The organism is Achromobacter sp. K91 (assembly GCF_003576205.1).
Taxonomy (GTDB): Bacteria; Pseudomonadota; Gammaproteobacteria; order Burkholderiales; family Burkholderiaceae_B; genus Achromobacter; species Achromobacter aegrifaciens.
In genome coordinates this window covers 56,784-111,773 of the sequence record NZ_QWFB01000012.1, presented here as the reverse complement: position 1 = coordinate 111,773, position 54,990 = coordinate 56,784, and the positions used below count along the sequence as shown (strand labels likewise).

At 67.7% G+C, this 54,990-nt stretch carries 57 protein-coding genes (1 of these 57 cut by a window edge); 31 read left to right on the top strand and 26 right to left on the bottom strand.

Features of this window, described 5'->3' with window-relative positions; translation table 11 throughout:
• Positions 1-813 carry the 5' portion of a LysR family transcriptional regulator gene (locus DXK93_RS02840; RefSeq protein ID WP_119449301.1) on the bottom strand. Its footprint begins 141 nt before the window's first position, so 813 of the gene's 954 nt are visible here — the first part of the coding sequence; its start codon is at positions 811-813; the stop codon falls past the left edge of the window.
• Between the two features lie 115 nt (positions 814-928).
• Between DXK93_RS02840 and lysA the strand changes: the two genes are divergently transcribed.
• Entirely contained in the window at positions 929-2,164 is a 1,236-nt protein-coding gene (lysA, locus tag DXK93_RS02835) for a diaminopimelate decarboxylase (protein WP_119449300.1), read from the top strand.
• A gap of 6 nt (positions 2,165-2,170) precedes the next feature.
• Here the strand turns inward: lysA and garL are convergent, their stop codons facing one another.
• The 6 genes from garL to DXK93_RS02805 form a co-directional block, all read right to left on the bottom strand.
• Positions 2,171-2,938, bottom strand: coding sequence for a 2-dehydro-3-deoxyglucarate aldolase (garL, locus tag DXK93_RS02830; RefSeq protein ID WP_054452400.1), 768 nt, complete (start codon positions 2,936-2,938; stop codon positions 2,171-2,173).
• A 74-nt stretch (positions 2,939-3,012) separates the two neighbouring features.
• Complete coding sequence (locus DXK93_RS02825) at positions 3,013-4,008, bottom strand: tripartite tricarboxylate transporter substrate binding protein (protein ID WP_175181439.1); 996 nt, start codon at positions 4,006-4,008, stop codon at positions 3,013-3,015.
• A gap of 47 nt (positions 4,009-4,055) precedes the next feature.
• On the bottom strand, positions 4,056-5,801 hold the full coding sequence (gene araD / locus DXK93_RS02820) for an L-arabinonate dehydratase (RefSeq protein WP_054452402.1): 1,746 nt from the start codon (positions 5,799-5,801) through the stop codon (positions 4,056-4,058).
• 47 nt (positions 5,802-5,848) lie between these two features.
• Positions 5,849-6,955 (bottom strand): Ldh family oxidoreductase, encoded by a 1,107-nt coding sequence (locus tag DXK93_RS02815; RefSeq protein WP_054452404.1) that lies wholly within the window; start codon positions 6,953-6,955, stop codon positions 5,849-5,851.
• 49 nt (positions 6,956-7,004) lie between these two features.
• A complete protein-coding gene (locus tag DXK93_RS02810; RefSeq protein WP_119449299.1) occupies positions 7,005-7,778 on the bottom strand; it encodes a FadR/GntR family transcriptional regulator in 774 nt (257 codons plus the stop codon).
• A gap of 80 nt (positions 7,779-7,858) precedes the next feature.
• Positions 7,859-8,788 (bottom strand): dihydrodipicolinate synthase family protein, encoded by a 930-nt coding sequence (locus DXK93_RS02805; protein ID WP_059379899.1) that lies wholly within the window; start codon positions 8,786-8,788, stop codon positions 7,859-7,861.
• Between the two features lie 224 nt (positions 8,789-9,012).
• Here DXK93_RS02805 and DXK93_RS02800 point away from each other — a divergent pair, with 224 nt between their 5' ends.
• From DXK93_RS02800 to DXK93_RS02790, 3 genes are all read left to right on the top strand, one after another.
• On the top strand, positions 9,013-10,026 hold the full coding sequence (locus DXK93_RS02800; RefSeq protein ID WP_054453632.1) for a tripartite tricarboxylate transporter substrate binding protein: 1,014 nt from the start codon (positions 9,013-9,015) through the stop codon (positions 10,024-10,026).
• A gap of 74 nt (positions 10,027-10,100) precedes the next feature.
• Complete coding sequence (locus tag DXK93_RS02795; protein ID WP_054452407.1) at positions 10,101-11,087, top strand: tripartite tricarboxylate transporter substrate binding protein; 987 nt, start codon at positions 10,101-10,103, stop codon at positions 11,085-11,087.
• Positions 11,088-11,190: 103 nt separating this feature from the next.
• Positions 11,191-12,147, top strand: a complete 957-nt coding sequence (locus DXK93_RS02790; RefSeq protein WP_054452409.1) for a 2-hydroxyacid dehydrogenase — start codon at positions 11,191-11,193, stop codon at positions 12,145-12,147.
• Positions 12,148-12,290: 143 nt separating this feature from the next.
• Here DXK93_RS02790 and DXK93_RS02785 read toward each other — a convergent pair whose 3' ends face one another.
• The 3 genes from DXK93_RS02785 to radA form a co-directional block, all read right to left on the bottom strand.
• On the bottom strand, positions 12,291-12,530 hold the full coding sequence (locus tag DXK93_RS02785; RefSeq protein WP_054452411.1) for a hypothetical protein: 240 nt from the start codon (positions 12,528-12,530) through the stop codon (positions 12,291-12,293).
• A 162-nt stretch (positions 12,531-12,692) separates the two neighbouring features.
• On the bottom strand, positions 12,693-13,472 hold the full coding sequence (locus DXK93_RS02780) for a sulfite exporter TauE/SafE family protein (RefSeq protein WP_119449365.1): 780 nt from the start codon (positions 13,470-13,472) through the stop codon (positions 12,693-12,695).
• Between the two features lie 83 nt (positions 13,473-13,555).
• Complete coding sequence (gene radA / locus DXK93_RS02775; protein ID WP_059379903.1) at positions 13,556-14,917, bottom strand: DNA repair protein RadA; 1,362 nt, start codon at positions 14,915-14,917, stop codon at positions 13,556-13,558.
• Positions 14,918-15,330: 413 nt separating this feature from the next.
• On the opposite strand from radA, the gene DXK93_RS02770 reads away from it, so the two are divergent.
• Complete coding sequence (locus DXK93_RS02770) at positions 15,331-15,966, top strand: hypothetical protein (RefSeq protein ID WP_119449298.1); 636 nt, start codon at positions 15,331-15,333, stop codon at positions 15,964-15,966.
• Between the two features lie 98 nt (positions 15,967-16,064).
• On the top strand, positions 16,065-16,529 hold the full coding sequence (gene hpaR, locus DXK93_RS02765) for a homoprotocatechuate degradation operon regulator HpaR (RefSeq protein WP_054452418.1): 465 nt from the start codon (positions 16,065-16,067) through the stop codon (positions 16,527-16,529).
• Here hpaR and hpaD read toward each other — a convergent pair whose 3' ends face one another.
• Complete coding sequence (gene hpaD / locus DXK93_RS02760) at positions 16,530-17,381, bottom strand: 3,4-dihydroxyphenylacetate 2,3-dioxygenase (protein ID WP_054452420.1); 852 nt, start codon at positions 17,379-17,381, stop codon at positions 16,530-16,532.
• Positions 17,382-17,418: 37 nt separating this feature from the next.
• Positions 17,419-18,885, bottom strand: a complete 1,467-nt coding sequence (gene hpaE / locus DXK93_RS02755) for a 5-carboxymethyl-2-hydroxymuconate semialdehyde dehydrogenase (RefSeq protein WP_119449297.1) — start codon at positions 18,883-18,885, stop codon at positions 17,419-17,421.
• Positions 18,886-19,086: 201 nt separating this feature from the next.
• Between hpaE and DXK93_RS02750 the strand changes: the two genes are divergently transcribed.
• From DXK93_RS02750 to hpaI, 4 genes are read left to right on the top strand one after another with little or no spacing between them, the layout of a single operon-like run.
• Positions 19,087-20,127 (top strand): fumarylacetoacetate hydrolase family protein, encoded by a 1,041-nt coding sequence (locus tag DXK93_RS02750; protein WP_119449364.1) that lies wholly within the window; start codon positions 19,087-19,089, stop codon positions 20,125-20,127.
• Positions 20,128-20,142: 15 nt separating this feature from the next.
• A complete protein-coding gene (locus tag DXK93_RS02745) occupies positions 20,143-20,892 on the top strand; it encodes a fumarylacetoacetate hydrolase family protein (RefSeq protein WP_119449296.1) in 750 nt (249 codons plus the stop codon).
• A gap of 33 nt (positions 20,893-20,925) precedes the next feature.
• On the top strand, positions 20,926-21,729 hold the full coding sequence (gene hpaH, locus DXK93_RS02740) for a 2-oxo-hept-4-ene-1,7-dioate hydratase (RefSeq protein WP_119449295.1): 804 nt from the start codon (positions 20,926-20,928) through the stop codon (positions 21,727-21,729).
• 14 nt (positions 21,730-21,743) lie between these two features.
• On the top strand, positions 21,744-22,544 hold the full coding sequence (hpaI, locus tag DXK93_RS02735) for a 4-hydroxy-2-oxoheptanedioate aldolase (RefSeq protein WP_119449294.1): 801 nt from the start codon (positions 21,744-21,746) through the stop codon (positions 22,542-22,544).
• Here the strand turns inward: hpaI and DXK93_RS02730 are convergent.
• The 3 genes from DXK93_RS02730 to DXK93_RS02720 all read right to left on the bottom strand — a co-directional run bounded on the left by DXK93_RS02730 (position 22,538) and on the right by DXK93_RS02720 (position 25,268).
• Positions 22,538-23,314: an alpha/beta fold hydrolase gene (locus DXK93_RS02730; protein ID WP_119449293.1), complete on the bottom strand. Its 777-nt coding sequence runs from the start codon at positions 23,312-23,314 to the stop codon at positions 22,538-22,540. The genes hpaI and DXK93_RS02730 overlap by 7 nt on opposite strands.
• Before the next feature lie 10 nt (positions 23,315-23,324).
• Positions 23,325-24,302 carry a tripartite tricarboxylate transporter substrate binding protein gene (locus tag DXK93_RS02725; protein ID WP_119449292.1) on the bottom strand — a complete coding sequence of 326 codons (978 nt, stop codon included), beginning with the start codon at positions 24,300-24,302 and terminating at the stop codon, positions 23,325-23,327.
• 72 nt (positions 24,303-24,374) lie between these two features.
• Positions 24,375-25,268 (bottom strand): MBL fold metallo-hydrolase, encoded by an 894-nt coding sequence (locus DXK93_RS02720; protein WP_013394808.1) that lies wholly within the window; start codon positions 25,266-25,268, stop codon positions 24,375-24,377.
• 109 nt (positions 25,269-25,377) lie between these two features.
• Here DXK93_RS02720 and DXK93_RS02715 point away from each other — a divergent pair, with 109 nt between their 5' ends.
• Positions 25,378-26,331, top strand: a complete 954-nt coding sequence (locus tag DXK93_RS02715; RefSeq protein ID WP_054452434.1) for a LysR substrate-binding domain-containing protein — start codon at positions 25,378-25,380, stop codon at positions 26,329-26,331.
• A gap of 21 nt (positions 26,332-26,352) precedes the next feature.
• Here the strand turns inward: DXK93_RS02715 and DXK93_RS02710 are convergent, their stop codons facing one another.
• A complete protein-coding gene (locus DXK93_RS02710; RefSeq protein WP_054452436.1) occupies positions 26,353-26,733 on the bottom strand; it encodes a tautomerase family protein in 381 nt (126 codons plus the stop codon).
• An 81-nt stretch (positions 26,734-26,814) separates the two neighbouring features.
• Here DXK93_RS02710 and DXK93_RS02705 point away from each other — a divergent pair, with 81 nt between their 5' ends.
• Positions 26,815-27,672, top strand: coding sequence for a LysR substrate-binding domain-containing protein (locus DXK93_RS02705; RefSeq protein WP_054452438.1), 858 nt, complete (start codon positions 26,815-26,817; stop codon positions 27,670-27,672).
• Between the two features lie 17 nt (positions 27,673-27,689).
• Here the strand turns inward: DXK93_RS02705 and DXK93_RS02700 are convergent, their stop codons facing one another.
• Entirely contained in the window at positions 27,690-28,409 is a 720-nt protein-coding gene (locus DXK93_RS02700; RefSeq protein WP_042794220.1) for an SDR family oxidoreductase, read from the bottom strand.
• 154 nt (positions 28,410-28,563) lie between these two features.
• Positions 28,564-29,691 (bottom strand): alanine racemase, encoded by a 1,128-nt coding sequence (gene alr / locus DXK93_RS02695; protein ID WP_119449291.1) that lies wholly within the window; start codon positions 29,689-29,691, stop codon positions 28,564-28,566.
• Positions 29,692-29,820: 129 nt separating this feature from the next.
• Between alr and hpnC the strand changes: the two genes are divergently transcribed.
• From hpnC to hpnE, 3 genes are read left to right on the top strand one after another with little or no spacing between them, the layout of a single operon-like run.
• A complete protein-coding gene (gene hpnC / locus DXK93_RS02690; RefSeq protein WP_054452442.1) occupies positions 29,821-30,651 on the top strand; it encodes a squalene synthase HpnC in 831 nt (276 codons plus the stop codon).
• Position 30,652: 1 nt separating this feature from the next.
• Entirely contained in the window at positions 30,653-31,516 is an 864-nt protein-coding gene (hpnD, locus tag DXK93_RS02685; protein WP_054452444.1) for a presqualene diphosphate synthase HpnD, read from the top strand.
• Positions 31,513-32,835 (top strand): hydroxysqualene dehydroxylase HpnE, encoded by a 1,323-nt coding sequence (hpnE, locus tag DXK93_RS02680; protein ID WP_119449290.1) that lies wholly within the window; start codon positions 31,513-31,515, stop codon positions 32,833-32,835. The genes hpnD and hpnE overlap by 4 nt, the downstream gene beginning before the upstream one ends.
• A gap of 16 nt (positions 32,836-32,851) precedes the next feature.
• Here the strand turns inward: hpnE and crcB are convergent, their stop codons facing one another.
• Both crcB and DXK93_RS02670 read right to left on the bottom strand, forming a co-directional pair.
• Positions 32,852-33,244, bottom strand: a complete 393-nt coding sequence (crcB, locus tag DXK93_RS02675; protein ID WP_054452448.1) for a fluoride efflux transporter CrcB — start codon at positions 33,242-33,244, stop codon at positions 32,852-32,854.
• A 6-nt stretch (positions 33,245-33,250) separates the two neighbouring features.
• A complete protein-coding gene (locus tag DXK93_RS02670) occupies positions 33,251-33,805 on the bottom strand; it encodes an HdeD family acid-resistance protein (RefSeq protein WP_054452451.1) in 555 nt (184 codons plus the stop codon).
• Between the two features lie 187 nt (positions 33,806-33,992).
• Between DXK93_RS02670 and DXK93_RS02665 the strand changes: the two genes are divergently transcribed.
• Genes DXK93_RS02665 through DXK93_RS02645 form a run of 5 tightly spaced genes read left to right on the top strand, consistent with a single transcriptional unit; the run spans position 33,993 to position 38,399 of the window.
• On the top strand, positions 33,993-34,619 hold the full coding sequence (locus DXK93_RS02665) for a PepSY-associated TM helix domain-containing protein (RefSeq protein WP_054452454.1): 627 nt from the start codon (positions 33,993-33,995) through the stop codon (positions 34,617-34,619).
• 28 nt (positions 34,620-34,647) lie between these two features.
• Positions 34,648-35,163, top strand: a complete 516-nt coding sequence (locus tag DXK93_RS02660; RefSeq protein ID WP_088158886.1) for a DUF2271 domain-containing protein — start codon at positions 34,648-34,650, stop codon at positions 35,161-35,163.
• Positions 35,164-35,183: 20 nt separating this feature from the next.
• On the top strand, positions 35,184-35,984 hold the full coding sequence (locus tag DXK93_RS02655) for a DUF4198 domain-containing protein (RefSeq protein ID WP_054452460.1): 801 nt from the start codon (positions 35,184-35,186) through the stop codon (positions 35,982-35,984).
• Between the two features lie 14 nt (positions 35,985-35,998).
• Positions 35,999-37,024 (top strand): FAD:protein FMN transferase, encoded by a 1,026-nt coding sequence (locus DXK93_RS02650; RefSeq protein WP_119449289.1) that lies wholly within the window; start codon positions 35,999-36,001, stop codon positions 37,022-37,024.
• Between the two features lie 4 nt (positions 37,025-37,028).
• A complete protein-coding gene (locus tag DXK93_RS02645) occupies positions 37,029-38,399 on the top strand; it encodes a sulfite reductase subunit alpha (RefSeq protein WP_119449288.1) in 1,371 nt (456 codons plus the stop codon).
• Positions 38,400-38,406: 7 nt separating this feature from the next.
• Here the strand turns inward: DXK93_RS02645 and DXK93_RS02640 are convergent, their stop codons facing one another.
• Both DXK93_RS02640 and DXK93_RS02635 read right to left on the bottom strand, forming a co-directional pair.
• Positions 38,407-39,366, bottom strand: a complete 960-nt coding sequence (locus DXK93_RS02640) for a tripartite tricarboxylate transporter substrate binding protein BugE (RefSeq protein WP_054452466.1) — start codon at positions 39,364-39,366, stop codon at positions 38,407-38,409.
• Positions 39,367-39,398: 32 nt separating this feature from the next.
• Positions 39,399-40,898 (bottom strand): amidohydrolase family protein, encoded by a 1,500-nt coding sequence (locus DXK93_RS02635; protein ID WP_119449287.1) that lies wholly within the window; start codon positions 40,896-40,898, stop codon positions 39,399-39,401.
• Positions 40,899-41,024: 126 nt separating this feature from the next.
• Here DXK93_RS02635 and DXK93_RS02630 point away from each other — a divergent pair, with 126 nt between their 5' ends.
• Complete coding sequence (locus DXK93_RS02630; protein WP_054452471.1) at positions 41,025-41,990, top strand: LysR family transcriptional regulator; 966 nt, start codon at positions 41,025-41,027, stop codon at positions 41,988-41,990.
• Between the two features lie 18 nt (positions 41,991-42,008).
• Here the strand turns inward: DXK93_RS02630 and DXK93_RS02625 are convergent, their stop codons facing one another.
• From DXK93_RS02625 to DXK93_RS02615, 3 genes are read right to left on the bottom strand one after another with little or no spacing between them, the layout of a single operon-like run.
• Positions 42,009-42,452 carry an SRPBCC family protein gene (locus tag DXK93_RS02625; RefSeq protein ID WP_054452474.1) on the bottom strand — a complete coding sequence of 148 codons (444 nt, stop codon included), beginning with the start codon at positions 42,450-42,452 and terminating at the stop codon, positions 42,009-42,011.
• 56 nt (positions 42,453-42,508) lie between these two features.
• A complete protein-coding gene (locus tag DXK93_RS02620) occupies positions 42,509-43,339 on the bottom strand; it encodes a phosphoenolpyruvate hydrolase family protein (RefSeq protein ID WP_054452477.1) in 831 nt (276 codons plus the stop codon).
• An 11-nt stretch (positions 43,340-43,350) separates the two neighbouring features.
• Positions 43,351-44,562, bottom strand: coding sequence for a Tm-1-like ATP-binding domain-containing protein (locus tag DXK93_RS02615; RefSeq protein ID WP_119449286.1), 1,212 nt, complete (start codon positions 44,560-44,562; stop codon positions 43,351-43,353).
• 147 nt (positions 44,563-44,709) lie between these two features.
• On the opposite strand from DXK93_RS02615, the gene DXK93_RS02610 reads away from it, so the two are divergent.
• Positions 44,710-45,357 carry a TetR/AcrR family transcriptional regulator gene (locus tag DXK93_RS02610; RefSeq protein ID WP_054453648.1) on the top strand — a complete coding sequence of 216 codons (648 nt, stop codon included), beginning with the start codon at positions 44,710-44,712 and terminating at the stop codon, positions 45,355-45,357.
• Between the two features lie 6 nt (positions 45,358-45,363).
• Here the strand turns inward: DXK93_RS02610 and DXK93_RS02605 are convergent, their stop codons facing one another.
• A complete protein-coding gene (locus DXK93_RS02605) occupies positions 45,364-46,182 on the bottom strand; it encodes an IclR family transcriptional regulator C-terminal domain-containing protein (RefSeq protein WP_119449285.1) in 819 nt (272 codons plus the stop codon).
• A gap of 140 nt (positions 46,183-46,322) precedes the next feature.
• On the opposite strand from DXK93_RS02605, the gene DXK93_RS02600 reads away from it, so the two are divergent.
• From DXK93_RS02600 to DXK93_RS02560, 9 genes are all read left to right on the top strand, one after another.
• A complete protein-coding gene (locus DXK93_RS02600) occupies positions 46,323-47,900 on the top strand; it encodes an alkaline phosphatase family protein (RefSeq protein ID WP_054452483.1) in 1,578 nt (525 codons plus the stop codon).
• 51 nt (positions 47,901-47,951) lie between these two features.
• Entirely contained in the window at positions 47,952-48,920 is a 969-nt protein-coding gene (locus DXK93_RS02595) for a tripartite tricarboxylate transporter substrate binding protein (RefSeq protein WP_119449284.1), read from the top strand.
• A gap of 71 nt (positions 48,921-48,991) precedes the next feature.
• Entirely contained in the window at positions 48,992-49,486 is a 495-nt protein-coding gene (locus DXK93_RS02590; protein WP_119449283.1) for a hydroxyquinol 1,2-dioxygenase, read from the top strand.
• 34 nt (positions 49,487-49,520) lie between these two features.
• The gene (locus DXK93_RS02585) at positions 49,521-50,540 is read left to right on the top strand and encodes a hydroxyquinol 1,2-dioxygenase (RefSeq protein ID WP_054452490.1); all 1,020 of its coding nucleotides are present in this window, start codon (positions 49,521-49,523) and stop codon (positions 50,538-50,540) included.
• Between the two features lie 35 nt (positions 50,541-50,575).
• Entirely contained in the window at positions 50,576-52,036 is a 1,461-nt protein-coding gene (locus tag DXK93_RS02580) for an aldehyde dehydrogenase family protein (RefSeq protein WP_119449282.1), read from the top strand.
• 9 nt (positions 52,037-52,045) lie between these two features.
• Positions 52,046-52,918 (top strand): intradiol ring-cleavage dioxygenase, encoded by an 873-nt coding sequence (locus DXK93_RS02575; RefSeq protein WP_119449281.1) that lies wholly within the window; start codon positions 52,046-52,048, stop codon positions 52,916-52,918.
• On the top strand, positions 52,893-53,264 hold the full coding sequence (locus DXK93_RS02570) for a Rieske 2Fe-2S domain-containing protein (protein ID WP_054452499.1): 372 nt from the start codon (positions 52,893-52,895) through the stop codon (positions 53,262-53,264). Before DXK93_RS02575 ends, DXK93_RS02570 begins: the two co-directional genes overlap by 26 nt.
• A gap of 80 nt (positions 53,265-53,344) precedes the next feature.
• Positions 53,345-54,535 carry an FAD/NAD(P)-binding oxidoreductase gene (locus DXK93_RS02565; protein ID WP_119449280.1) on the top strand — a complete coding sequence of 397 codons (1,191 nt, stop codon included), beginning with the start codon at positions 53,345-53,347 and terminating at the stop codon, positions 54,533-54,535.
• On the top strand, positions 54,532-54,960 hold the full coding sequence (locus tag DXK93_RS02560) for a DUF1641 domain-containing protein (protein WP_119449279.1): 429 nt from the start codon (positions 54,532-54,534) through the stop codon (positions 54,958-54,960). Before DXK93_RS02565 ends, DXK93_RS02560 begins: the two co-directional genes overlap by 4 nt.
• Positions 54,961-54,990 lie beyond the last annotated feature (30 nt).

Here is a 54,990-nt window from a genome sequence, read left to right as displayed (position 1 = left end):
AAACACCACGCTGACCCGGAACGGAAACGAGCGCGCCAAGGGGCGGATATGCAGGCCCCGGCCGGCAAAATCCAGCGCAGTCAGCGGGTTCACGATGGCCAGGCCCAGGCCCTGGCGCACGAAAGTACACACAGACACGGCAGTCGTCGTCTCGACGATGGACCGCCGCAGCACGCCGGCTTCGGCAAAGGCTTCGTCGATCTGGATACGATAGGGATCGCTGGAGGACAGGCTGACGAACGCATGGCCTTCGAAATCGGCCAGCTCGATGCGCTGCCTGCCCAGGAGTTCGTGGGCGTCGGGCAGCACGCAGACTTCGTCCACTTCCAGCAGCAGCTCCACGCGCGTGCCGGCCGGCGCCGCGTCGTGCTCGGTCAGGCCCAGGTCGTAACGCTGGGCGCTCAGCCATTCCTCCAGGAAGGGCGATTCCTGGGTTTCCAGCGCCAGGCTCACCCCGGGATGGCGCTCATGGAAACGCCGGAACGCGTCCGGCAGGATCGAATGGGAAAAGACCGGCAGCGCGATCACCGACAGTTGCCCGCCCTTGTAGGCCCGCAGGCGGGCCGCGGCCGAAGCGACCCGTTCCAGGCCGGCGTAGGACTGGCGGACCTCGTCGAACAGCGCCAGGCCCGGCATGGTGGGCCGCAGCCGCCCTGCCACCCGGTCGAACAGCGTGAAGCCTATGCCCTGCTCCATGCGCGCCAGCTCGCGGCTGACGGTCGGCTGGGAAGAGCCCAGCAGCTCGGCCGCCTTGGTCACGCTGCCGGCGATCATGACCGCACGGAAGACTTCGATTTGCCGGTGCGTCAGCATCGCCTACCCATATCAAAAATGAATTGATCAAGGAATTTTAAGCATTTTACTGGATGACCGAAGCCGGGCATCATGCCGCCTTGTTTTCACTTCCACCAACAAGGTTTCGCCCGCCATGGCCTTCGATCCGCGCCAACTCACCCAACTCGCCGCCGAGCACGGCACGCCGCTCTGGGTGTACGACGCCGCCGTCATCCGTGAACGCATTGCGCAACTGCGCCGCTTCGACACCATCCGCTATGCGCAGAAGGCCTGCTCCAACCTGCACATCCTGCGCCTGATGCGCGCCGAAGGCGCCGTGGTGGACGCCGTCTCGCTGGGCGAGATCGAGCGCAGCCTGGCTGCCGGCTTCCAGCCCCAGGGCGAGCCGGAAGGCATCGTCTTCACCGCGGACCTGATCGACCACGCCACGCTGGCCGCGGTGCTCAAGCACGGCATCACCGTCAACGCCGGTTCCCTGGACATGCTGGCCCGCGTGGGCCAGGCCTCGCCCGGCCATCGCGTCTGGCTGCGCATCAACCCGGGTTTCGGCCACGGCCACAGCAACAAGACCAATACCGGCGGCCCGCAGAGCAAGCACGGCATCTGGATCGGCGATGTGGCCGAAGCCATGGCCATCGTGCGCCGCCACGGCCTGAAGCTGGTCGGCATCCACATGCATATCGGCTCGGGCGTGGACTACGCCCACCTGTCCAGCGTGTGCGACGCCATGGTCGACGTGGTCGCCTCGCTGGACCATGACATCGAAGCCATTTCGGCGGGCGGCGGCCTATCCATCCCGTACCGCGAAGGCGATGCCCGTATCGACTGCGACCACTACTTCGAGCAATGGGACGCGGCGCGCCGCCGCATCGCCGAACGCCTGGGCCACGAGATCCGCCTGGAGATCGAGCCGGGCCGCTTCCTGGTCGCCGAGGCCGGCGCGCTGGTGTCGGAAGTGCATTCGATCAACCGCCGCCCGGAGCGCGACTTCGCGCTGGTCGATGCCGGCTTCAACGACCTGATGCGCCCGGCCATGTACGGCAGCTATCACCGCATTTCGGTGCATGCGCCCGATGGCGGCAGGCCGCAGGGCGCGGCGGAGACCCGCATCGCCGTGGCCGGCCCGCTGTGCGAATCGGGCGACGTGTTCACCCAGGACGCCGGCGGCGTCGTGTCGGATCAGTTGCTGCCGCAGCCGCGCATCGGCGACTTCCTGGTGTTCCACGACGCGGGCGCCTATGGCTCGTCCATGTCCTCGAACTACAACAGCCGCCCGCTGGCGCCCGAAGTGCTGCTGGACAACGGCGCGGCGCGGCTGATCCGCCGGCGCCAGACGATAGGCGAACTGCTGGCGCTGGAAGACGCCTGAGCGCCATCAGGTCGGGAACGCCTCGCGCAAGGCGAAGGTTGCCTGCTTGAACACGCCCAGGTCGGTGCCCACCGCCACGAAGTGCATGCCCATGTCCAGGTAGCGCCGCGCATCCGCATGCACCGGCGCAAGAATGCCCACGGCCTTGCCTTGGGCGGACACCCGCTGGTACAGATGGCGGATGGCCTCCTGGACTTCGGGATGGCCGGGATTGCCGATATGTCCCAGCGCCGCGGCCAGGTCGGACGGCCCGATGAACACGCCGTCCACGCCTTCCACCGAAGCGATCTCGTCCACCGCGGCGATGCCCGGGCGGCTTTCTATCTGCAGCAGCACGCAGATGTTGTCGTTGATGGTGTGCAGGTAGTCCGGCACCGTGCCATAGCGGTTGCTGCGCTGGGCGCCCGCCACGCCGCGCATGCCCTGCGGCGGGTAGCGCGTGGCGGCCACGGCCCGGCGCGCGTCCTCTTCGGATTCGATGAACGGAATCAGCAGGTTGTAGAAGCCGATATCCAGCAGCCGCTTGATCTCCACCGGATCGTTCCACGACGGCCGCCCGACAGCGGCGCTGGCGCTGCCCTGCAAGGCCTGCAGCTGCTGCAGGAACATCGGCACCTCGTTGGGCGAGTGCTCGCCGTCCAGCAGCAGCCAGTCGAAATCGGCCAAGCCCACGAGCTCGGCCGTGATGTGGCTGGACATGCACATCCAGAATCCGATGAGCCGTTCGCGCGCCAGGATGCGTTGGCGGAAACGGTTGGGTAGGGGTGAGTTCATTGCACTTTTCACTTCATCAAGAAAAACAGGTCAGGCCGGGCCAGCAAGCCCGGCCGCGCATTCAATCCACGCATTCAATCCATTTTCGCGCCCGAGGCCTTGGCGGCCTTGCCCCATTTCGTGATCTCGTTATCCACGAACGCCGAGAACGATTTCGGGTCGTCGGCCACCACCACGAACCCCACGCTCTCCAGCTTCTGCCGGATCTCGGGCGAGGATAGCGCCTTCACCGTCGCCTGGTTCAGGCGCTGGATCACGGCGGGCGGCGTCTTCGCTGGCGCCGACAAGCCAAACCAGGACTCGGCCGAAAAACCCGGATAGCCTGATTCCGCCACCGTCGGCGTATCGGGATAGGCGGGATTGCGCTTGGCGCTGGCCACGGCCAGTGCGCGCAGCTTGCCCGACGTGACCTGCGGCAGCAAGGCGTCCTGGTTCAGGAACAATACCGAGACACGGCCTCCGATGGTGTCGGTGATGGCGGCGGCGCCGCCCTTGTAAGGCACGTGCACCAGGTCGATCTTGGCGTCCTGTTTCAGCATCTCCATGGCCAGGTGGCCGGAGGAGCCGCTGCCCGAACTCGCATGCGTGTACTTGCCCGGATTCTCCCGCGCCAGCTTGATGAAGTCCGCGAAAGTCTTGCCCGGGAAGTCGTTGTTGGCCACCAGCACATTGGGGCCGGTGGCCAGCAGCGAGATATGCGCGAAGTCGCTGTTGCGGTATGGCATGTTCTGGTAGATCGCGTAGCTGATGGCGTTGGACCCCACGCCGGACAGCAGCAGGGTATAGCCGTCGGGCTCGGCCTTGGCCACCATGTCGGAGCCGATATTGCCATTGGCGCCGCCCTTGTTCTCCACCACCACGGTCTGGCCCAGTTCCTTGGACAGTTCGGCCGCCAGCAGGCGCCCCACCGAATCGGTGCTGCCGCCCGCGGGGAACGGCACCACCAGCTTGAGTTGCTTGGCGGGCCAGGCCGCGCCCTGCGCCATCAGCATGCCGGGCAGCATGGCCAGTGTCCCCGCCGCCGCCAGGATGGCCAGGCGCGCGCGCGCCGCCGGTTTCTTCTGTTGCATGGTTGTCTCCTCTATGGTTTTTTTAGTATGTGCGCCCGGTGTCCGGGTCAGTGGATTTCAGGCTCGCCCGCGGCCGGAGCGCGCGTTTCGGTCTGAAGAAAATCAAAATCGCAGCCCGTGTCGGCCTGGCCGATATGCTTGAGGTACAGCACGCCATAGCCGCGCTCGAAACGCGGCGGCGGCGCCTGCCAGGCGGCGCGGCGCGCGGCAAGCTCCTCGTCGGACACCAGCAGTTCCAGGCGCCGCGCCGGCACGTCCAGCGTGATGCGGTCGCCGTCCTGCACCAGCGCCAACGGGCCGCCCACATAGGCCTCGGGCGCCACGTGCAGCACACAGGCGCCATAGCTGGTGCCGCTCATGCGCGCATCCGAAATGCGCACCATGTCGCGCACGCCCTGCTTCAGGAGCTTTTGCGGAATCGGCAACTGGCCCCATTCGGGCATGCCGGGCGCGCCCTGCGGCCCCGCGTTCTGCAGCACGATGACGCTGTCGGCATCCACGTCCAGGTCGGGGTCGTCGATGCGCGCCGCCATGTCGTTGTAGTCCTTGAAGACCACCGCGCGGCCCGTGTGCACCTGCAGATGCGCCTCCATCGCGGGCGGCTTGATCACCGCGCCGTCGGGCGCCAGGTTGCCGCGCAGCACCGCCAGCCCGTCACGCTCGATCAGCGCCTGCGCGCGCGGCCGGATCACGTCTTCATTGAAGATCCGCGCGCCCGCGATGTTCTCGCCCAGCGTGCGGCCGTCCACGGTGCGCTGCGTCGTGTCCAGCAGGTCGCCCAGCTGCACCAGCATGGCGCGCAGGCCGCCGGCGTAATAGAAGTCTTCCATCAGGTACTTGCCGGCCGGCCGCAGATTGGCCAGCACCGGCGTGGTGCGCGCCAGATGGTCGAAGCGGTCCAGGTCCAGCCCGAAGCCGCTGCGCCGCGCCATGGCGATCAGGTGCACCACGGAATTGGTTGAGCCGGACAGCGCCAGCACCGTGCGCACCGCATTGTCGAACGACGCGGCGGTCAGCAGGTCCGACGGCTTCAGGTCTTCCCACACCATCTCCACGATGCGCTTGCCGGTCAGGCTGGCCATCTGCGCGTGGCGCGAATCCGGCGCGGGGATCGACGAAGCGCCCGACAGGCACAGGCCCAGCGCCTCGACCGCGCCCGTCATGGTGGACGCGGTGCCCATCGTCATGCAGTGGCCGGGCGAACGGGCGATACCGTCCTCCACGCCCTGCCAGTCTTCCTCGGTAATGTTGCCGGCGCGCAGCTCGGCCCAGTATTTCCAGGTGTCCGAGCCCGAGCCCAGCGTGTTGCCGTTCCAGTTGCCGCGCAACATGGGGCCGGCCGGCATGAAGATGGTGGGCAAGTCCATGGACACCGCGCCCATCAGCAGCGCGGGCGTGGTCTTGTCGCAGCCGCCCATCAGCACACAGCCGTCCGCGGGATAGGAGCGCAGAAGCTCTTCGGTCTCCATCGCCAGCAGGTTGCGGTAGAGCATGGTGGTCGGCTTCTGGAAGGGTTCCGACAGGCTCATGGCGGGCATTTCCACCGGGAAGCCGCCCGCCTGCCAGATGCCGCGCTTGACCTCTTCCACGCGCTGCTTGAAGTGGCTGTGGCAGGGGTTGATGTCGCTCCAGGTGTTGATGATGGCGATCACCGGCTTGCCGGCGTAGTCCGAGCGGTGATAGCCCATCTGCGCGGTGCGCGAACGGTGGCCGAACGAGCGCAGGTCGCGCACGCCATACCAGCGGTGGCTGCGCAGTTCTTCGGGTTTCTTGCGCTTGTCTGAATTGCTCATGTCTCTGTTCCTGTGCTCTTGGGCAAGGGTTTATAGGGAAAACGGAATCACGCCGGGTCCAGCAGATAGGGCGTGCCGGCGCGCTCGCATATGGCGCGCAGGCGTTCGGCCAGCGCGGCGGAAATGGGTATGCCTGCGCGCAGCCGGCGCGCGCGCTCGGCGGCTTCGGGCTCGCCAGCCACCAGCACCGGCTCGTCCGGGTTGGCGGGCGGCGTGTCGTGCATGGCGTCGATCATGTCGTCCATGTCGGACTCGAACGAGCCCGCCGCGCGGAAGGCGTCGGGGTTCAAGGCCAGGAAGAAATGGCCCACATCGTCGGGTTCGCCCGGCCGGCGCGTCGGTGCGCGGCGCGCGGCGAAGGCGCTGCCGCTGAGCGTGCCGCCCAGGATCTGCGCCATCATCGCCAGGCCGTAGCCCTTGTGGCTGCTCATGGCGGCAGTGCCGCCCAGCGGGGTCAGGCCGCCCTCGGGATGCGTGAAGATGAATTGCATGGCGGCCGCCGCATCGGTAACCGCGCCGCCCTGCCCGTCCACCGCCCAGCCTGGCGGCAAGGGCTGATCCAGGAAGTCGTAGACCTTGACCTTGTTGGCGGCGACGGTGGTGGTCGCCATGTCCAGCACAAAGGGTTCGTTGTAGGCGGCCGGCGCGCCGAAGGCGATGGGATTGGTGCCCAGCATGGGCATGGCGCCGCGCGTGGGCACCATGATGACGCCGTTGGCGCTGCTGGTCACCAGCCCGACCACGCCGCGCTCGACCGCGATGCGCGCATAGACGCCGGCCGCGCCGAAGTGATGCGAATTACAGACCGACACGGCGCCCACGCCGTGCTCCAAAGCCTTGTCCACCGCCAGGTTCATGGCCTGCGCCGCCACCGGATAGCCCAGGCCGCCCATGCCGTCGATCAGCGCGCTGGCGCCGCCGTCGCGCAGGATCCGCGGCCTGGCGTCCAGCCGCAGGGCGCCGGCGCGCAGCTTGTCCTCGTATGCCGGCAGCATGGAGATGCCGTGCGAGTCGATGCCCAGCAGGTCGGTGCGCGCCATCAGGCCCGCGGTGATGTGCGCCAAGTCCTGCGCCATGCCCCAGGCCATCAGCACCTGCAGGATCTGCTCGCGGACCTGCTCCACCGGCACTTCCGCCGCGATATTCCCTTGCACTCTGGTCTCCTGTAGTTTTGGTTTGATCGCAGCGGGCGGACGGAAGGGATCAATCGCGCTCGCGGTCCACCAGCCGGTGACGGGCCTGGCCCAGATGGAACTGCATGGCCACGCGGGCGCGCTCGCTGTCCTGTTCGCGGATGGCGTCCAGGATCGCGGCATGCTCGTCCACCACGCGCTGCGCACGCTGGCGCGAACCGGTGCGGGTCAGGTTCAAGGTCAGCCGCATGAAGCCGCTGATGGATTCGTGGATGCTTTCCAGCACGCCCAGATAGAAGTCGTTGCCGCTGGCTTCGGCGATGCTGGCATGGAAGGCCAGGTCGGCCTCGGCCGACACCTGGCCGCGCGCCAGGCTGTCGGCGAAGGCCGCATGCGCATCGGCGATCTTCCTGAGCTGCTCGTCGGTGCGCCGCAGCGCCGCCAGGCGCGCGGCGTCGCCCTCCAGCGCCACCCGGACCTCCTGGGCCCGCAGGTAGGCGCTGACGTTCTGCACGTCGTTGAAGGTCTTCAGGCGCGGTGCGGGCGCATGGCTGACAAAGGTGCCCAGCCCCTGGTGCGCGGTGATCAGGCCGTCGGCGCGCAGCCGCAGCAGCGCTTCGCGCACCACCGGACGCGAGACGCCGAAGCGTTCGGATATTTCGTTCTCGGAAGGCAGCTTGTCGCCCACGTTCAACCCGCCAGAGACGATCTGCTCGAAGATCTGGCCGTACAGCTGATCCGCCAGCCGCACCCGGTGCCCGCGTTCGAGCACCAGCGCGCCCGAGGCATCGTGTTCGGCGGGCGCCTGGGGCGCTGGCGCGGGTGTTGCTTTGGGTCGGGCCACGAAACCTCCTCGATGCTATGGCGCTGTCCGCGATGGCGGGACAGCGCTCATCGTACCGTCAATGCGCGGCGCCAGTGCGCTCACGCAGCAGCCGCCTCCCGGTCCCAGGCCGCCAGGGCGCGCGCCACCGGCGCCACCCGCTCGCGCTCGGCGGCGGAGATGCCGGTCAGCAGGGGCAGCATCGGCCCCATGTCCGCCACGCCCGACAGCGTCACGGCATCGTGCAGCACGCGGATGGGACTGATGCTGTCGCGGCAGTCTTCCAGGCCCAGGTACTGCTGGCGTACAGCCTCGGCTTCGTCATAGCGGCCGTCGCGCAACAGATGCAACAGGCGCATCGAACCGCGCGGCGCCACGCAGACCGAGCCGGAGGTGAAGCTCTTCAGGCCGAAATCGCGGTAGTGCACGATGGCCGGACGTTCGCCGATGCCACTGACGATCCAGCGCGCGTCCACCGCCTGCAGCAGCGATGACAGGTAGGCGTCCTGCGACGGATCATCGCGCACGACGGCGTACTTGAAGGCCACGATGCGGCCCTCTTCGATCAGGCGCGCGGCGCTTTCCGGCGCCAGGTAGCCGGACGACTTGATGTAGATCACCGCGGGCTTGCCCAGCGCGTCCGTGAAGCGGCGCACGCCTTCGGCCAGGCCCGCGTCCGTGTAGGGAAAGGACATGGGCAGCAACATGGCCGTGGGAAACGCACGCGTACGCAGGATCGCCGCCTGATCCATCATCTTGCCGTAGTCGGGCCCCACGGAAGGCAGGATCCACGTATCCGCGCCCGCCAGTCCGGCCAGCATGTCGACGATGCGCGCGTACTCGCCCACGCCCACGTTGTAGAAGTTGGCGTTGCCGCCATACATCACGTTGCGCACGCCGCCCGCTTCCAGATGGCCGAGCAAGGCCTTGTTGGCCGCCTCGTTCAGGGAAAGATCGTCGTGGCGCGCCAGCGGCGGCACGGCGATGACCGAACGCTGCAAATCCTGCGCGGTGACCGGGGAGGTTTTCATGGACGGGGCTCCTGGCTGATCCTGCTATCGGGTGTGGGGGTTCGAAAAAGTATACTTGGTTGACAAGCACAAGCTCAATACATATATTTGTTTTACAAGTAGTCCGGCAGCAAAACGCAGGGCGCCGCGGGGCGCCATGCGGCGTCAAAGCCTCGGGCCATGCCAGGGGCGGAATACCCCCAGAAACGATGCGCGGCCACGCGCACACCGAGGAGACGAATTCCATGCATGCAGCCCCCGCGCGAGGCCGGTCCGCCTTGGCCGTTCTTTGCAGCGCCGCCCTGGCGGCGGCCGCCTTCCTGTCGCCGGCCGCGCCGGCGCGGGCAGACTACCCGGAACGGGACGTCAAGATCATCGTGCCCTTCCCGGCCGGCGGCACCACCGACATCGCGGCCCGCATCGTCGCCGCCGAACTCGGCAAGACCTGGAACAAGGCCGTGGTGGTGGACAACAAGGCAGGCGCAGGCGGCAACGTCGGCACGGCCGAAGCCGCCCGGGCCGCGCCGGACGGCTACACGCTGCTGATGGGAACCGTCAGCACCCATGCGATCAACCAGTCGGTCTATGCCAAGCTGCCTTACGACCCGGTCAAGGACTTCGTGCCGGTGACGCTGGTGATCCCCGTGCCCAACATCCTGGAACTCAACCCCGCGTTTGCCGACAAGCACGGCATCCGCACGGTGGCCGACCTGATCAAGTACCTGAAGGCCAATCCGGGCAGCGTCAACATGGCGTCCACCGGCAACGGCACCTCCACGCATCTGTCGGGAGAGCTGTTCCAGAACATGACGGGTACGCGCATGACCCACGTGCCGTACAAGGGCAGCAGCCCCGCGCTGACCGATGTGATGGCCGGTTCCGCCGATCTGATCTTCGACAACCTGCCGTCCTCCATGGGGTTCCTCAAGAGCGGCAAGCTGCGCCCGCTGGCCGTCACCAGCGCCCAGCGTTCACCCGCCTTGCCCGACGTCCCCACCATGGCCGAGGCCGGCGTGCAGGGCTATGACGCGTCCAGCTGGTTCGGCCTGCTGGCGCCCGCCGGCACGCCGCAGGCGGTGGTCGACAAGATCCAGCGCGACGTGGCCGCGGCCCTCAAGCAGGAATCCGTGCGCACGCAGTTGCAGGCGCAAGGCGCCACGCCCTCCGGCAACACGCCGGCCCAGTTCAAACAGTTCATGGCGCAGGAATCCGCCAAATGGGCGGAGGTCGTGAAGAAATCCGGCGCCAAGGTCGACTGACCCCAAGCCGATCCGGGTCCGTCCGCAACGCGTGGGCGGCGGGCTCTTCATCAGCACGCGAACCAGGAGACACCATGAATAAACTGATGAGCGCCGCGGCCGTCGCAGCCGCCGTCGCCGCAGGCGCCGTGCTGCCCGGGATGCCCGCGGCGCAGGCCGCCGGCTATCCCGACAAACCCGTGACGATGATCGTGCCTTTCGTGCCGGGCGGTTCTTCCGACATTACCGCGCGCTCGGTCACGCCGGGGCTGACGAAAATCCTGGGGCAGACCTTCGTGGTCGAAAACAAGCCCGGCGCCAACAGCGCCATCGGCGCGCAGGCGCTGGCCCGCTCCACGCCTGACGGGTACACCATGATGGTCGGCTCCATCGGCACCTTCGCCATCAACGAGGCGCTCTACAAGAACCTGTCGTACAACCCCAGCAAGGACTTCGAATACCTGACGCAGGCGGTGCGCAATCCCAACGTGCTGGTGGCAGCGCCGACGTTTCCGGCCAGCACCGTCGCCGAGCTGGTCGAATACGCGAAGAAGAATCCGGGCAAGGTGTCCTATGCCTCGTCGGGCACGGGTTCGTCGGACCACCTGTCCGCCGTGCTGTTCCGCCAGCGCACCCAGAGCACGGGCGTGGACGTCCCCTACCGCGGCGGCGGCGCGGCCATCGCCGACCTGATCGGCGGGCAGGTCAACGTGTCATTCCAGAACCTGGGCGCGGTCCAGACCCACATCAAGGCCGGCAAGCTCAAGGCGCTGGCCATCACGGGCGACGCCCGCGCCGCCGACCTGCCGGACGTGCCCACGCTGGCCGAGGCCGGCATCAAGGACATGGTGGTGTACTCCTGGCAAGGCTTTGCCGTGCCCAAGGGCACGCCCGCGCCCATCGTCCAGCAACTGTCCAAGGCCTTGCAGACCGCGCTGCGCGATCCCCAGACCGAGAAGACCCTGCAAGGCCTGGGCTTCGAGGTCGTGGCCAACACGCCGCAGCAGTTCACGGCATTCCAGCAGGCCGAGGTCAAGCGCTGGAAGGACGTCATCCAGAAAGCCAACATCCAGCTCGAGTAAGGTCGCGATCGGGACCCGGGATGCCCCTGGCGGGCATCCTGTCAGCCTGCATCAAGGCCGGATCAAGTAGCATCAACATTTTGCCACCCACCTGTACGACAACATGACCACCAAGCATCGCATCATCCAGGTCGGCTCGCTGGCCGGTTCCCCCTACGCCAACAAGACGCTCGCGGACCGCTACGACGTCGTCGAACTATGGAAGTACCCGGACCGCAAGGCGGCGCTGGCCGAGCATGGCAAGGGCGTCACCGCCGTCGTCACGTCCGCCACCTACGGCGCCAACGCCGAACTCATCAACGCCCTGCCCGACCTGAAGGCCATCTGCAGCTGGGGCGTGGGCTACGAGACCATCGACGTCCAGGCCGCCAAGCAGCGCGGCGTGCAGGTCAGCAATACCCCCGACGTGCTGACCGACTGCGTCGCCGATCTGGCCTGGGGCCTCCTGATCGCGGGCGCGCGCCACATGGGCCAGGGCGAACGCTTCGTGCGCGCGGGCCAGTGGGGCCAGGTGCATGGTGGCATCCCGCTGGGCCAGCGCGTCAGCGGCAAGAAGCTGGGCATCGTCGGCCTGGGCCGCATCGGCGAGGCCATCGCCCGCCGCGGCATGGGCTTCGACATGGACGTGCGCTACCACAACCGCCGCAAGCGCGATGACGTGGAATACGGCTACGAAGCCTCGCTCACCGACCTGGCCAAGTGGGCCGACTTCCTCATCGTGGCCACCGTCGGCGGTCCCAGCACGCGCCATCTGGTCAACCGCGAAGTGCTGGAAGCGCTGGGCCCCACGGGCATCATCGTCAACATCGCGCGCGGCCCCGTCATCGACGAGACCGCGCTGGTCGCCGCGCTGGAAGCCGGCAAGCTGGGCTGCGCCGCGCTCGACGTGTTCGAGCACGAGCCCAAGGTGCCCGAAGCGTTGCTCAAGACCGATCGCGCAGTGCTGCTGCCGCACATCGGCAGCGCCACGCTGGAAACCCGCGTGGCCATGGAGAACCTGATGCTGGAAAACCTGCAGGCGTTCTTCGAGACCGGCCGCGTGATCACTCCTGCGGAGTAAGGCCCGCCCTGCGCCGCAGCCGCGGCGCGCCAAATGAAAAAGCCTCTCGGCGCCCATACCGAGAGGCTTTCGACTTTCCGGCCCCCGCGGGAATCGGAAGTCGTTTGCGCAAAGGAACTACCGGGCGCTCAGGCCCTCAGTGCTTACTTCGCTGGAGCCGCTGCGCCGGAATGATCCGTCTTCGCGGCCCCGCCCGATTTGGCCGCCGCCGGTTTGGCGGAGGTCTTGTCGGACTTGTGATGCTTGTGCTGCGCCTGGGTCTTGGTTTCACCCGTCTTGGACGTGGCATCGGCGCCCGCCGCAAACGCCGAAGGCGCGGCAGCCAGACCGAGGCACAAGGCCGAGGTGGATAGGAACGCAGCAATACGGGAGTGAGTCGTCATTTCATGAACTCCTGAATGTAAAAGGACCGAAGTCCTTTTTTCGACACGGGGCGGCAACATCGCCGCTTTACCCGTTCCCGTTTGAACCGGCCCCATCCAGAAGGTTCAGCGCGGAACCAGAAAATTTCGGTCGCTAACGCTTCGAAATATGGCGCGGACGGTTCAGCTCTCGAACGCCAGCAGCGCCACGGTGGCGAACAGCATCAGTGCGAAGCAGGCTCTCAGCTTGCGTTCAGGCAGACGGTACGCAAGCTTCACGCCCACCGGCACGAACAGCAGGCTGCCTATCGCCAGCGGCGCGCCGACCAGCCAATCGGCCTGCCCCGCCCAGGAGTAGGTGATCAACGCGATGAAAGATCCCGGAATCACCATGCTCAGCGCCAGCGCCTGCGCCGTGGTCTGCGGCAACCTGAACACGGACGTGATGATGGGCACGGCCAGCACCGCGCCGCCCACGCCGAAGAAGCCGCCCAGCGTGCCGCACAAAATGCCCAGCACGCTGGCGCGGCGCGGCGTGAAGATCGGGGCATCGCCCTTGGCCGCCGGCTTGCGCGCCGCAACGGGACGCGAGGCGCGCCAGGTCTGCCACACATAGAACAGCGCAATGAAGAACAGGAACACGGCGAAGCTGCGGCGCAGGATGCCGGAATCTATGCCCAGCGCCAGTTGCGCGCCGACCCAGGTGAACACCACGGCCCCGGCCGCTCCCGCCAACGCCACGCGCTTGTCGATGCGGGTCTGCTGGTTGTACTTGCGCACCGCCATCATGATGGTGGGCAGGACCATGATGAGCGCCGTGCCCTGCGCCAACTGCTGCGACATGCCCATCAACAGCACCAGCGCGGGAATCGCGATCAGGCCGCCCCCGATGCCCAGCACGCCGCCCATGAAACCGATCAGGCCGCCCGCAGCCAGGCACGCGGCGATAACTAACAGACTCACTTCTTGCTCCAGCAGGCCCGGCCAGTGCAGGCCGGGCAATCAGAATGTCGATATGAAACCGCCGCAGGCCGCCGCTCTCGGCGTCAGCGCAGCTTGTCCAGCGCGGCGTCCAGCCGGTCCACCGCCCAGATCTCCAGTCCTTCGATGGGCTGGCGCGGCGCGTTGGCCTTGGGGATCAGCGCAATCGAAAAGCCCAGCTTGGCCGCTTCGCGCAAGCGTTCCTGTCCGCGCGGCGCGGGCCGGATCTCGCCCGCCAGGCCGACCTCGCCGAAAGCGATCAGGCCGCGCGGCAGCGGCTTGTCGCGCAGCGAGGACATGATGGCCAGCAGCACCGGCAGGTCGGCCGCGGGTTCCGTGATGCGCACGCCGCCCACCGCGTTGACGAACACGTCCTGGTCAAAGGTGGACACGCCGGCGTGCCGGTGCAGCACCGCCAGCAGCATCGCCAGGCGGTTGCCCTCCAGGCCGACCGTGAGCCGGCGCGGGTTGGGCGCGTGCGAACTATCCACCAGCGCCTGGATCTCCACCAGCAGCGGGCGCGTGCCTTCCTGCGTGGCCATCACGCAGGATCCCGCGACCTGCTGTTCATGCTGCGACAGGAACAGCGCGGAAGGGTTGGCCACGCCGCGCAGCCCGCGGTCCGTCATGGCGAAGACACCCAGTTCATTGACCGCGCCGAAGCGGTTCTTGAAGGCGCGCACCAGGCGGAACGAGGAATGCGTGTCGCCCTCGAAATACAGCACGGTGTCCACGATGTGCTCCAGCACCCGCGGCCCGGCCAGCGCGCCGTCCTTGGTGACGTGGCCGATCATGACGATGGCGATGCCCGTCTGCTTGGCCAGGCGCGTGAGCTGCGCCGCGCATTCGCGCACCTGCGACACCGACCCCGGCGCCGCGGTCAGTTCGCCGCTGTACAGGGTCTGGATCGAGTCGATCACCGCCACAGTGGGCTTCTGCTCCGACACCGCCGCCTGGATCGACTCCAGCCGGATCTCGGCCAGCAGGTTGACGTTGCCCGTCTGCAGGCCCAGGCGGCGCGCACGCAGCGCCACCTGTTCGGCGGATTCCTCGCCCGTCACGTACAGCACGTTGGTGACTTCGGACAGCGAGGCCAGCGCCTGCAGCAGCAAGGTGGACTTGCCTATGCCCGGGTCGCCGCCGATCAGCACCACGGCGCCGGCCACCAGGCCGCCGCCCAGCACACGGTCGAATTCTTCCAGCCCGGTAGGCTGGCGCGGCGTTTCGCGGGCCTCGATTTCAGACAGGCTGCGCACGGGGCTGGCGGCCGCCAGCGGCGCATAACGGTGGGAGGCGGCGGCCGGCGCCGACGATTCCACGGTTTCTTCCAGCGTGTTCCAGGCGTTGCAATGCGGGCATTTGCCCTGCCACTTCGGGGTAGTGCCGCCGCAATCGGAGCACACATATACGGTTCGGGATTTGGCCATGCGCGAAAGTGTACCGGCAAGCCAGGGCGGCATGCGCGCGCACACGCGCGCTTTCGTCCTTGCACGCCCCATGATGGGGCGGTATCTGTCATTCTGCTTTCAAAAACAGGGACGTGCTGAAGTTACATGATGCAAACTCAAGAAATTCTCTGGCGGATTTCTCCAAATCGCGCATAATCATCAGGTGCAGCGCATTGACGAACCGCCCGGCCCAGGGCGGCATACCTGCAGCCAGACGCCCTCGGGGCGCGGCGGCGGGAATCGCGGCGCAATCACCCGCGGCTTTCCAGGAAGCCGCCTAAACCGGAACAGGACCCGAGCTACGACGAGACCGCCGGACCACCGGCGCGGCGTGCGCAGAGGTCAGACGCGGATGCGCCTTGCCACCAGGCGCATGTGCGAGGAGTACGCGCATGAGCATTACCTACCGCCCCCCTTTCGACGAAGACGATGAACGGGATCTGCGCGCCTTGTATCGCAGGCACGGTCCCGGCGCCAATCCCGAATTGGACGCGGCAGTGCGCCGCCGTTGGCATCCCGGCCATAGCTGGCACCCCGCCTGGGGCGCTGCCGCTTGCGCGGCCATGGTCTTCGGCCTGTTCGCCTGGACCGAGATGCGCGAAGCCCAGGACTTTCCCGAGCAGAACACGCCTGTCATCACCCCCCACGAAATAGGGACAAGCTCGGAACGCGCGCCCGCGCTGCTGTCCACGCCTGCGCAAGCGCCCGCCGAACAGTCCGCGCCCGTCACCGAACGCGTGGCCGCGCCGCCGCAAGAAACGGCGCCGCAAGCCGCTCCTGCCCAGGAAGCCGCCCCCGTCGCTCAGGAAACCTCGCCCGCGGAACAACCAGCCGCCGAGCCCGCCACGCCGGAAACGCCCGCCCTCAGCGATCAAGACATCGAAGCCCGCGTGACCCACATCCGGGCGCTGGTGCGCGAGGAACAGCAGGAAGAGGCAGTACAGGCGCTGCGCGAATTGCAGCAGGCCGCCCCCGACCTGACCCTGCCCGACGACCTGCAGGAACTGGCCCAGCAGAACCCCGCCTGATCACCGCCACCCATCGGCGCCGCGCCCGGCGCGGACCGATGGGCGCGCGCGTCCGATTTCGCTGCGGCGCGGCCCGGCTTCTTGCTAACATAGCCGCCATGAGTCCGAGCTTCCACCACCGCAATCTCCCCCATCTGCTGCTCTACGCGCGTGAAACGCTGATGGCGCACTTCCGCCCCATCCTGCACGCCGCGGGCGTCACCGAACAACAATGGCGGGTGCTGCGCACGCTGAGCGAAGTGGGCTCCATGGAACCCAACCAGATCGCCCGCACCTGCCAGATTCTCAGCCCCAGCCTCACGCGCATGCTGGCGGGCATGCAGGAACAGGGCCTGATCAAGCGCACGCGCTCCAGCGCCGATCAGCGGCGCCAGGAAATTTCGCTGACGCCCAAGAGCAACAAGCTGATCGACCGCATGCGTCCGCAAGTGGACGCGAAGTACCAGGAAATCGAGGCCCGGATCGGCAAGGAATTGCTGGACCGCCTGTATCGCGACGTCGACACCATGGTCGAACTGATCAAGCGCGAGCCCGCCGACGCGCGCGCCTCCGAAGAAGAATGATCAGGCCGGCACCGGGAAGATCGCGTTGATCTGCCCCGTGCCGGAACTGGCGAAGTAATCCGTCACGATCTCCACCGGCTGGTCGTAGCCGTCCCAGCCCAACAGGCCCAGCAGCATCGCGGTATCGTGCATGCCGCCCTCGCCCACGCACAGGTCCGCGTATTCGGGCAGCATGGCGCAGAAGGCCTTCCAGTCGCCCTGGCGCCACAACTCCACCACCCGCAAGTCCACCTGCCGGAAGAACTCGCGGCTGATCTGGTGCATGGCGGCCTCGGGGCTGCCGTTGTCGTTGAAGCGATGCGACAGCGAACCGCTGGCCAGCACCGCCACGCGGCTGTCGCTGGCCTCGATGGCCTGGCGCAACGCCGCGCCGAAGCGGCGGCTTTCGTCCAGCGAGTGCCAGGCGCACCAGGCGGCTACCGACACCACGTTGAAGCGCCCGTCGCCATTCATGTAGCGCATCGGCACCAGTGTGCCGTACTCCAGTTCCAGGCTGTCGATTTCATGCGAACGCGTGCCCACGCCCGCGGCGTTGGCGCATTCAGCGATGCGGCGCCCCAGTTGCGGATTGCCGCGGTAGGCGTAATCCATGTCCTTGATGAAATGCGGCAGCTCGTTGCTGGTGTAGCGGCCCTTGAAGCCGCTGTTGCAGTTCACGTGATAGCCGCCGTTGACCAGCCAGTGCACGTCCAGCACCACGATGCTGTCCACGTCCAGGTCGCGGCAACGCTGGCCGATGATGCGATGTCCCTGGATCGCCGCCTCCCTGCAACCCTGGTGCTTGCCAGGCAGTTCCGAAAGATACATGGACGGCACATGCGTTACCTTGGCCGCCAGCGCGAGCTTGCCCATGATGCTAGTCTCCTCGTTCTTGTGGTCGGGGCCGGATTCAGACGCCCCATCTGGGGATGTGGTGGCTGCCCATGGACACGCACACGTTCTTGATCTCGGCAAAGACCTCGTAACTGTATTCGCCGCCTTCGCGTCCCGTGCCCGATTCCTTGGTGCCGCCGAAGGGCTGGCGCAGGTCGCGCACATTCTGGCTGTTGATGAATACCATGCCCGCCTCGATGCCGCGGGCCAGTCGGTGCGCCCGCCCAATGTCGCGGGTCCAGATGTAGGACGCGAGACCGTACTTCACGTCATTGGCCAGCGCCAGGCCCTCGGCCTCGTCCTTGAATGGCAGCAGGCAGGCGACCGGTCCGAAGATCTCTTCCTGCGCGCAACGCATGCGGTTGTCGACATCCGCCAGCACCGTAGGGCTGACGAAGTTGCCACCCGCCAGATGGGCCGGCAAGCCTGCGGGCCGGTCCGCGCCGCCCGCGAGTATGCGCGCGCCTTCCTGCTCGGCCAGGCGGATGTAGCCCGTGACCTTTTCCCAGTGCTGGCGCGTGATCATCGCGCCCACGTGGGTATTGTCATCGGTGGGGTCGCCCACGGCCAGGCGCTGCGCGCGTTCGGCAAACCTGCGCACGAAATCGTCGTAAATGGATTGCTGGATGAAGATGCGCGAACCCGCGGTGCAGCGTTCGCCGTTGAGCGAAAAGATGGTGAAGAGCGCCGCGTCCAGCGCGCGCTCCACGTCCGCGTCGTCGAAGATCAGCACGGGCGACTTGCCGCCCAGTTCCATCGAATACTTCTTGACGCCGCCAGCGCTGGCCAGGATCTTCTTGCCGGTCACGGTGCCGCCGGTGAACGAGATTGCGCGCACGCCGGGATGCCGCACCAGCGCATCGCCAGCGGTGGCGCCGTAGCCCTGCACCACGTTCAGCACGCCGGCCGGAATGCCGGCCTCCAGCGCCAGCATCCCGAGCTGGTCCGCCGTCAGCGGCGAAAGCTCGGACATCTTCAGCACCGCCGTATTGCCCAGCGCCAGGCAAGGCGCCGTCTTCCAGGTGGCGGTCATGAACGGCACGTTCCAGGGCGACACCAGCGCGCACACGCCCACCGGCTGGTACAGCGTGTAGTTCAGCATCTGGTCGTCCACCGGATAGGTGTGGCCGTTCATGCGCGTGCAGACCTCGGCGAAGAAATTGAAATTCTCCGAGGCGCGCGGGATCAGCTGCTTGCGGGTCTGCGAGATCGGCAGCCCGGTGTCGCGGGTTTCCAGTTCGGCCAGCTGCGGCACGTTCTGGTCTATCAGTTCGCCCAGCCTGCGCATCAGGCGGGCACGTTCCTTGGCAGGCGTGTTGGCCCATTTGGGGAAGGCCTCGGCGGCTGCCGCGACGGCCGCGTCGATCTCGGTCTGCCCGCCCGCGGCCACCTCGGCGATGGGTTCGCCCGTGGCCGGGTTGCTGGTGATGAAGCGGTCGCGGCTGTCGACCTGCTTGCCGTTGATCCAGTGCTTGATGCTCACGCGCGGCTCCTCGTCCTGTCCGCGCCGGACCGTCCGGCGCAAATTTAATTAACAAGTTAACGTTATGCTTGCCGGAACGCGCTGTCAACGTCGGGAAACCCCCAGGCGGAACAGGCCCTGGCAACCCTATGGCCGATTGTTGCCATCGCAGTTTTTCATTAAACTAGTTAACATGATAATTACATCATGCGGAGCAAGGCCATGCCCCATATCTGGATCGAATACTCAGGCAATCTGGCCCTGGATACGCAGGCGCTGATGCGGACCGTGCAGGACGCCGCCGTGGGCGACGGCAGCCTGTTCCCGCTGGCCGGCGCGCGCACCCGCGCGCTGCGCGTGGATGATTGCCTGATCGTCGACGGCCATCCCGACAACGCCTTCGTCCACGTGGTGCTGCGCATCGGCCACGGCCGCAATGCAGAACAGAAAGCCGCCCTGGGCGAGCGGGTGTTCCAGGCGCTGACCGCCGCGCTGGCGCCGCAGATGGCGGCGCGCCCGCTCGGCATCTCGATGCAGATCGAGGAAGCCGACCCGGTGCTGAACTACAAGCTCAACAACTACCGCGAACACCTGGCCGCGCGCGCAGCCGCAGCCACGGCGCCGTGGCCGCGGACCGTGGTGGGCGCGGCGCTGAACACGCGCCAGGCGCTGGCCGCGCTGGGCGAGGCTGTGGACGCGCCCCCCTACAAGGCCGCGCCCAAGGCGCCCGTGCTCTACATCAAGCCGGCCAATACCTATGCCCGCAATGGCGACGTGATCGCCCTGCCCGCCGACGTGGACGAGGTCGAAGTGGGCGCCTGCCTGGGCGTGGTGTTCGCCCGCCGTGCGACCCGCGTGAGCGAAGCCGAGGCGCTGGACTATGTGGCGGGGTACCGCGTGGTGGCGGACCTGTCCGTGCCGCACGCCAGCTACTTCCGCCCCGCGCTCAAGCAGAAATGCCGCGACGGCTTCTGCCCCATCGGCCAGGATCTCGCCCCCGTGGCCGCGGTCGGCGACGTGGATGCCCTGGACATCGAAGTGCGCATCGACGGCCAGGTGGCGCAGCGCGCCAGCACCGCCGACCTGATCCGTCCCGTAGCGCGGCTGATCGCCGACGTGACCCAGTTCATGACGCTGGAAGCGGGCGACATCCTGTTGGCCGGCACGCCTCACGGCGCGCCGCGCGCGCGCGCCGGACAGCGCTACGAGATCAGCATTTCCCGGGTTGGCACGCTGGGCAATGCGCTGGCCGCCGCCCGATAAGCCCAGGAGCCCGCCATGAAACATGCCCGTATTTCCCTGGACGGCGTCATCCATGCCGCCACCGAAGCCGGCCCCGGCCAGGTCCGCCTGGCCGACGGACGCGTGTATGCCGAAGACGCGTTGCAATGGCTGCCGCCCTTCGAGCCGCGCACCACCTTCACGCTGGCCATCAACTATGCCGACCACGCCAAGGAACTGGCGTTCAAGGCCCCGGACGAGCCGCTGGGCTTCCTCAAGGCCGCCAACACCTTCGTCGGGCACCGCGCCCAGACCTTGCGCCCCGCCGACGTCGCCTTCATGCACTACGAATGCGAACTGGCGGTGGTGATAGGCAAGACCGCCAGCAAGGTCAGCCGCGCCCAGGCCTATGACTGCGTGGCCGGCTACACCGTGGCCAACGACTATGCGCTGCGCGACTACCTGGAAAACTGGTACCGCCCCAATCTGCGCGTGAAAAGCCGCGACACCTGCACACCGCTAGGCCCCTGGCTGGTGGACCGCGACGACGTGCCCGACCCCATGAACCTCAACCTGCGCACCACCGTCAATGGCGTGGAGACGCAGCGCGGCAATACCCGCGACATGGTGTTCGACGTGCCCGCGCTGATCGAGTACTTCAGCAGCTTCATGACGCTCTCGCCCGGCGACCTGATCCTGACCGGCACGCCCGACGGCATCGTCAACGTGCAGCCCGGCGACGAAGTCGTGACCGAGATCGAAGGCGTGGGACGGCTGGTCAACACGCTCGTCCCCTTCCCCAATTGATTCCACTCCAACTCCATGACACCTGGAACTCCGATGCTAGATAAAGATACCGTGCGCGCCATCGCCGCGCGCCTGCACGAAGCCGAACGCACCCGCCAGCAGATCCGCCAGATTTCGCTCGAGTACCCCGACATCACCATTGCCGACGCCTATGCCATCCAGCGCGCCTGGATGGACATCAAGCTGGCCGAAGGCCGCATCAAGCGCGGCCACAAGATCGGCCTGACCTCGCGCGCCATGCAACAGGCCTCGCAGATCGACGAACCCGACTTCGGCATGCTGCTGGACGACATGTTCTTCAATGACGGCGCGGACATACCCGCGGGCCGCTTCATCCTGCCGCGGCTGGAAGTCGAACTCGCCTTCGTGCTGGGCAAGCGCCTGCAAGGCCCCGACGTCACGCTGTTCCAGGTCTATGACGCGGTCGACTACGTGATCCCGGCGCTGGAAATCATCGACGCGCGCTCGCACAGCATCGACCCCGACAGCAAGCGCCCGCGCAAGGTGTTCGACACCATTGCCGACAATGCCGCCAACGCCGGCGTGGTGATGGGCGGACGGCCGGTGAAGATCGGCGAGCTGGACCTGCGCTGGATCGGCGCCATCCTGTCGCGCAACGCCGTGATCGAGGAAACCGGCGTGGCCGCAGGCGTCTTGAACCATCCCGCCAATGGCGTAGTATGGCTGGCGAACAAGCTGGCCGCCCACGACGTGGCGCTGGAAGCGGGAGAGATCATCCTGTCGGGCTCCTTCACCCGGCCGGTGCTGGCCCGCCCTGGCGATACCTTCAACGTCGATTACGGCGTGCTGGGTTCCGTCAACTGCCATTTCATCTGACCACGCCACCATCCATGGACATACTGACCAACACCTTCAAGCAGGCCCTGCGCAGCGGCAAGCCCCAGATCGGCCTGTGGGCGGGCCTGGCCAGCGCCTACTCCACCGAAATCATCGCTGGCGCGGGCTTCAACTGGCTGCTGATCGACGGCGAGCACGCGCCCAACACCTTGCAGACCACGCTGCAACAGCTGCAATCCATGGCCGCCTATCCGGTCGCTCCGGTGGTGCGGCCGGCCTGGAACGACGCGGTGCAGATCAAGCAGATCCTGGACACCGGCGCGCAGACGCTGCTGGTGCCCATGGTGCAATCCGCGGAAGAAGCCGCGGCCGCCGTGGCCGCGGTGCGCTATCCGCCGCAAGGCGTGCGCGGCGTGGGCAGCGCGCTGGCCCGTTCGTCGCGCTGGAACCGCATCCCCGACTACCTGCGCCGCGCCAATGACGAGATGTGCGTGCTGGTGCAGATCGAAACGCCGCGCGGCGTGGACGCGCTGGAAGAGATCCTCGCGGTGGACGGCGTGGACGGCGCCTTCATCGGCCCGGCCGACCTCTCGGCCAGCATGGGCTACCTGGGCCAGCCGGAGCATCCGGAAGTGGTCAAGGCGATCGACGACGCCATCCTGCGCATCGTGCGCAGCGGCAAGGCCGCCGGCATCCTGCATAGCGGCGTGGACCGCGCCAAGCACTATCTGTCGCTGGGCGCGACCTTCGTCGCCGTGGGCGTGGACGCAACCCTGCTGGCGCGCGCGGCCGAACAGCTGGCGGGCCAATTCAAGAACGCGGCCGCCCCCGTGGCGGCCAAGGGTCCCTACTGACCCGCAGGCCGGGGCGCACCGTCCCGGCCCGCCAGGAACTCGCGCACGGCGGTATTGAACAATAGCGGGCGCTCCAGGTGCGCGGCATGCCCGCAGTCCGGCAGCACGCACAGGCTGCCGTGGGTCAAGGCGGCGCGCAAGGCCAGCGCCGAGGGCAGCGGATGGCTGCGTTCAAGTTCGCCCGATATGACCAGCACCGGCGCGCGCACCGCCGCCAGCGCCTGCGTGTAGTCCACGCCCGCAACTGCCGCGATCATCGAGGCCGCGCCGGCCGCGCTCATGGTCATGCCGTCTTCCAGGCAGCCCGCGTAGGCCGGTGCCTGCTCCCCCTGCCGGAACCAGGCGCCCAGCACGCGCCTGGCGGTGGCCCGCGGGCCGTCCGCGCGCAGGCGCGCCAAGGTCTGGTCCATGGGCTCAAAGCGCGCGGCGCCATCTACCCTCAAGCCCGCGCCGTACAGCACGGCACGGCCGACGCGCCCCGGAACCGCGCACAGCAGCTGCTGCGCAACGAAGCCGCTGAACGAATGCCCCAATACGTCGAAGCTGGCGATGCCCAGTTCATCCGCCAGCGCGACGAGCGCGTCCGCGTAGGCCGGCAAACCCTGCAAGGGAGCCGCTTGCGCGCCGCGTCCGAAGCCCGGCCAATCCACGGCGATCACGTCATGCTCATCGGCCAGCGCGCCCAACAGGCCGCTCCAGATCGCGGACGATGAACAGAAACCATGCAGCAGGAACAGCGGGCGGCCTGAACCGCGGCGCGTGTACTTCATGTCCCGCTCCTCAGTTGTCCAGCACCACGCCGGATTCGCGCACCACCGCCTGCCATTGCGGCGCTTCGCGGCGCCAGGCCGAGGCGAACGACGCGGGCGTGTCCTGTCCCGGTACGAAGCCGCCCGCCAGGAACGCCTGGCGCACCTCCGGCAAGGCCAGCACCTCGTGCAGGACGTCGGCAAAGCGCGCCACGCGCTCGGGCGGCGTGCCCTTGGGCGCGGCAAAGCCCCACCAGTTGCCCTGCACCACGTCCGGCATGCCAGCCTCGGCCGCGGTAGGCACGTCGGGCAGGCCGGCAAAGCGCTCGGGAGCCGCCACCGCCAAGGCCCGCACCTTGCCCTGCGGCATGTAGGCCGCGGCGATGCTGTAGCCGCCGATGTACATCTGGATCTCGTTGGCCAGCAAGGCCTGCACCCCCGGCGAGGAACCGCGGTAGGCGATGTGCGTCATGCCCGCACCCATGGCATGCGACAGGCGGTAGCCGGAAAGATGCGGCGTAGTGCCCATGCCCGGCGATCCGTAGTTCAGCTTGCCGGCCTGCGCGCGCGCATACTGCGCGAACTGCGCGTAGTCCTGCGCCGGCACTTGCGCGCTGACGTAGACGAAGGCCGGCACGTCCGCCAGCTTGCCCACCGGCTCCAGGTCGGCCAGCGGATCGAAGCCCAGCTTGCGGTACAGGAACTGGTTGATGACGAAGTTGTTGGTCGCGCCCAGCACCAGCGTGTAGCCGTCGGGCTTGGCGCGCGCCACCTCCAGCGCGCCGATGTTGCCGCCGGCGCCCGTCTTGTAATCGACGACGAGAGGCTGGCCCAGACGCTTTTCCAGCAGGGGCTGGATCTGGCGCATGGCCACGTCGCCCGCCGCGCCCGGCGCGTACGGCAGGACGACGCGGATGGGATGATCGGGATACTGCGCCCGGGCGGCCAGCGGCGATGCCGCCAGGCCCCAGGCAAGCAAAACGGATACGGCGCAAGTCCGGTACGTCATGGTGTTCTCCCTGGCCGGCGGGCCGTGCCCGCGCGCGCCGGCCCGGCGGCCGGCAGGTTTTCCTCGCGGATGCTACAGGTCGATACGCATCAGATCATGGGCCAGCCGCAGCGGGCCCGAATAGTTCTTGCGGATGTCGGCCACGATCTCGTCCATCAAGTGCGGTCCCATCAGTTCCACCGGCAGATGCTTGGCCGCGGCGCGCTTGATCACCGGACTGGTCGAATCGAAATGGCCGAAGTGCGTCGCCACCAGGCTCTTGACGCCGGCGCGGCTGGCGATGATGCCAAGGTCCGTGGGGCTGGTGTGCGCATAGGTGCCCACGCCGGTCTTGGCGCGGTGCGCGATGAATGATTCTGGAAAGGTGCATTCATGGATCAACAGGTCTGCGTCCTGCGCCAGGCGCACCATGGCTTCACAGGGCGCGGTGTCGCCGCTGAACGCGATGACCTTGCCTTCGGCCTCCACCCGCACGCCGAAGCATTCGCAGACGTCGCGCGGAATGTGCTCCACCCAATCGACCGAAATGCGCACCCTGCCGTCGTCGAACACCGGCCCGGGGCTGACTTCCCGCACCTCGGGCCGCATGGCTTCCAGATTGGCCTGGCGCACCGGATAGGCGCTGCGCGCCTGGTAGTCGGTGTGGTAGGCGCCGTTCTCGAACAGGTGATCGACGAAATGGCGGGTGCCCTTCGGCCCCAGCACCAGCGGCGCGCCGGTCTTGTTCAACATCCAGCTGGAGATGACGAAGTAGGGATAGTCGCAGATGTGGTCGTGGTGCAGGTGCGTCAGGAACACGAAGCCGACCTTGGCCGGATCGACGTTGGCGCGCACCATCTGGCGCGTGGCGCCCTCGCCGCAGTCAAACAGGTAGTGGGTATCGTCATCCAGGGTCAGCAGGATGGCGGACTGGCCCCGGTCGGGATCGGGCAGCGCGGCTCCGGTTCCCAGCATCGTGATCTTCATGTTTTCCCCTTTTGCACAGGTCGGTTGAACTGCGATCCAGTATAGGGATGGGGTGCATACAATCTAATCAATTATTAGAATGCTGTGATAACCAACAGGAATTGCAAAAATGCCTGCCACACCCCGCATTCCCGAACTGCACCACATTGGCGGACGCCTGCGCATGCGCCACCTGGACCTGCTGCGCGCCCTCTATGCCCTGGGCAGCGTGCACAAGGCCGCGGCCGAGCTCGGCATGACGCAGCCCGCGGCCAGCAAGCAGCTGCTGGAACTGGAAGACATGTTCGGCGTGCCGCTGTTCCAGCGCACGCGCCGCGGCATCGTGCCCACGGGCTTCGGCCATGCGCTGGCGCGCAAGGCGGATGTGCTCTGGTCCGACCTGTCCGGCGCGCGCAACGAGATCGCCGCGCTGGCCGCCGGCGCCAGCGGCCGCATCCGCGTCGGCGTGCAGCAGGTGGCCCTGCCCGTGCTGGTGCCGCGCGCCCTGCAGCGCCTGCGCGCCGACCATGCCGGCGTCACCGTCATGCTGCAGGAAGGCGCGCACGACGCGCTGCTGGCCGGCCTGGCGCGCGGCGAACTCGATTGCGTACTGGGCCGCCTGATGCTGGACGCGACACAGCCCGTGTTCCGTACCGAGGTCCTGTACGAAGAGCCCATCTGCGTGGTGGCGCGCGTCGGCCATCCGCTGGCCAAGTCCACCCGTATCACCGCCGCTGCGCTGGCGCGGCAGGACTGGATCCTGCCGCCGCCCCAGGCGCCACTGCGCCAGCGCATCGACTCCTACTTCGCCGAACAGGGACTGACGCTGCGCGCGCCCATGGCCGAATCGGTATCGCTGCTGGCCAACGAGGTGCTGTTGCGCAGCAGCGACCTGCTTTCGGCCATGCCGCGCGCGGTGGCGCAGCACTATGCCGCGCTGGGCGTGCTGGCCATCCTGAGATTCCGCCCCGACTGGAACCTGCCGCCGGTAGGCGTGGTGCAGCGCGCGCAGGTTGAAGCGGCGCCGGCGCTGCAGCGCTTTCTGGACGCGCTGCGGGTGGAAGCTGGCGCGCTGGGCGCGTAGCGCCGCAGCCGCCTCCCGGTCTCAAGCGTATTGCGCGAGACCGTAACCGAAAGACCAGTTCTCTTTCGCCACCTCCACCAGGTTCACGAACACGTCCTCGGGCCGCAGGCCGGGATCTTCGCCCAGGCGCTGCGCGATCCGCTGGAACAGCGCCTTCTTCTGTTCCAGGCTGCGCGTGTTGTTCGCCGTGATCTGGATGTAGACGAGGTCGTCGCTGCGCGCCACGTCCATGTAGGTCGGGCTATAGCGGAAGTTCGACGCCTCATGCTCGGTCATGGTCATGAATTGGTCGTCTTCGGGAACATTGAACGTTTCGCGCATGGCCAGATAGATGTTGTCGAAGATGGCCTGGCGATAGGCTTGCGGCTTGCCAGCGCGCAATGAGACATGGACTAGCGGCATGGTGGTTCTCCGTTGTTGTGCCGTTCCATGTTAGCCATTCTGATAAGCTATGGCTCTATATTTCAATGATAAGCATCTGAAATGACTGAACGCCCACTGGATATCGCCGCGGTCAGGGCCTTTGTCCGCATTGCCGAACTGGGCAGCTTCACGCGCGCCGCCGAAGTCCTGCAGACGACGCAGGCCGCCATCAGCCTGAAACTCAAGCGGCTCGAGGACCGGCTCGGTTTCCGCCTGATCGAACGCACGCCGCGGTATGTGGAGCTTTCGGCCAGGGGCGCCGCCTTTCTTGGACAGGCGCGCGAACTGCTGGCGGCGCATGACCGTGCGCTGTCCGCGGCTGCCGAGGACAGGCAGCGCCTTGCCGTCGGCATCAGCGAACACGTGGCGGGACCGGAACTGCCGGCGCTGATCGCGCGCATGAACGCGGCGGATCCCCAGTTGCTGATCGAAATCCGGATTGCCTCATCCGGCGATTTGCTCCAGAGCTACGACCGGCGCGAACTCGATACGGTGATCGTGCGCCTGCATGCGGGACGCGATGACGGCCAAGTCCTGACCAAGGAAAAATTCGGTTGGTACGCGGCGCCCGACTGGCAGCACCGGGCAGGCGAACCGCTGCCCCTGGCCACCATGGCGCAACCTTGCGGCGTGCGCGCCATCGCCGAACAACTGCTCGACGAATCGGGCATACCGTGGACGGAAGTTTTTGTGGGCGGCGGCGTAATGGCGGTCGCGTCCGCCGTGATGGCGGGACTCGGCGTTGCGGCGCTGTCTCCGCGCATGCTGCCCTTCGGCGCGGTCGACGCGGGCCCGAGGATGGGACTGCCTGCCCTGCCGCAACTGCCGGTCTTACTGCACACCAGGGTCAGGGATGGCCGCGCGCGCGATGCGCTGACGGCCCTGGGCGCGGCGTTCCGCAGCGCAGTGAAAGGCTGAAAACAAGCCTGAAAACGTCAGGAACGGCCGCCCAGGCTGCCGCCGCCATCCACGCCCAGCACCTGGCCGGTGATGAAGCCGGCGTCGTCCGACAGCAGGAATGCAATCGCGGCCGCCACTTCGGCGGGCGTGCCCAAACGCTTCATGGGCACGGAGGCCAGCGCGCGCTTTTCGGCGTCGCTGCCGGCAGGCCGCGTGGCGCGGAACATCTCGGTTTCGATCGGGCCGGGGGCCACCGCGTTGGCGGTGACGCCGTATTCGGCCAGTTCCAGCGCCCAGGTGCGCGTGCAGCCGACCAGCGCGCTCTTGGCGGCCGAATAGGCGGTGCGCTCCAGGCCGCCGTGGATGGCGCGGCTGACCACGTTGACGATGCGCCCAGCGCGGCGCACCTTCATGGATTCGATGAAGGCCTGGGTGACTTGCACCGCCACCCGCACGTTCAGGTCGAGCACGTTGTACAGCGTGGCCAGATCGATCTCGCCCAGCGGCTGGGGCGAGACGATGCCGACGTTGTTGACCACGGCGTCGACCGGGAATTTCTCGCGGATCTCGCGCAGCACCTCTTCGGTGCGGCCGGCGTCCGCCAGGTCACAGGCATAGAGGTAGCCCGGGAAGTCCACGTCGGTGGTGTTGCGCGCGATGCCCACCACATGACAGCCCATGTCGGACAGCCGCTGAGTAAGCGCCCAGCCTATGCCTTTGGTGGCGCCCGTGACGAGCACGCATTTGTCCTTCATGGGTTGAAACCTCGCTTCTGTTTTCTTGGTAAAAAACGGGCGCTTGGGCGCCCGGTCTTCCAAGTAGACACCATCCGGCGCCACCTGTCTTGTAAATTGCGTAGCAATTCTTGCCTGCCGGACAGCCTGCCCGGCCGCAAGGGACCGGCCCTTTTCAGACGTCCCGGGTGACCGGAACGCGCGGCGCCAGGGCGCACAGCAGCTCGTAGCCGATGGTCCCGGCGGCCAGGGCCACCTCGTCCACGGAGGGGCCTTCCTCGCCCCAGAGCGACACGGGGGAGCCGACGCCGGCGGCGGGGACGGGCCCCAGATCGACGATCAGCATGTCCATGGAAACACGGCCCACCAATTGGGTGCGGATGCCGGCCACCACCACCGGCGTGCCGGTGGTGGCGTGACGCGGATAGCCGTCGGCATAGCCGCAGGCCACGATGCCGATGCGCATGGAGCGGTCGGCGCGGAAGATGGCGCCATAGCCCACCGAATCGCCGGCTTTCAAATCCTGCACGGCAATGATTTCCGATCGCAGCGACATGGCCGATTTCAGACCGAAGGAAGATGCTTCGGCGTCCGCGAACGGCGACGCGCCGTACAGGCAGATGCCCGGGCGCACCCAGTGCGCCTGGGTTTCCGAGGCAACCGCGATCTCCGCGAAGCGCAGCGTGGCAGCCGAATTGCAGACGCTGATGGCGCCCGGCATCTTATGCGTCACCGAATTGAATACCGCCAGTTGCTCGTTCACGCCCTGGGGGCCGTCGGCGCAGGCGAAATGGGTCATCTTGCCCACCGAGCCCAGCACGCCCTGCTGTTGCAGCAGCATGGCGCGCTCATGCGCCGCGGCGTAGGCGGCGGGGCTGAAGCCCAGGCGGTTCATGCCGCTGTTCAGTTTGAGCATGATGTCGACGCGGCGCGAGAAGCGCGCGCGGGCCAGCATGTCCAGTTGCTCGCGGTTGTGCACCGTGGTGCTCAGGTGGTAGCGGTCGACGATGTCCAGGTCGGAGGGTTCGAAAAAGCCTTCCAGCAGCAGGATGGGGCCGCCCCAGCCCGCCTCGCGGCAGCGCACCGCTTCGTCCAGGTCCAGCATCGCCAGGCCTTGGGCCTTGGAGAAGCCGGCCACGGCCTGCTCGATGCCGTGTCCATAGGCATTGGCCTTGATCACTGCCCAGATCGAGGGCGGCAGGCCGGAAGCCGCGGCGGCCGTCTGGTCCAGGTGGCGGCGCACGGCCGCAAGATTGTGCGCAAGCGCGGAAACGGAGACGGTGGCGGATATGGGACGCGGCATGGTGTGGGATCCTGTGGCGCTTAAGTCTAACTGATCCGCGTCCCGCACGGCATGGCGCCGTGCCGCCGGAATGCGACTACTCTAAAATGGATCGGTCCAGGCCTCCAGGCCAGATCCGCAATTCCAAATATGCCCATCGATCACTACGAGAACTTTCCCGTCGCCTCGCTGCTGCTGCCGCGCAGGCTGCGCGGCGCCGTGACCGATATCTACCGTTTCGCCCGCGCAGCGGACGATATCGCCGACGAAGGCAGCGCCACCGACGCGGAACGGCTGAGCCAGCTGGCCGCGTTCCGCGCCGAGCTGCACCGCATCGGCGCCGAACCAGGCGCCACGCCCGAACCCGGCTCGCCCGAACTGGCCGGCATCTTCGTGCCGCTCGCGGCCACCATCGCGCGCCACCAGTTGCCCATCACGCCGTTCTACGACCTTTTGTCCGCCTTCGAACAGGACATCAGCGTCAAGCGCTACGAAGACTACGCCACGCTGGCGGACTACTGCACCCGCTCCGCCAACCCTGTGGGCAGGCTGATGCTGCACCTGTTCGAAGCCACCAATCCGCATAACGTGACCGAGGCCGACGCCATCTGCACCGGCCTGCAGCTGGTGAATTTCTGGCAGGATGTACGGGTGGACTGGCACAAGCAGCGCGTCTACCTGCCGCAGGAAGACCTGCGCCGCCACGGCGTGACGGACGAGGACCTGGCCGCCTGCCGGTTGACACCCGCCTGGCGCGACCTGATGGCCTTCGAAGTCGAACGCGCCCGCGCACTGCTACACTTCGGCGCTCCGCTGGCGCGCCGCCTGCCGGGCCGCATGGGCCTGGAGCTGCGTCTGGTGGTGCAAGGCGGGCTGCGCGTGCTGGAGCGTATCGAGGCGGGCGGCTACGATGTATTCATGAATCGCCCCGAATTGGGCGCCAAAGATTGGGCCATCATGTTGTGGCGCGCAATTACCTGATATGACCCCTGACGAATATTGCCAGGAGAAAGCCGCCAAGAGCGGTTCCAGCTTCTACTACTCGTTCCTCTTCCTGCCGCCCGAGCGGCGGCGCGCCATCACGGCGCTGTATGCGTATTGCCGCGAAGTGGATGACGTGGTCGACGAATGCACCGACCCGTCGCTGGCCCGCGTCAAGCTGGCCTGGTGGCGCACGCAGGTCGACCAGATGTACAACGGCAATCCGGACCACCCGGTGACGCGCGCGCTGCAGCCGCACCTGCAAAGCTGTTCGATCACGCGCGAACGCCTGCTGGCCGTCATCGACGGCATGGAAATGGACCTGGACCAGACCCGTTACCTGGACTGGCCGGGCCTGCGCAAATACTGCTGGCACGCCGCCGGCGTGGTGGGCGAACTGTCGGCCGGCGTCTTCGGCTACTCCGACCCCAAGACCCTGGTCTACGCGGAAAAGCTGGGCCTGGCGTTCCAGATGACCAACATCATCCGCGACGTGGGCGACGACGCCCGGCGCGGCCGCATCTACCTGCCGGTCAACGACATGCAGCAATTCGAGGTCAAGGCCTCGGACATCCTGAACGGCGAGTACTCCGACCGCTTCAGCGCGCTGATGAAGTTCCAGGCCGAGCGCGCCCGCGGACTGTACCGCGAGGCCATGAGCAACCTGCCCGAGGCGGACCGCCGCGCGCAGCGCCCGGGCCTGATGATGGCGGCCATCTACCACGCGCTGCTCGACGAGATCGAGCGCGACAACTGGCAGGTGCTGCATCAGCGCATCTCGCTCACCCCTTTGCGCAAGCTGTGGCTCGCCTGGAAGACCTGGGTGGGCGGCGGACGCGGACTGGTCCGCCGGTTGGCGCGGTGAAGGCCGCGGTCATCGGCGCTGGCTGGGCTGGCCTGGCAGCCAGCGTCGCCCTGCGCGAAGCCGGCGCCAAAGTCACCGTCTTCGAAGCCGGCCATACGCCGGGCGGCCGCGCCCGGCGCGTCTTCCACACCGATTTCGACGCGCCGCTGGACAACGGCCAGCACCTGCTGTCGGGCGCCTACAAGCACACGCTGGCGCTGATGCGCCGCGTCGGCCGCAACCCGGACGCCTTGCTGATGCGCCGGCCGCTGCAGCTGGCCAGCCTGGACGGCCGCTTCCGCCTGGCCGCGCCGCGGCTGCCGGCCCCATTGCACATGGCGGCGGCGATCCTGCGCGCGCGCGGCCTGGCCTGGAAGGACCGCCTGGCGACGCTGCGCCTGATGCGCGGCCTGAAGACCATGTCCTGGACGCCGCCGCGCGAATGGACCGTCCTGCACCTGCTGCACTACCACGCGCAATCGGATGCGCTGATCCGCCAGGTCTGGGAACCGCTATGCCTGGCCGCGCTGAACACGCCAACCGCCACGGCCAGCGCCGCGCTGTTCGCGCGCGTGCTGCGCGACAGCCTGACCGGCAGCCGCGAAAACAGCGACATGCTGCTGCCCTGCACCGACCTGTCCGCGCTCTGGCCCGACGCCGCCGCGCGCCAGGTGACCATGCGCTACGGCAGCACCGTGCGCCAGCTCCGCCCGTCCGCTGAAGGCATCGACATCAACCAGGAACGGTTCGACGCGGCCGTGCTGGCGGTGCCGCCCGCCTTTGCCGCACGGCTGCTCGACGCCCCGCTGCGGGAAGCGGGCGCCACCGGGCTGCTGGATGCGCTCAAGGCATTCGATTACATGCCCATCGCCACGCTGAACCTGCGGCTGCAGGATCCCTGGCGCCTGCCCGAACCCATGATGATGCTGCGCGAGGAATCCGCCCGCGACCACTACGGCCAATGGCTGTTCGACCGCGCGCAGCTGGCCGGCGACACCAAGGCCGGCGAACTGGCCGTGGTGACCAGCGCGGCCACCGGCATCGCGGAACGCAACCGCCGGCAGGTCATCGAAGCGCTGATCGACCAGGTGGCCGAACAGGCGGCGCGCCATCCCGCGCGCCTGCCGGCCATGCCGGAAGTGACGGCCGCGGAACTGTTCATCGAGAAACGCGCCACCTTCGCGGCGGTGCCGGGCCTGACCCGGCCATTGAATTCCACGCCCTGGCCCACGCTGGCGCTGGCCGGCGACTGGACCGACACGGGCTACCCTGGCGTGCTCGAAGGCGCGGTGCGCAGCGGCCTGCAGGCCGCCCGCGTGCTGAATCCGGCAGCAGCCTGAACGCCGCCCGCAGGCCTTAGCGCAGCAGGCTGGCAGTGGCCAGCCCGGCCGCCGTCAGCAGCAGCGACCCGATCAGGCTGAACCCGGCATAGCCCAGCGCGCTGGCGTAGGCGCCGCGCTCCAGCATCGCCACCGTCTCGGCCGAAAAGGTCGAGAACGTGGTCAAGCCTCCCATGAAACCCGTGATCGCGCCCAACCGCACCCAGGCCGGCCATTCGGGATGCCCGGCCACCAGCGCCAGGACCAATCCGACCAGGTACCCGCCGGCCAGGTTCACCGCGAAGGTGCCCCAGGGCCAGGACTCCACGTTGAGCCACATGCTGACCAGCCAGCGGGTCCAGGCGCCGAACATGGCGCCCAGGCCCACGGCCAGGAAATTCAGGGGAATCAGGGTTTGGTATGCGGACATCGGATTTCAGGACGCCTTGTGCTGTTTGAGGCGGAAGGAAAAGACCAGCAGCAGTATGCCGAAAAACACGGCGTAGGCGCCGATGACCCAGACCAGCGCCAGCGCGCCCGCCCCCGGCTGCATGATCAGCATGCCGCCGAACAGGATGGACACCAGGCCCGAGAGGCCGAGCAACCACTCGTTGCGGATGTCCTTGCGGAAACGGATGGCGGCGACAACCTGGAATATGCCGGACACCAGCGCCCAGATCGCAATGATGTAGAGCAGGACGAGCGCGGTCAGGCCTGGATAGAGGAAGGTGACGATGCCGGCCGCGATCCCCAGCAGGCCCACGATGATGAGCGCCCACAAAGGTTTGCCGTTGTCGCGGATGCGCACGCCGGCGACCAGGGCCAGCACGCCGTCCACCAGCGCGAAAGCGCCCCACACCAGCACCAGCGCGGACAAGGTGATGGCAGGCATGAGCAAGGCCATGAGCCCGAACAGGATGGCGACGACGCCGCGCAACGCCACCCAACCCCAATGACGACCGATCTGATCCACGACTTGCTGTTCAAGCATGACGACCTCCGGTGTTTGTAACGGGTGGCCTATCTTATCGCCGCTGGCAGGCAGGCGCCACGACGCGCCCTTTTCTGCCGACGCTTGCCCCGAAACCAATTGAAATTTCCTTGGGCGGACCACGGAGGCATTTATAAGAGTCATTCTCATTAAATGTTAGAATCCGCGGGCTTTCACCCTATACCCCATGGACAGTCAACCCACTCCCCGCCGCCGGGCCTATTGGCTCAAGACGCTGCACCAATGGCATTGGATCAGCTCGGCGCTGTGCCTGCTGGGCATGCTGTTGTTCGCGGTGACGGGCCTGACCCTGAACAATGCCTCGCATATCGAGTCCCGGGCGGTCGTGACCAGCCGCGAGGCCCGCATGCCGGACGCCGTGCTGCAACAACTGTCCCCCCCGCCAGCCCAAAAAAAAGCGCCGCTGCCCGCGCCCGTCGCGCAATGGCTGGACCAGACGCTGGATGCCTCCGCCGCCGGCAAACCGGCCGAGTGGTCGGCCGACGAGGTCTACCTGTCGCTGCCGCGCGCCGGCGGCGACGCCTGGCTGTCCATCGACCTGGCCAGCGGCGACGTGGAATACGAACGCACCGACCGCGGCTGGATCTCGTACCTGAACGACCTGCACAAGGGGCGCAACACCGGCCTGGCCTGGAGCTGGTTCCTGGACATCTTCGCCGTCGCCTGTCTGGTCTTTTCGCTGACCGGACTGGTGCTGCTCAAGATGCACGCCGGCAACCGCAGCGCGACCTGGCCCATGGTCGGCCTGGGCGTGGTGATCCCCGTGGTGCTGGCCCTGCTTTTCATACATTGATTCCAACGATCCGCCCCTGGAGATTTCCATGCGCAAGCTGTTGCTGTCGGCCCTGCTGGCCGGCCTGATCGCCCGAACGGCCCAAGCGGCCGACATCGGCCTGTCCATCGAGATCCCGCGCCTGGACGTGGCGGAATACCACCGCCCCTACGTCGCGATCTGGATCGAAAACCCGGATCAGAGCGTCGCGACCGACCTGGCCGTCTGGTACGACGTGGCCAAGAAGAATAACGAAGGCACGGAATGGCTCAAGGACATGCGCCAATGGTGGCGCCGCAGCGGCCGCAACCAGCAGTTCCCGGTGGACGGCGTCAGCGGCGCGACCAAGCCCGTGGGCAAGCATGCGCTGAGCTTTGACGCGGCCAGCAAGCCGCTGTCGGGCCTGAAGCCCGGCCAGTACGCCGTGGTGGTCGAAGCCGCACGCGAAGTCGGCGGCCGCGAGCTGCTGCGCATTCCCTTCCAATGGCCGCCGCAAAAGGCCGAGCAATTGACCGCGCGCGGCGAACACGAACTGGGCGCCATCGCGCTCGACCTGAAACCTTGAGATCCCCTAGGAGCGCAACGATGAAATCCGCCGCCAAACTGGCCGCCGCCCTGGCGCTGTGCCTGCCCTTCGCCTCCCAGGCGCATGACGTCTGGATGGTGCCGTCCTCGACGGTGCTGTCGGGCACCGACAGCTGGGTCACCGTCGACGCCGCCGTCGGCAACGACAAGTTCTATTTCAACCACGCCCCGCTGCGCCTGGACGGCCTGGCCGTGACTGCCCCGGACGGCAGCGCCGCCGAAGCCGAGAACATCAACAAGGGCAAGCTGCGCAGCACCTTCGACCTGCAACTGAAGCAGGCCGGCACCTACCGCGTGGCCGTGGTCAACGACGGCGTGTTCGCGCGCTGGAAGGAAGACGGCAAGAACAAGCGCTACTTCGGCAAGCCCGAAGGCCTGGCGCAGGCCGTTCCGGCCAAGGCCGATGAACTGGAAGTCTCGCAAAGCCTGGGCCGCGTCGAAACCTTCGTGACCGCCGGCAAGCCTTCGGCCGTCAAGCCGGTCGGCCGCGGCCTGGAACTGGCGCCCGTGACCCACCCGAACGACCTGTTCACCGACGAGCCCGCCACCTTCCAGATGCTGCTGGACGGCAAGCCCGCCGCCGAACTGGAAGTCAACGTGGTGCCCGGCGGCAGCCGTTATCGCGACAAGGTCGGCGAAATCCAGCTGAAGACGGACAAGGACGGCAAGTTCTCCGTGAAGTGGCCGCAGCCCGGCCTGTACTGGATCGAGGCCGGCATGGAAGACGCCAAGGTCAGCGTGCCGCAAGCCAAGAAGCGCCGCCTGTCCTACGCGGGCACGGTCGAAGTGCTGCAGCCCTAAGCCGCCGCAGGCGCATGGCCAACTCTCCTTCCTACGCCCAGCGCGGCGCGCCGGCCGCGGCCGTGCGCGTCGCCTATGGCGCCATGCCGGCAATGCCGGCGGCGCCCGCGGCGTTGGCCGGCGCCACCATGGGCACCACCTGGTCGGCGCGCATGGCGCTGCCGGCCGGACGCACGGAAGCCGCGGCGCGCCATGCCATCCAGGCGGCACTGGACGAAGTGGTCGCCCAGATGAGCACCTGGGAAGCGGATTCCGACATCACGCGCTACAACCAGGCCGCGGCCGGCTGGCAGGAATTGCCGGCGGAATTCTTCCATGTGCTGAGCCACGCGCTGGCGCTGGCCGGGGACACTGGCGGCGCGTATGACCCCACGGTAGGACCGCTGGTGAACGCCTGGGGATTCGGACCGCACCAGCGCGCCTTCGAGCCGCCCGCGCCTGCCGCCATCGAGGCGGCGCGCGCGCGCTGCGGCTGGCGCCGCGTGTGGCTCGACACCGACCGCCACGCCGCGCTGCAGCCGGGCGGCGCCTATCTGGATCTTTCCTCCATCGCCAAGGGTTACGGCGTGGACCGCGCCGCGATGGCGCTCGATGCCCTGGGCATCACCCAATACCTGGTCGAAGTGGGCGGCGAATTGCGCGCGCGCGGCAAACGGCCCGACGGCCAGCCCTGGCGCGTCGCGATCGAAGTGCCGGACGCGAGCGACGACCATGCGCTGGCCCTGCCGCTATCCGACCGCAGCATCGCCACCTCGGGCGATTACCGCCGCCACGCGGGCAACGGCGACGAGCGCTACGCCCACACCATCGATCCGCGCACCGGACTGCCGGTGCGCAACAATCTGGCCTCGGTCACCGTGCTGCATTCCGGATGCATGCAGGCCGACGCGCTCGCCACCGCCCTGACCGTGCTGGGCGAAGACGAGGGCCTGGCCTATGCGCGCCGCCACGATCTGGCGGCCTTGTTCATCCTGCGCGAGCGCGACGCCTGGCGCGTCGTCGCCACGCCCGCATTCCAGGCGCTTGCCGCCATAGCCTGACGACATGCCAGCAACCCGGTTGATCGCGGCAGCATGCGTGGTGGGCGCCTGGCTGCTTCTGTGCGTCTGGGCCCGCCGCCGCGCCAAGCGCCATCAGGCGCAGCAGGAGCAGGCCTTGCAAGCCCTGCAGGCGCCCGTCCCTGAAGACACCTTGCTGGTCGCCTATGCCACGCAGACCGGCTATGCCGAATCGCTGGCGGCGCAGACCGCCGAATCCCTGCGCGCGGGCGGCCTCGCCGTGCGCGTGGCCTCGCTGGAACAGCTGGATGCCAAGCGTCTTGCGGCGTATCGCCGCATGCTGTTCGTGGTCAGCACCTATGGCGAAGGCGATCCGCCCGACGCCGCCGCGGCCTTCGCCGAACAGATGCAGCAGACGGTCCCGGCGCTGGCCGGCGCGCATTACGCGGTGCTGGCGCTGGGCGACAGCGAATACGCCCAGTTCTGCGGCTTCGGCCATCGCCTGGACGACTGGCTGCACGCGCAGGGCGCGACGCCGCTGTTCGACCTGGTGGAAGTCGACAACGGCGACCCCGCCGCCCTGCGCCATTGGCAACACCACCTGGGCCTGCTGGCCGGACGCAGCGACCTGCCCGACTGGCAGGCGCCGGTGTACGAATCCTGGCGCCTGGCCGCGCGCGAGCAGCTCAATCCACATAGCCAGGGCGGCCCCTGCTACCTGCTGACGCTGACGCCGCCAGCCGATGGCGTGCGCGGCTGGCAGGCCGGCGACATCGCCGAGATCGGCCCGCGGCGCGAAGCCGGCGGCCCCTTGCTCGCGCACCGCGAATACTCGATCGCATCGCTGCCGGAAGACGGTTCGATCCAGTTGCTGGTGCGCCAGATGCGCGGCGCCGATGGCGCGCTGGGCCTGGGCAGCGGCTGGCTCACCCACATCGCCCAGCCCGGCGACGCGATCGACCTGCGCGTGCGCGTCAACCGCAATTTCCACGCGCCTGCCGACGACCGTCCGCTGCTGCTGGTGGGCAACGGCACCGGCCTGGCCGGCCTGCGCGCGCTGATCAAGGCGCGCCGCGCCGCGGGCCGCCGTCGCAACTGGCTGGTGTTCGGCGAACGCAATGCGGCGCATGACTGGTTCTGCCGGGAAGAGATCGACGCGTGGCGCGCCGACGGCACGCTGGAACGCGTGGACGCGGTGTTCTCGCGCGATCAGGCCGACCGCCGCTACGTGCAGCACCATCTGCGCGATGAGGCCCAGGCCGTGCGCGCCTGGGCCGATGCCGGCGCCGCGATCTACGTCTGCGGCAGCCTGCAAGGCATGGCCGGCGGCGTGGACGCCGCCCTGCAGGACATACTGGGCGCCGCGCGCCTGCAGGCCATGCAGCGCGACGGCCGCTACCGCCGCGACGTGTACTGAGCTGCGTTTACTGCAGCTTGATATCGGCCTTCTCGATCACGGTCTTCCAGCGGTCGCGCTCGGCGCGGATCTGCTGGCCGAACTCGGCCGGAGTATTGCCCAGCGGGAACGCGCCCGTCTCTTCCATCTTGGCCGCGGTCGCCGGATCGCGCACGGCGCGGGCGAAGGCGTCGGCCAGCTTGTCGCGCACGTCGTCAGGCATGCCGGCAGGTCCCACCACGCCGTACCAGGCCGTCACGTCGTAATCCTTGTAACCCTGCTCCGCGAACGTCGGCACGTCCGGCAGACGCGGGTTGCGCTGGGCGCCGGTGATGGCCAGGGCGCGCAGGTGATTGCTCTTCAGATAGGGCAGCGACGACGGGAAATTGTCGAAGATCACCGGCACCACGCCGCCCACCGTATCGGTCAGCGCGGGCGCCGAACCGCGATAGGAAATGCTGTTCATCTTGCCGCCGATGATCTGCAGGAACCAGATCATGCCCAGGTCGTTCACGCCGCCCGCGCCGGCATTGGCATAGCCGTCCTTGTTGGGATTGGCGCGCACGTGCTCGACGAACTCGGCCAGCGTCTTGGCTGGGAACTGCGGATTCACGCTGAGGATGTTGGGGCTGGTGACCAGGTTGCTGACGGGCGTGAAATCCTTCACCGGATCGTAAGCCAGCTTGGGGAACAGGTGCGGCGCGGTGCCGTGCGTGCTGACGGTGGCCAGGCCCACGGTGTAGCCGTCCGGCTTGGCCCGTGCGGTGGCGGTCATGCCTATGGTGCCGGACGCGCCCGTGCGGTTCTCCACGACGATCTGCTGGCCCAGGATCTCGCCCGCCTTGGCGGCCGCAAGCCGGCCCACGATATCGGTCGGGCCGCCCGCCGGGAACGGCACGATCAGCGTGATGGGATGGTCGGGAAAAGCCGCGTGGGCGGCGGGTAGCATGGCGGCCAGCGCCAGGGCTACGCAAGTCTTGCGCATCATGGGTATGTCTCCTGTACGGATGGTTGGAATTCTTATGTGGCCGCGCCGGCGGCGGCTTGCGCCATTGTTTCACGGCGCAGGATCTTGCCGGGGCGGGCCATCCCGGGGCGGGCCATGCCGGGCCGCGCCATGCCGGCTTCGGCCGGGAAGACCTGCTGGCCGTTGACCAGCACGTGCTCCACGCCCGCGGAAGCCAGCGTCGGCGCCTCCCAGGTGGCGCGGTCCTCGACCGTGTCGGCGTCGAACACGACGATGTCGGCCCAGGCGCCCTCGCTCAGCTGGCCACGCCCGGCCAGGCCGAACACGCGGGCCGGCAGGGACGTCATCTTGGCGACCGCGGTCTCCAGCGTCATCAGCTCGGCCTCGCGCACGTAGCGGCCCAGCACGCGCGTAAAGCTGCCCCACAGCCGGGGATGCGGATGCGCGTCGTTGGGCAGGCCGTCCGAGCCCACCATGCAGCATTCGTGCTGGAAGATGCGCTGGACCTCGGCCTCGTCCATGGCGAAGTAGATCGCGCCCGCGGGACACAGCCGCTGCGCCGCGGTGGTCTTGTCGCAGCCCCAGCGCGCCGCAATGTCGCTGAGAAACTGGCCGCCGCATTCGGGATGGGGCGTGGACCAGGTGATGCGTATGTCCTCGATGGTCTCGGCGCGCTCTGGAATCAGGATGGTGGAGCTGCCGGGGTACGGGTAGATGTCCAGCGCCACCTCGACGCCCTCGCCACGCGCGCGGTCGATGTTGGCCAGCGTGGCGCGGCTCTTGCCCCAGTTCTGCGGCATCATGCATTTGTGGTGCGACAGCACGGTGGCGCAACCGGTGTTACGACCAACCGAGAGCACCTCGTCGACGGCCGCCTCGACCTCGTCGCCTTCGTTGCGGATATGGCTGGTATGCATGGCGCCGCGCGCCGCCGCCACCCGCGCAAGCCCCTCCAGTTCAGCGGGATGCGCCGCGCCGCCAGGCTGGTAGGCCAGGCCCGTGCTGAAGCCCACCGCGCCCGCGGCCAGGGCTTCGTCCAGCATGCGCTGCATGCTGTCCTGTTCTTCGGCCGTAGGCTGCGCCGCGGGGTCGCGCATGGCGGCCAGTCGCAGGTTGGCGTGCCCCACCAGGGCCGCCACATTGATCATGGGCTGCTGCGCGCGCAACTCGCCGAAATAGGCCTGCATGTCGGCGAACAGCGGCGTCTCCCCCAGCAGGGCCAGCGCCGCGGCCGTATTGCCCGGCAAGGGCGCCGGGGCGCCGCTCACGCCGCAATTGCCCACCACCACCGAGGTGATGCCCTGGGTGGTCTTCCATTCCAGGCCGGGCCGCTCAACGAACATCAGGTCGTCGTGGCCATGCACATCGATGAAGCCGGGGGCCACGATCTTGCCGCGCGCGTCCACCCGGCGCGTGGCAGTCCTGCCCGACAGGTCGCCGATGGCGGCGATGCGCTCGCCCGCCACGCCCACGTCGGCGCGCCGACGTGGGCCGCCCAGGCCGTCGATGACCCAGCCGCCTTCAATGATCAGATCCAGAGGTTCCTGCCGCATGGTGCTCCCGCCTTGAGGGTGTCGCCGGCGGATACGCCAGGCCAGCGGACGCCGAAAGGGTCTAGTATCGTCGGCCCGATCAATCTGGGAAAATTGTTTTTATTGATCCATCTATCGCTATTTGAAATGAATCGTCTGCCCAAGCACGTCACCCTGAAGCACCTGACCGCCTTCGTCGCGGTGGCCCAGGAATCCAGCTTCACGCACGCGGCCAAGCGCCTCTTCCAGACGCAGTCGTCGGTGACCAGCCTGGTGCGGCAGCTGGAAGACGCGCTCGCCACGCAACTGTTCGCGCGCACCAGCCGGCGCGTGCTGCTGACGGCGGCCGGCGAGGAATTCCTGCCGCGCGTCATGCGGCTGCTGGCGGATTTCGATGGGGTGATAGACGACGTGCAGCGCTATGGCGCGCTGGAGCGCGGTCGGGTCGGGGTGGCGGCAGCGCCGTCTGCCATCACGCAGATCATCGCGCCCGCCGCCGCGGCGTTTTCCGCCCGCTACCCGGCGGTGCGCCTGTATCTCAGCGATGACAACTCCGGCCGCATCCAGCGCAAGGTCGCCGCGCGCGAGGTCGACTTCGGCCTGACCAGCCGCTGGGCCGACGCGCCCGGCCTGCAGTTCGACGCCCTGCTGGAAGATCGTTTCGGCGTGTTGTACCGGGAAGACGACGCCAGCCTGCGCCCCGCGCGCGACGGCACGATGCGCTGGTCGGACCTGGCCGGCCGCAAACTGGTGGGGGTGGTGGACGAGACCGGCATCATGGCGCTCTTGCGCGCCCGCGCCGACCTGCCGATAGAAGCCGGCGCGCCATTCTACGAAGCGTCCAGCACCACCTCGCAGGCGGCGCTGGTCCAGGCCGGCCTGGGCGTGGCGCTACTGCCTGCGCTGGCCGCGCAGCGGGTAATGGAGCCGGGACTGGCCTACGCATTGCTGGCGCGGCCCACGGTCGTGCGCACAGTCTGCATCATCCGGCACAAGGAATACCCCTTGAGCCCCGCCGCGCAGGCGCTGATTCGCGCCATCCACGACTACCTGCGCAGCGCGCCGCTGCCGGCCGGCTGCAAACGCATGCCGGCCAAGGGTTTGAAAGCCTGAAAGACAGGCTCGGCGCGATCAGGCTCCGCGCAGCTTCTCATCCAGCGCCGCCAGCCCCGCCGCGAACACGTTGCGGCCCACGGCGTTGGCCACGTCGCTCAGCTCCGCGCCCTCGACGCGGAAATCCGCCCACCACTCCACCAGCGTGTGGCCGCCCTCGGTGACGGCATGCAGGGACACGCCGGCGATGTAATCGCGCATGGGCAGGTCGGTCTCGATGATGGAATAGCGCAGCGCCGTGCCCGGATCGTCCAGCATCAGCAACTGCTCGCGGACGAAACCGGAAGGCTTGAGCGACAGGTGCCGCACGCTGCCTACGGCGTCATGGCGGCCGCCCTCTTCCAGGCGGCTTTCGGCGATGCCGGGATGCCAGGCGGCCAGGCCGTTGAAGTCGCGGAAACTCGCCCAGACTTTCTGAAGCGGCGCGTGGATGATGGCGCTGACGTGTACGGTATGCGGCATGCGGACTCCTGCGGGCGCGCGGCCCAGGGATGGAGAAAACGTCGGAAGCGACGGAATCAGAACGTCAGGCTCTTGAATTCGCGCGTTGCCGCGGTCAGTGCCTGTTCAGTGGGCAGCCGCTCCATCGAGCTGGCGCCATAGAAGCCATGGCAATGCTTGCACGCGCGCAGCACGTAGGCCGCGTCTTCGGGCGTGGCGATGGGACCGCCGTGGCACAGCACGATGATATCCGGGCGCACCGCCAGCGCGGCAGCGGCGATGCGGTCGATGGCCGCCACGCAACCGTCCAGCGTCTGCGCGGTCTCGGCGCCAATCGAGCCGCCGGTCGTCAGGCCCATATGGGCCACGATGATGTCGGCGCCGGCCTTCGTCATGGCGGCGGCGTCGTCCTCATTGAACACGTAGGGCGTGGTCAGCATGCCCTTCTTGTGGGCCAGTCGGATCATGTCCACTTCCAGCGCGTAGCCCATGCCGGTCTCTTCCAGGTTGGCGCGGAAGGTGCCGTCGATGAGGCCCACGGTGGGAAAGTTCTGCACGCCGGCAAAGCCCTGGCGCTTGAGGTCGTCCAGGAACACGTCGAAATCGCAGAACGGATCGGTGCCATTGACGCCGGCCAGCACCGGCGTCTTCTTCACCACCGGCAGGACTTCGCGCCCCATGTCCACCACGATCTCGTTGGCGTTGCCATAAGCCAGAAGCCCCGCCAGCGACCCGCGCCCCGCCATGCGGTAGCGGCCCGAGTTATAGATCACGATCAGGTCGATGCCGCCCGCTTCCTCGCACTTGGCCGACAAGCCGGTGCCCGCGCCGCCGCCGACGATGGGCGTGCGCGAGCGCACCATGGCGCGATACTTGTCCAGGAGTTCGTTGCGGTCAAAGCGCGGCATGGCGGCGGTCCTCAGTGTGTAGCGATTTCAAGAAATTGGTCGACCGCGGTCTGGGCGAAGAGCGGGTCGTTGATATGGCACGGCACGCGCACCAGACGGCGGTCGGCGGTCTGCACCAGATTCGCCTCCAGCGCCGCGTACAGCGCGGCGTCGGCTTCCGGATCCCAGAACGCCTGTCCCGGCGCGTCCAGCGCAGAGACGCCGCCCTCCGGGATCAGGAAGCGCACCGGGCCCTGGCATTGATTCAGCCTGGCGGCGATCCATTCGCCCTGGCGGGTGTTTTCTTCCACGGTGGTGCGCATCAGCGTCACCTGCGGATTGTGCGGATAGAACTTGCGGCCGCGGTAGCGTTCCGGAACGGTGTCCATGGCGCCGAAATTCACCATGTCCAGCGCGCCGCAGGAGCCCACGTAAGGCAGCCCGGTGCGGGCCACTGCGCCGAAGCGGTCCTCGGTGCAGGCCAGCACGCCGCCAAACAGGAAGTCGCAGACTTCGGTGGTGGTCAGGTCCAGCACGCCGCCCAGCAGATGGCTGTCCAGCAGCTTTTCCATCGACTGCCCGCCCGTGCCGGTGGCATGGAACACCAGGCAGTCGTAGCGGGACTCCAGCAGCGGCGTCACCTGCTGCACGCAGGCGGTGGTGACGCCGAACATGGTGATGCCCACGGCGGGCCGGCCGTCATCGGCCGTGGCGCTCGCCGCCTGTTTGAAGGCGCCGCCGATCGCGCCGGCGGCATTGGCCAGCACCCGGCGGGAAATGCGGTTCAGGCCCGCGACGTCGGTCACGGAATACATCATGGCGATGTCCGAGGGCCCGACATAGGGCGCGACATTGCCCGAGGCCATCGTCGACACCATCAGCTTGGGCGTGCCGATCGGCAGCGCGCGCATGGCGGGCGTGATCAGCGCGGTGCCGCCCGAGCCGCCCAGGCCCAGCAGCGCGCCTATCCCGGCGTTGCCGGCCGCGTAGCGTTCGAACGCCAGCGCCATGGCCGCGATGGCCGTGCCACGGTCGCCGGTGAAGACCGCGCCCGCGCCGCCCGGATGGCTGGCGGCCACCTCGCTGGCCTGCACCTGTGCAGCGCTGGCGGCGCCGGAAGTGGACACGTCCACCGATACCGGATCCAGTCCGTCCCGGCGCAGCAGGTCCATCACGTACTCAGCCTCTTGGCCCTTGGTGTCATAGGTGGCGGCCACGTAGATCCGCCGATTCGTATGCGTCATGACTCCTCCGCGGGCGGCTACACTCGGTGCGCGCCTCGATATGTGAGGCCGCGAGGCCTGTAGAATCTAGAAATGAGACGAAAGAATCATACTGAGACACCTGTCTCACGTCAAACTCCCGCCCCCTCCGCGGCCGGCACGGCGCGCCTGATCGCGCCGGCCAGTCCGCAAGCCGCCGCCAGCGGCGAACCGCCGCACGGGCCGCGCGCGCGCATGCGCAAGATCCTGCTGGATGCGGCGCAGCGGCTGATGGCCCAGGGCATCACACCGTCGGTGGCCGAACTGGCCGAACACGCGCAGGTATCGCGCGCCACCGCCTATCGCTACTTTCCCAGCCAGAGCGCGCTGATCGCAGCCGTGGTGGACGAGAGCCTCGGGCCCATCCTGGCCTGGGACTCTGCCGCGCCCGACGCCGCCGACCGCATCGACGAACTGCTGCGCTTCGCCTACCCCCGGCTGGCAGCGCACGAAGCGCCGCTGCGCGCCGCCATCATGGTGTCGCTGCAGCAGCACGCCGAAGCCAGCGCCGGACGCGCCGCAACCGAACCCCGGCTGGTGCGCGGCCATCGCGTCGACATCCTCAGGCGCGCCATCGCGCCGCTGGCGCCCGAGCTGACCCCGGCCCAGCTGGACCGCGTGGCCCAGGCCTTGTCGCTGGTCTATGGGACGGAGGTGTTCCTGGTGTTGAAGGACATCTGGAAACTGGAGCTGGCCGAACTCACGGACGTAGCGCGCTGGACCGCCCGCGCCATCATCGCGCAGGCGCGCGCAGAGGCGAAGGCCGCCAAAGCCTGAACGGCTTCAATCGCGCCGGTTCATCCCGGCGGAGATGGCCCGCGCCGTGCGGCACAGCGGCTCCAGGCACTGCTCCACCATCTGCCCGGCCGTGCGTACGCCCTGGATCCACACGATGTTGACGCAGCCGTAGAGCCGCCCCGGCGCGGCCAGGATAGGCAGGGCGATGGCCTCCAGCCTGTCGTTCTGGTCCTTGCGGGTCTTGTCGTAGTCGCCGCCAAAGCGCTGCTCGCGCAGGCCGTAGCCTTGGCGGCGTGTCTGCTCCAGCATTTTCTCCACGGCGGCGCAATCGTGGGCCAGCGCGTCGCCCTCGCGGCGGCTGCGGCGCAGCGCGGCCAGGATCGAATCGCGCTCTTTGTCGGCGCAGAACGCCAGATACGCGCGCCCCACTGCGGAGCGCAGCATGTTGATCTGGAAGCCGATGTTGTCGCGGCGGATGGTGAAGTACGACTGGCTGCGGTTGGTTTCGCGCACGATCATGGCGGTGCCGCGGCGCACCGTCAGGTCCGACGGCCACAGCACCTGCGCCTGCAGCCGGTCCAGCTCCGGCGCCGCGCACTGGCCCAGCAGATCCAGCACGCGCGCGCGCCGGCTGGGCTCGTTGAGCGAGCTGGCGGGGCAAAAATAGTCGTCCGCGATCCGCCGCCAGATCAGTCCGCGCAGTTGCAGCGTCGCCAGGATGCGCAGCAGCGTGGCCTTGGCGTAGCCGGTGCGCACATGCAGCTCCTGCAGGCTTGCGCCCTGCGTGGCGCGCACCTCGTCCAGCACGATCAGGCCGCGCTCCAGCGCGTCTATGGTCTTTACCTTCGGCGTCCAACGGCTCATTGCGCCCCCTCTTTCAGCACAACCGGAAATTTCACTCAGTGAAACTCTAGCAAAACCTGCTTGAGCCGCCCACCCCCCGCGAAATATCGTGGCGTCTAACGCAAGCCGCGGTGGCTGGCGGAACGGGAAGAGAGGCGGGAATGAGCGGACAGGCTGTACGCAATGTGCTCTGGATCATGTGCGACCAACTGCGCTGGGACTACCTGTCCTGCTATGGGCACCCGCGCCTGCGCACCCCCAATATCGATCGTCTGGCCGCCGAAGGCATGCGTTTCGACAATGCCTTCGTGCAGGGCCCGGTCTGCGGGCCGTCGCGCATGTCCTATTACACCGGCCGCTATGTCACCAGCCACGGTGCGGTGTGGAACTTCGTCCCCATGCCTGTCAGCGAAATGACGCTGGGCGACTACCTGCGCCCCCTGGGCGTGCGCGTGGCGGTGGCGGGCAAGACCCACGTGGAGGCCGACAGGTCCGGCATGCGGCGCCTGGGCATAGATCCGGCAAGCGCCAGCGGCCTGCTGGCCGCGCAAGGCGGCTTCGAGCCCTACGACCGCGACGACGGCATCTGGCCGCCGGGCTTCAGCGACGAATCGCACCACTACACGCAATACCTGCGCAAGCAAGGCTACGACGGCGCCAATCCCTGGCACGACCACGCCAACTCGGCGCTGGGCGCCAACGGCGAGATCCTGTCCGGCTGGAACATGCGCTATGCCGGCCTGCCGGCGCGCGTCGCGCAAGCCGACTCCGAAACGCCCTACATGACGCGGCGCGCGATCGAATTCATGGAGCAAAGCGGCGAGCAGCCCTGGGTGCTGCATCTGTCCTACATCAAGCCGCACTGGCCCTATGTCGCACCCGCGCCATACCACGCCATGTACTCGGCCGACGACATGCAACCCGCCAAACGCGCGGCGCGCGAACTCGAAAACGCGCATCCCGTGCTGCAGGGCTTTCGCCAGGCCGAGGTCAGCAGGAACTTTTCCTGCGACCAGGTGCGCGAGACCGTGATACCCACCTACATGGGCCTCATCAAGCAGGTCGACGACCAATTGGGCGTGCTGTTCGACTACCTGCGGCGCAGCGGCCGCGACCAGGACACCATGGTCATCTTCTGCAGCGACCATGGCGACTACCTGGGCGACCACTACCTGGGCGAGAAGGAATTGTTTCACGATTGCGTGGCCAAGGTGCCGCTGATCGTGCGTCTGCCCGGCGACGGCGCGCGCCGCGGCGTGGTGGAATCGCGGCTGGTGGAAGCGATCGACCTGGTGCCCACCATCCTGGACGCGCTGGGCGCCGAGATCCCCGACCACATCCTCGAAGGCCGTTCCCTGCTGCCGCTGCTGCGCGGCGAGGAACCCTCCGACTGGCGCCGCGCCGTGTTCTCGGAAAACAACTACGCGTTCCGCGACTTCGTACGCGAACCGCTGGGCCGTCCCGCCGACGGCTGCCACACCATCATGGTGCGCGACCACGATTGGAAGTACGTCCATTTCGAAGGCCTGCGTCCGCAGCTGTTCGATTTGCGCGCCGACCCGGACGAGTACGACGACCTGGGCGCGGATCCCGCGCACGCGTCCGTGCGGGAACGCTACCAGGCCATGCTGTTCGACTGGCTGCGCAACCGCAGGATCCACCCCACCGTCAGCCACGCCGCCATGACGGGATGGACACGCAAGGAGGACTCGGTCGGCATCCATATCGGCAGGTGGTAGCGCAGCGCGCCCGGACCAGGGCGCCTGAAAAAAATAAACTCAGGAGACAGCATGAAATCGCAATTACTTGCGCTGGCAGCCTGTATGGCCGCCAGCACGGCGTCGCACGTCCAGGCGCAGGAGGAGTGGCCCACGCGCGCCATCCGCATCGTCGTCGCCTTCCCCGCGGGATCGCCGGGCGACACCGCCGCGCGCATCGTGGCCGACGCCGTGGGGCAGTCGCTCAAGCAGCCGGTCATCGTCGAGAACCGCCCCGGCGCGGGCGGCAACATCGGCGCCGAAGCGGTGGTCCGTGCGCCCGCCGACGGCTACACCTTCCTCGAAGCGCCCGACACCGTCGTCACCATCAACCCCGCCATCTACCGCAAGCTGAATTTCAAGGCCGACGACCTGACGCCGGTGGTCGCGCTGGCGAACTTCAACCAGATGCTGGTGTGCTCGGCCGCCTCGGGCCTGAGCACGCTGGCGCAGCTGGACGCGCAAGCCAAGAAGACGCCCGGCGCCCTCAGCTATGCCTCCGGCGGCCAGGGCGTGCCTGGCCATCTGGCGATGGAGCTCTATCTGTCGGGCGCCGGCCTGGACATCCTGCACGTCCCCTACAAGGGGCCGTCGCCCGCCACGCAGGACGTGCTGGCCGGCCAGGTGCCCTGCGGTTATCTGGCCTCGCCGGTGGTCGCGCCCTACGTTGCGGCCGGCAAGCTCTACGGGCTGGCGGTGTCGGGCAGCGCGCGCTCGGTCCAGGCGCCGGACGTGCCGACCATGCAGCAGGCCGGCGTGGCCGGCTACGACGCCACCTTCCGCGAAATGCTGTTCGCGCCCAAAGGCACGCCGGCCGCCATCGTGCAACGCATGAATACGGAGGTGGCGCGCGCCCTGGCGCTTCCGGAGGTGAAGCAGAAGCTGCAAGGCAACGACCTCGATCCGCAGCCCGAATCGCCCGACGCCACTGCGCTGCGCTTGCGCGAGGACGCCGCCAAATGGACCGGCGTCATCCGCAAGATCAATCTCAAGGTGGACTGAGACGCCCGCCCCTTTCCCCCGTCCGCGCCTTTTCCGCCGCGCGGGCAGCAGTACCCGACACAGGAGGCACCATGAACACCGCAACACCGACCACCGTCTTCGGCTCGCTCAAGGATTACCGCAAGGGCTCGATCGAGATCACACAAGGCTCGCCGCGCCATTACGTCTTTTCCAACATTTTCGAGGTGGCCGCGAACTCGGCGCCCTACGAAAAGGTCGTCGTCGGCAAGAACCTGGAATACGTCATCGAAACGCTGCGCGCCGAAGGCGTATCGCCTTGGTACGCCTGCAGCCACGACGAGTTCGCGATCCTGATGGACGGCCAGGCCCAGGTCGAATTCCTGGCGCTGGACCAGCCGCCCCCCGCCGCTGACGGCACGGTGCTGGCGGGGACGGCCCCCGCCGGCAAGCCCATGGGCCGCGTGCTGCTGGGCCGCGGACACCAATGCCTATTGCCCGCCGGCTGCGCCTACCGCTTCACCGCACCGTATCCGGGCGTGCTGCTGATCCAGACCCGCGCCGGCGAATTGTCCGTCGAGAAGTGGGCGGACATCTGCCTGCAGTAAGCCGCCCCCCTTTTTCCTTTTCTGGAGTACCGATATGGCCATGCTGGACACCCCCGCTCCCGCCTCTTCCTTCGCCGCCGGCAAAGTCGTGGCTGGGCCCGCCGACGCCGTCACCGGCTACAAGCGCTTCGATCTCGGCGCGTTCACCTTCACCCGTGACGAATACTTCGTCAAGGTGCACTGGCCTTCCAAGGGCCAGACGCGCACCCACGCCATCGCGGCCGACGCTTTCCTGCGCGCGCTGATGCGCGACGTGGCCTGGGGCTTCTTCTACGGCTGGGTCAACTTCGACCACGTGTTCGGCACGCGCAACCACTACGGCAAGGTGGACGTCTACGCCGGCTCGTTCAACGGCGTCATGAAGGCCGCGGGCGTGGACTACACGGAAACCTTCGACACGCCGCTCATCATGGCCACCTTCAAGGCCATGCTGCACGACTGGACCAACGAAGGCTTCGATCCGTTCGCCGCGCCCGAGGAAACCGGCTCCGCCTTCGGCCGCAAGCACGGCGACAACATCGCCGCCATCGAGCGTTCGCGCATCGCCACGCGCCGCATGCCCGGCCTGCCGGAAGACTCGCCGCTGCGCGACGACCTGCCGGTCAACCGCGCCTTCGCCGACGTGACCCAGGATGAGCCGCAGATCCAGGCCGAACCGGGCTACGAAGGCGCGCTGCACGCGTTCAGCCTGTTCAAGTACCTGTCGCGCTCGGACGTGACCTGGAACCCCTCTGTCACCTCCGTCTGCGGCGCCAGCCTGTTCTGCCCCACCACCGAGGAGTTCATCCTGCCGGTGTTCCATGGCAATGACCGCGTCGAATGGTTCCTGCAACTGTCCGACGAAATCGTCTGGGACATCGGCGACAAGGACACCGGCGCGCCACGCGCCCGCGTCACCATGCGCGCGGGAGACATCTGCGCCATGCCCGCCGACATCCGCCATCAGGGTTATTCGACCAAGCGCTCGATGCTGCTGGTCTGGGAGAACGCCACCCCCGATCTGCCCCAGCGCTACGAAAGCGGCGAACTCGCGCCCTACCCCGTCGAGTTCTGAATCCGCCTCCTTCCACCCATCAAGTATCCAGAGCCATGCAGAACAAACTCTTTATCGACGGCCGTTTCGTGGACGCAGCCGCCGGCGGCACGATAGACGTGCTCAACCCGCACGACGGAACCCTCATCACTGCCATCGCCGCGGCCGAAGCCGAAGACGTGGACCGCGCGGTCGCGGCCGCGCAACGCGCCTTTCCCGCCTGGTCGCGCATGGCGGCGGCCGAACGCGGGCGCCTGCTGCTCAAGCTGGCCGACCTGATCGAAGCCAACGCGGAAGAACTGGCGCAGCTCGAAACGCTGGACACCGGCCATCCGATACGCGACACGCGCGGCCTGGACGTGCCGCGCACCGCCGGCTGCTTCCGTTACTTCGGCGGCATGGCCGACAAACTGCAAGGCAGCGTCATTCCGGTGGAAGCGGGCTTCCTCAACTACGTGCAGCGCGCGCCCATCGGCGTGGTCGGCCAGATCGTGCCGTGGAACTTCCCGCTGATGTTCACCAGCTGGAAGCTGGGGCCGGCGCTGGCGGCCGGCAACACGGTGGTGCTAAAGCCTTCCGAACTCACCCCCCTGTCGACCCTGCGTATCGCCGAACTGATGGCCCAGGCGGGCTTTCCCGAAGGCGTGGTCAACATGGTCCCCGGCTACGGCCACACCGCAGGCCAACGCCTGGCCGAGCATCCCGGCGTGGGCAAGATCGCCTTCACGGGGTCGACTGCCACCGGCCGCCGCATCGTGCAGGCGTCCCAGGGCAACCTCAAGCGGGTACAGCTGGAACTCGGCGGCAAGGGCGCCAATATCGTGTTCGACGACGCCAACCTCGACGCCGCCATCAACGGCGCGGCCTGGGCCATCTTCCACAACCAGGGCCAGGCCTGCATCGCAGGTTCGCGCCTGATGCTGCACGACAAGATCGCCGATGCCTTTCTGGAGCGCTTCACGGCGCTGGCGAATTCCATCCGCCTGGGCGACCCGCGTTCGCCCGATACCGAAATGGGTCCGCTGACCTCGGCGCAGCATCGCGACAAGGTCCTGTCCTACGTGGGCATTGCCGCCGAACAGGGCGCGCGCCTGCTGGCCGGCGGCCAGGCGCCCGGCGGCGAACTGGCCCGCGGCTACTACGTCGCGCCCACCATCGTCGAAGCCCGGCCCCAGGACCGCGTCGCGCAGGAAGAAGTCTTCGGCCCTTTCGTCACCGTGCTGCGCTTTGGCAGCGACGAGGAAGCGCTGGCCATCGCCAACGCCACCGATTACGGCCTGGGCAGCGGCCTGTGGACGCGCGACCTGGCCCGCGCCCACAAAATGGCAGGCGCCATCCACGCCGGCATGTGCTGGATCAACTGCTACAAGCGGGTCAATCCCGGCAGTCCGTTCGGCGGCGTGGGCCAGTCCGGCTACGGACGCGAAATGGGCTTCGAGGCCATGCATGACTACACTGAGGCAAGGTCCGTGTGGGTCAATGTGGACGCCGCCGTGCCGCCGCATTTCAAGCGCTGAGGAGCCGCCATGAACCCTGCCATGCCGAACGCCGAAACCGCCCTGACCGACACGGTCGCCGCCGCCTTCGCCCAGACGCCGGATCCCAGGCTGCGTCAGCTGATGCAGTCCCTGGTGCGGCATCTGCACGCCTTCGTTGCCGACGTCGAGCCCACCGAGGCCGAATGGATGTCCGCGATCCGGTTCCTGACCGAGACCGGCCAGATCTGTGACGGCGCGGTGCGGCAGGAATTCATCCTGCTGTCCGACACGCTGGGCGTATCGATGCTGGTGGACGCCATCAACCACCGCAAGCCGGGCCAGGCCACCGAGAGCACGGTGTTCGGCCCCTTCTACATGGCCGGCATGCCCGAGCGCGCGGCGGGCGAGGACATGGCGCAGACGCCAGGCGAGCCCGCGCTGGTGCATGGTCATGTGCGCGACACCGAAGGCCGGCCGCTGGCCGGCGCCGTGCTCGACGTGTGGCAGACGGCCGCCAACGGCATGTATTCGGGCCAGGACCTGGACCAGCCGCAGGGCAATCTGCGCGGCCGCTACCGCAGCGGCGAAGACGGCAGTTTCGCGATCCGCACCATCCTGCCGGTGTCCTATCCGATCCCGGGCGACGGTCCCGTCGGCCGCATGATGGCGGCGACCGGCCGGCACATCTTCCGGCCGGCGCATCTGCACTTCATGATCGATGCGCCTGGGCACCAGCGGCTGGTAACCCATCTGTTCAACGCCGGCGATCCGTATCTCGCGTCGGACGCGGTGTTCGGCGTGAAGCCCTCGCTGGTGCTGCAATACCGCCCGCAAGCTGCGGATTCCGCGCTGGGCAAGCGCTACGGCTTCGGGTCGGACTTCCACGAGGGGCGCTATGACTTCGTGCTGCCCCGCGCTTGAGCACGCCGCCGGGGCGGCGCTGTGCCGGGTCGAAGACATTCCGGATGGCGGCTCGCTGACGGCGGAGATGGGCGCGCAGCCGGTGGTCCTGCTGCGGCGGGGCCAGACGGTCTGGGGCTACGTCAACCGCTGCCCCCACTTCTCGGTGACGCTCAACGCGGCCGACGGCGCGGTCCTGACCTACGAAGCCCAGGTATTGATGTGCGCGCATCATTCGGCCCTGTTCCGCTTCGAGGACGGGCTGTGCATCGAAGGCCCCTGCCAGGGCGCGGCGCTCGATCCGCAACCGCTACGCGTGGACGCGGGACGCGTCTACGCGGCCGATTCGAATCTGAAAATCGATTGAAAGGTTGACGCCGCCGACAACAGTTGTTACACACAGACGCATTGCACTTGCCCTCAGAATCTCTCCATAAGAGGTGGTTTATGAACAAGCGTATTGTTGTCGTAGGCGGCGGCGTAGGCGGCACCATGCTCGCCAATCAGCTCGCCGGAAAGCTGTACCCCGAAATCAGCCGCGGTGAAGTCTCCATCACGCTGCTGTCGGACACGCCGGATCACTACTACAAACCGGCGTTCATGTACGTGGCCTTCAACCTCTTCTTCCAAGAGGAACTGAAACGGCCGGAACGTTCCCTGCTGCGCCCCGAGATCGAATTCCGCGTCGACAAGGTCACGCGGTTCCACTTCGACCGCCAAGAGGTCGCCACGCAGGGCGGCAAGCGCTACGGCTATGACTATCTGGTCATCGCCACCGGCTGCGTACCCTCGCCCGAACGCATCGAAGGCCTGAAGGAGGCCGGAGACCACTTCTACCAATACGCGCCCGCCAGGCAGTTGGCGGACCGCCTGTCGCGCATCGAGCGCGGGCGGGTATTCATCAGCGTCACCTTCCCCAAGACGCCCAACGTCCCGCACCAGTGCGGCATCGCGCCGATCGAAACCACGCTGATGCTGGACGACTACCTGCGGCGGCGCGGCGTGCGCGACAAGGTGGAGATCATCTACACCTACCCCACCACCTCGCAGCTGCTTCGCAATTGCCTGTTCCTGCAGCGGCCAACCTGCGAAGTGCTACCCGCCATCTTCGAGCAGAAGGGCATACAGTTTCAACGTGGCTTCACCTTGTCGCGGGTCGATCCCGACCGGCGCATCGCCTACTCGGAGGAAGGCGGCGAACAGCCCTTCGACATCCTCATGGCCACGCCGCCGATACGCGCGGTGGATGTCGTGCTGGAGTCCGGCGTGTCGCAAGCCGAAAACAACGAAGGCTGGCTGCCGACCGACCACGAGACGCTGCAGGTCTACGGGCTGCAGAATGTCTACGTCATCGGCGACACCGTCGACCTGCCGGTCAGCAAGGCGGGCGGCTCCTGCCATAACCAGGCGCCGGTCATCGCCAACAACATCGCCGGCGAGATCCGGCTGGGCCAACCGTGCAGCGCCTATGACGGCCGGGTGCAGGCGGTGGCCCAGATGGGGCTGAACGCCGGCATGCCGCTCTGGTACGACTACACCCATGACGTGCTGCCCACGCCGCCCACCAAACTCGGCGGCCTGCTGCGCCACGGGTTCAACCGCGGCCTGTACTGGGCCGTCGCAAGGGGAATGCTATGAACGCGCCGCACGAAGCAAGCGCCACGCAGGTCGCCGACGCGGCCGCTCCGTTCCTGGGCGGCGGGCCGGGCGCACGCGCGCTGGCCGACAGGCTGGGCCTGCTGGCCGAAGCGGGACGGCTGGACAACATCGCCGACCTGCTGTCGCTGGCGTCCGATCTGGTGGATCTGCTGGATCAGTCCATGGTGGAAAAGCTGGCGCTGCTGTCGGAACAGGCCAGCAGCGCCGCCTGGACCGCCGCCAATACGCTGCGCGATGCCCACACGCGCACATTGCAGGAAGCGCGTCCTCCGAGCCTGACCGGCCTCATCGGCCTGATGCGCGATGAGGACACCCGCCGCGGCATGGCCGTGGTGCTGCGGGCGCTGCAGACGCTGGGCAGGCAAATGGCGGCGCAACGCAAGGACTACGCCGACGCAAGCTGAAGACGCATGTAAAAATCCCCCGGAAACTGG

Coding starts and splice junctions, on each gene's coding strand:
- DXK93_RS02800 (WP_054453632.1), top strand. CDS start 9,013: ATGCATGCAGCCCCCGCGCGAGGCCGGTCCGCCTTGGCCGTTCTTTGC.
- DXK93_RS02710 (WP_054452436.1), bottom strand. CDS start 26,733: ATGCCGCTAGTCCATGTCTCATTGCGCGCTGGCAAGCCGCAAGCCTAT.
- DXK93_RS02705 (WP_054452438.1), top strand. CDS start 26,815: ATGACTGAACGCCCACTGGATATCGCCGCGGTCAGGGCCTTTGTCCGC.
- DXK93_RS02670 (WP_054452451.1), bottom strand. CDS start 33,805: ATGCTTGAACAGCAAGTCGTGGATCAGATCGGTCGTCATTGGGGTTGG.
- hpaH (WP_119449295.1), top strand. CDS start 20,926: ATGCTAGATAAAGATACCGTGCGCGCCATCGCCGCGCGCCTGCACGAA.
- DXK93_RS02640 (WP_054452466.1), bottom strand. CDS start 39,366: ATGATGCGCAAGACTTGCGTAGCCCTGGCGCTGGCCGCCATGCTACCC.
- DXK93_RS02580 (WP_119449282.1), top strand. CDS start 50,576: ATGCAGAACAAACTCTTTATCGACGGCCGTTTCGTGGACGCAGCCGCC.
- DXK93_RS02795 (WP_054452407.1), top strand. CDS start 10,101: ATGAATAAACTGATGAGCGCCGCGGCCGTCGCAGCCGCCGTCGCCGCA.
- DXK93_RS02565 (WP_119449280.1), top strand. CDS start 53,345: ATGAACAAGCGTATTGTTGTCGTAGGCGGCGGCGTAGGCGGCACCATG.
- araD (WP_054452402.1), bottom strand. CDS start 5,801: ATGAGCAATTCAGACAAGCGCAAGAAACCCGAAGAACTGCGCAGCCAC.
- DXK93_RS02595 (WP_119449284.1), top strand. CDS start 47,952: ATGAAATCGCAATTACTTGCGCTGGCAGCCTGTATGGCCGCCAGCACG.
- DXK93_RS02730 (WP_119449293.1), bottom strand. CDS start 23,314: ATGAAGTACACGCGCCGCGGTTCAGGCCGCCCGCTGTTCCTGCTGCAT.
- DXK93_RS02725 (WP_119449292.1), bottom strand. CDS start 24,302: ATGACGTACCGGACTTGCGCCGTATCCGTTTTGCTTGCCTGGGGCCTG.
- DXK93_RS02720 (WP_013394808.1), bottom strand. CDS start 25,268: ATGAAGATCACGATGCTGGGAACCGGAGCCGCGCTGCCCGATCCCGAC.
- crcB (WP_054452448.1), bottom strand. CDS start 33,244: ATGTCCGCATACCAAACCCTGATTCCCCTGAATTTCCTGGCCGTGGGC.
- garL (WP_054452400.1), bottom strand. CDS start 2,938: ATGAACTCACCCCTACCCAACCGTTTCCGCCAACGCATCCTGGCGCGC.
- DXK93_RS02785 (WP_054452411.1), bottom strand. CDS start 12,530: ATGACGACTCACTCCCGTATTGCTGCGTTCCTATCCACCTCGGCCTTG.
- DXK93_RS02790 (WP_054452409.1), top strand. CDS start 11,191: ATGACCACCAAGCATCGCATCATCCAGGTCGGCTCGCTGGCCGGTTCC.
- DXK93_RS02570 (WP_054452499.1), top strand. CDS start 52,893: ATGACTTCGTGCTGCCCCGCGCTTGAGCACGCCGCCGGGGCGGCGCTG.
- lysA (WP_119449300.1), top strand. CDS start 929: ATGGCCTTCGATCCGCGCCAACTCACCCAACTCGCCGCCGAGCACGGC.
- DXK93_RS02585 (WP_054452490.1), top strand. CDS start 49,521: ATGGCCATGCTGGACACCCCCGCTCCCGCCTCTTCCTTCGCCGCCGGC.
- DXK93_RS02665 (WP_054452454.1), top strand. CDS start 33,993: ATGGACAGTCAACCCACTCCCCGCCGCCGGGCCTATTGGCTCAAGACG.
- DXK93_RS02590 (WP_119449283.1), top strand. CDS start 48,992: ATGAACACCGCAACACCGACCACCGTCTTCGGCTCGCTCAAGGATTAC.
- DXK93_RS02620 (WP_054452477.1), bottom strand. CDS start 43,339: ATGCCGCGCTTTGACCGCAACGAACTCCTGGACAAGTATCGCGCCATG.
- DXK93_RS02630 (WP_054452471.1), top strand. CDS start 41,025: ATGAATCGTCTGCCCAAGCACGTCACCCTGAAGCACCTGACCGCCTTC.
- hpaI (WP_119449294.1), top strand. CDS start 21,744: ATGGACATACTGACCAACACCTTCAAGCAGGCCCTGCGCAGCGGCAAG.
- DXK93_RS02770 (WP_119449298.1), top strand. CDS start 15,331: ATGAGCATTACCTACCGCCCCCCTTTCGACGAAGACGATGAACGGGAT.
- DXK93_RS02560 (WP_119449279.1), top strand. CDS start 54,532: ATGAACGCGCCGCACGAAGCAAGCGCCACGCAGGTCGCCGACGCGGCC.
- radA (WP_059379903.1), bottom strand. CDS start 14,917: ATGGCCAAATCCCGAACCGTATATGTGTGCTCCGATTGCGGCGGCACT.
- DXK93_RS02805 (WP_059379899.1), bottom strand. CDS start 8,788: ATGAAAACCTCCCCGGTCACCGCGCAGGATTTGCAGCGTTCGGTCATC.
- DXK93_RS02655 (WP_054452460.1), top strand. CDS start 35,184: ATGAAATCCGCCGCCAAACTGGCCGCCGCCCTGGCGCTGTGCCTGCCC.
- DXK93_RS02635 (WP_119449287.1), bottom strand. CDS start 40,898: ATGCGGCAGGAACCTCTGGATCTGATCATTGAAGGCGGCTGGGTCATC.
- DXK93_RS02700 (WP_042794220.1), bottom strand. CDS start 28,409: ATGAAGGACAAATGCGTGCTCGTCACGGGCGCCACCAAAGGCATAGGC.
- DXK93_RS02645 (WP_119449288.1), top strand. CDS start 37,029: ATGCCAGCAACCCGGTTGATCGCGGCAGCATGCGTGGTGGGCGCCTGG.
- DXK93_RS02575 (WP_119449281.1), top strand. CDS start 52,046: ATGAACCCTGCCATGCCGAACGCCGAAACCGCCCTGACCGACACGGTC.
- DXK93_RS02625 (WP_054452474.1), bottom strand. CDS start 42,452: ATGCCGCATACCGTACACGTCAGCGCCATCATCCACGCGCCGCTTCAG.
- DXK93_RS02650 (WP_119449289.1), top strand. CDS start 35,999: ATGGCCAACTCTCCTTCCTACGCCCAGCGCGGCGCGCCGGCCGCGGCC.
- hpnD (WP_054452444.1), top strand. CDS start 30,653: ATGACCCCTGACGAATATTGCCAGGAGAAAGCCGCCAAGAGCGGTTCC.
- DXK93_RS02745 (WP_119449296.1), top strand. CDS start 20,143: ATGAAACATGCCCGTATTTCCCTGGACGGCGTCATCCATGCCGCCACC.
- hpnC (WP_054452442.1), top strand. CDS start 29,821: ATGCCCATCGATCACTACGAGAACTTTCCCGTCGCCTCGCTGCTGCTG.
- alr (WP_119449291.1), bottom strand. CDS start 29,691: ATGCCGCGTCCCATATCCGCCACCGTCTCCGTTTCCGCGCTTGCGCAC.
- DXK93_RS02605 (WP_119449285.1), bottom strand. CDS start 46,182: ATGAGCCGTTGGACGCCGAAGGTAAAGACCATAGACGCGCTGGAGCGC.
- DXK93_RS02600 (WP_054452483.1), top strand. CDS start 46,323: ATGAGCGGACAGGCTGTACGCAATGTGCTCTGGATCATGTGCGACCAA.
- DXK93_RS02750 (WP_119449364.1), top strand. CDS start 19,087: ATGCCCCATATCTGGATCGAATACTCAGGCAATCTGGCCCTGGATACG.
- DXK93_RS02825 (WP_175181439.1), bottom strand. CDS start 4,008: ATGCAACAGAAGAAACCGGCGGCGCGCGCGCGCCTGGCCATCCTGGCG.
- DXK93_RS02715 (WP_054452434.1), top strand. CDS start 25,378: ATGCCTGCCACACCCCGCATTCCCGAACTGCACCACATTGGCGGACGC.
- hpaD (WP_054452420.1), bottom strand. CDS start 17,381: ATGGGCAAGCTCGCGCTGGCGGCCAAGGTAACGCATGTGCCGTCCATG.
- DXK93_RS02615 (WP_119449286.1), bottom strand. CDS start 44,562: ATGACGCATACGAATCGGCGGATCTACGTGGCCGCCACCTATGACACC.
- hpaR (WP_054452418.1), top strand. CDS start 16,065: ATGAGTCCGAGCTTCCACCACCGCAATCTCCCCCATCTGCTGCTCTAC.
- DXK93_RS02660 (WP_088158886.1), top strand. CDS start 34,648: ATGCGCAAGCTGTTGCTGTCGGCCCTGCTGGCCGGCCTGATCGCCCGA.